The sequence below is a fragment of the Lactobacillus amylolyticus DSM 11664 genome (genome assembly GCF_000178475.1).
Lineage (GTDB): Bacteria > Bacillota > Bacilli > Lactobacillales > Lactobacillaceae > Lactobacillus > Lactobacillus amylolyticus.
The window spans coordinates 115344-173014 of sequence record NZ_ADNY01000013.1; the positions used below are offsets into that span (position 1 = coordinate 115344).

The 57671-nt window shown below is 37.5% G+C and carries 50 protein-coding genes, 5 pseudogenes and 1 other annotated feature (2 of these 56 cut by a window edge); of the genes and pseudogenes, 6 read left to right on the forward strand and 49 right to left on the reverse strand.

The window, feature by feature from the left end; all coding sequences use genetic code 11:
- The 16 genes from HMPREF0493_RS02030 to polA form a co-directional block, all read right to left on the reverse strand.
- Window positions 1–387 carry the beginning of a nucleotidyltransferase gene (locus tag HMPREF0493_RS02030; protein ID WP_006351592.1) on the reverse strand. The gene continues 762 nt to the left of window position 1, outside the view, so the window shows 387 of its 1149 coding nt (coding positions 1–387); it begins with the start codon at window positions 385–387; its stop codon lies off the left edge, out of view.
- Window positions 388–391: 4 nt separating this feature from the next.
- Entirely contained in the window at window positions 392–739 is a 348-nt protein-coding gene (gene rsfS, locus HMPREF0493_RS02035; protein WP_006351593.1) for a ribosome silencing factor, read from the reverse strand.
- 14 nt (window positions 740–753) lie between these two features.
- Entirely contained in the window at window positions 754–1350 is a 597-nt protein-coding gene (yqeK, locus tag HMPREF0493_RS02040) for a bis(5'-nucleosyl)-tetraphosphatase (symmetrical) YqeK (protein WP_006351594.1), read from the reverse strand.
- Window positions 1343–1981, reverse strand: a complete 639-nt coding sequence (locus HMPREF0493_RS02045; protein ID WP_006351595.1) for a nicotinate-nucleotide adenylyltransferase — start codon at window positions 1979–1981, stop codon at window positions 1343–1345. Before HMPREF0493_RS02045 ends, yqeK begins: the two co-directional genes overlap by 8 nt.
- A gap of 11 nt (window positions 1982–1992) precedes the next feature.
- Window positions 1993–3102 carry a ribosome biogenesis GTPase YqeH gene (gene yqeH / locus HMPREF0493_RS02050; protein ID WP_006351596.1) on the reverse strand — a complete coding sequence of 370 codons (1110 nt, stop codon included), beginning with the start codon at window positions 3100–3102 and terminating at the stop codon, window positions 1993–1995.
- Window positions 3095–3637 (reverse strand): YqeG family HAD IIIA-type phosphatase, encoded by a 543-nt coding sequence (locus HMPREF0493_RS02055; protein WP_006351597.1) that lies wholly within the window; start codon window positions 3635–3637, stop codon window positions 3095–3097. Before HMPREF0493_RS02055 ends, yqeH begins: the two co-directional genes overlap by 8 nt.
- A gap of 94 nt (window positions 3638–3731) precedes the next feature.
- A complete protein-coding gene (gene rplT / locus HMPREF0493_RS02060; RefSeq protein ID WP_006351598.1) occupies window positions 3732–4088 on the reverse strand; it encodes a 50S ribosomal protein L20 in 357 nt (118 codons plus the stop codon).
- 43 nt (window positions 4089–4131) lie between these two features.
- A complete protein-coding gene (rpmI, locus tag HMPREF0493_RS02065; protein WP_006351599.1) occupies window positions 4132–4332 on the reverse strand; it encodes a 50S ribosomal protein L35 in 201 nt (66 codons plus the stop codon).
- A 20-nt stretch (window positions 4333–4352) separates the two neighbouring features.
- The gene (infC, locus tag HMPREF0493_RS02070) at window positions 4353–4886 is read right to left on the reverse strand and encodes a translation initiation factor IF-3 (protein WP_080881244.1); all 534 of its coding nucleotides are present in this window, start codon (window positions 4884–4886) and stop codon (window positions 4353–4355) included.
- Window positions 4887–4911: 25 nt separating this feature from the next.
- Window positions 4912–5022 (reverse strand) — a sequence feature (ribosomal protein L20 leader region).
- Between the two features lie 48 nt (window positions 5023–5070).
- On the reverse strand, window positions 5071–7005 hold the full coding sequence (thrS, locus tag HMPREF0493_RS02075) for a threonine--tRNA ligase (RefSeq protein WP_040456914.1): 1935 nt from the start codon (window positions 7003–7005) through the stop codon (window positions 5071–5073).
- 280 nt (window positions 7006–7285) lie between these two features.
- Window positions 7286–8185, reverse strand: coding sequence for a primosomal protein DnaI (dnaI, locus tag HMPREF0493_RS02080; protein WP_006351602.1), 900 nt, complete (start codon window positions 8183–8185; stop codon window positions 7286–7288).
- A gap of 10 nt (window positions 8186–8195) precedes the next feature.
- Window positions 8196–9539 (reverse strand): DnaD domain protein, encoded by a 1344-nt coding sequence (locus HMPREF0493_RS02085; RefSeq protein WP_006351603.1) that lies wholly within the window; start codon window positions 9537–9539, stop codon window positions 8196–8198.
- Window positions 9539–10009, reverse strand: a complete 471-nt coding sequence (gene nrdR / locus HMPREF0493_RS02090) for a transcriptional regulator NrdR (RefSeq protein ID WP_006351604.1) — start codon at window positions 10007–10009, stop codon at window positions 9539–9541. The genes HMPREF0493_RS02085 and nrdR overlap by 1 nt, the downstream gene beginning before the upstream one ends.
- Before the next feature lie 2 nt (window positions 10010–10011).
- Window positions 10012–10614: a dephospho-CoA kinase gene (gene coaE / locus HMPREF0493_RS02095; RefSeq protein WP_006351605.1), complete on the reverse strand. Its 603-nt coding sequence runs from the start codon at window positions 10612–10614 to the stop codon at window positions 10012–10014.
- On the reverse strand, window positions 10611–11441 hold the full coding sequence (gene mutM / locus HMPREF0493_RS02100) for a DNA-formamidopyrimidine glycosylase (protein ID WP_006351606.1): 831 nt from the start codon (window positions 11439–11441) through the stop codon (window positions 10611–10613). Before mutM ends, coaE begins: the two co-directional genes overlap by 4 nt.
- A 9-nt stretch (window positions 11442–11450) precedes the next feature.
- Window positions 11451–14114: a DNA polymerase I gene (gene polA / locus HMPREF0493_RS02105; RefSeq protein ID WP_006351607.1), complete on the reverse strand. Its 2664-nt coding sequence runs from the start codon at window positions 14112–14114 to the stop codon at window positions 11451–11453.
- Window positions 14115–14587: 473 nt separating this feature from the next.
- Between polA and HMPREF0493_RS02110 the strand changes: the two are divergent.
- Window positions 14588–15629, forward strand: a pseudogene (locus tag HMPREF0493_RS02110) (IS30 family transposase).
- A 48-nt stretch (window positions 15630–15677) separates the two neighbouring features.
- Here HMPREF0493_RS02110 and HMPREF0493_RS02115 read toward each other — a convergent pair.
- The 24 genes and pseudogenes from HMPREF0493_RS02115 to HMPREF0493_RS02215 all read right to left on the reverse strand — a co-directional run bounded on the left by HMPREF0493_RS02115 (window position 15678) and on the right by HMPREF0493_RS02215 (window position 42465).
- On the reverse strand, window positions 15678–16145 hold the full coding sequence (locus HMPREF0493_RS02115; protein ID WP_006351611.1) for a hypothetical protein: 468 nt from the start codon (window positions 16143–16145) through the stop codon (window positions 15678–15680).
- Window positions 16146–16311: 166 nt separating this feature from the next.
- Window positions 16312–18117 carry an FAD-dependent oxidoreductase gene (locus tag HMPREF0493_RS02120; RefSeq protein WP_006351612.1) on the reverse strand — a complete coding sequence of 602 codons (1806 nt, stop codon included), beginning with the start codon at window positions 18115–18117 and terminating at the stop codon, window positions 16312–16314.
- 1 nt (window position 18118) lies between these two features.
- Window positions 18119–19594 (reverse strand): annotated as a pseudogene (locus tag HMPREF0493_RS02125) (FAD-dependent oxidoreductase).
- Between the two features lie 17 nt (window positions 19595–19611).
- The gene (locus HMPREF0493_RS02130; RefSeq protein ID WP_006351615.1) at window positions 19612–20553 is read right to left on the reverse strand and encodes an FMN-binding protein; all 942 of its coding nucleotides are present in this window, start codon (window positions 20551–20553) and stop codon (window positions 19612–19614) included.
- On the reverse strand, window positions 20532–21071 hold the full coding sequence (locus tag HMPREF0493_RS09170; RefSeq protein WP_006351616.1) for an FAD-binding protein: 540 nt from the start codon (window positions 21069–21071) through the stop codon (window positions 20532–20534). The genes HMPREF0493_RS02130 and HMPREF0493_RS09170 overlap by 22 nt, the downstream gene beginning before the upstream one ends.
- Window positions 21028–21444 carry an FAD-binding protein gene (locus HMPREF0493_RS09175; RefSeq protein WP_003630977.1) on the reverse strand — a complete coding sequence of 139 codons (417 nt, stop codon included), beginning with the start codon at window positions 21442–21444 and terminating at the stop codon, window positions 21028–21030. Before HMPREF0493_RS09175 ends, HMPREF0493_RS09170 begins: the two co-directional genes overlap by 44 nt.
- Window positions 21445–21456: 12 nt before the next feature.
- Window positions 21457–23277 carry an FAD-dependent oxidoreductase gene (locus HMPREF0493_RS02145; protein ID WP_006351618.1) on the reverse strand — a complete coding sequence of 607 codons (1821 nt, stop codon included), beginning with the start codon at window positions 23275–23277 and terminating at the stop codon, window positions 21457–21459.
- 106 nt (window positions 23278–23383) lie between these two features.
- Complete coding sequence (locus HMPREF0493_RS08030) at window positions 23384–23914, reverse strand: LysR family transcriptional regulator substrate-binding protein (protein ID WP_006351619.1); 531 nt, start codon at window positions 23912–23914, stop codon at window positions 23384–23386.
- Window positions 23838–24245: a LysR family transcriptional regulator gene (locus tag HMPREF0493_RS08255; RefSeq protein ID WP_006351620.1), complete on the reverse strand. Its 408-nt coding sequence runs from the start codon at window positions 24243–24245 to the stop codon at window positions 23838–23840. Before HMPREF0493_RS08255 ends, HMPREF0493_RS08030 begins: the two co-directional genes overlap by 77 nt.
- A gap of 43 nt (window positions 24246–24288) precedes the next feature.
- A complete protein-coding gene (locus HMPREF0493_RS02155) occupies window positions 24289–27741 on the reverse strand; it encodes a DEAD/DEAH box helicase family protein (protein ID WP_006351621.1) in 3453 nt (1150 codons plus the stop codon).
- The gene (locus HMPREF0493_RS02160; RefSeq protein WP_006351622.1) at window positions 27741–31217 is read right to left on the reverse strand and encodes an Eco57I restriction-modification methylase domain-containing protein; all 3477 of its coding nucleotides are present in this window, start codon (window positions 31215–31217) and stop codon (window positions 27741–27743) included. Before HMPREF0493_RS02160 ends, HMPREF0493_RS02155 begins: the two co-directional genes overlap by 1 nt.
- A 136-nt stretch (window positions 31218–31353) precedes the next feature.
- Complete coding sequence (locus HMPREF0493_RS02165) at window positions 31354–32715, reverse strand: HEPN domain-containing protein (RefSeq protein WP_006351623.1); 1362 nt, start codon at window positions 32713–32715, stop codon at window positions 31354–31356.
- Window positions 32716–32788: 73 nt separating this feature from the next.
- Window positions 32789–33118 carry a hypothetical protein gene (locus HMPREF0493_RS02170; protein ID WP_003631453.1) on the reverse strand — a complete coding sequence of 110 codons (330 nt, stop codon included), beginning with the start codon at window positions 33116–33118 and terminating at the stop codon, window positions 32789–32791.
- 132 nt (window positions 33119–33250) lie between these two features.
- A pseudogene (locus tag HMPREF0493_RS08570) lies at window positions 33251–33330 on the reverse strand.
- Between the two features lie 188 nt (window positions 33331–33518).
- Complete coding sequence (gene purD / locus HMPREF0493_RS02175) at window positions 33519–34778, reverse strand: phosphoribosylamine--glycine ligase (RefSeq protein WP_006351624.1); 1260 nt, start codon at window positions 34776–34778, stop codon at window positions 33519–33521.
- Window positions 34779–34790: 12 nt separating this feature from the next.
- Window positions 34791–35873: pseudogene (purH, locus tag HMPREF0493_RS02180) on the reverse strand (bifunctional phosphoribosylaminoimidazolecarboxamide formyltransferase/IMP cyclohydrolase); the annotation flags it as partial.
- Window positions 35874–36193: 320 nt separating this feature from the next.
- On the reverse strand, window positions 36194–37507 hold the full coding sequence (gene murC, locus HMPREF0493_RS02185; protein ID WP_006351626.1) for a UDP-N-acetylmuramate--L-alanine ligase: 1314 nt from the start codon (window positions 37505–37507) through the stop codon (window positions 36194–36196).
- A 173-nt stretch (window positions 37508–37680) separates the two neighbouring features.
- Window positions 37681–38570, reverse strand: a pseudogene (locus HMPREF0493_RS08950) (C69 family dipeptidase).
- Between the two features lie 13 nt (window positions 38571–38583).
- A complete protein-coding gene (locus tag HMPREF0493_RS08960; protein ID WP_006351629.1) occupies window positions 38584–38742 on the reverse strand; it encodes a C69 family dipeptidase in 159 nt (52 codons plus the stop codon).
- Window positions 38743–38810: 68 nt separating this feature from the next.
- A complete protein-coding gene (gene ytpR, locus HMPREF0493_RS02195) occupies window positions 38811–39455 on the reverse strand; it encodes a YtpR family tRNA-binding protein (RefSeq protein WP_006351630.1) in 645 nt (214 codons plus the stop codon).
- A gap of 18 nt (window positions 39456–39473) precedes the next feature.
- A complete protein-coding gene (locus HMPREF0493_RS02200; protein WP_040456926.1) occupies window positions 39474–39794 on the reverse strand; it encodes a thioredoxin family protein in 321 nt (106 codons plus the stop codon).
- A 53-nt stretch (window positions 39795–39847) separates the two neighbouring features.
- A complete protein-coding gene (gene trmB / locus HMPREF0493_RS02205) occupies window positions 39848–40504 on the reverse strand; it encodes a tRNA (guanosine(46)-N7)-methyltransferase TrmB (RefSeq protein ID WP_006351632.1) in 657 nt (218 codons plus the stop codon).
- 7 nt (window positions 40505–40511) lie between these two features.
- Complete coding sequence (locus HMPREF0493_RS02210; protein WP_006351633.1) at window positions 40512–41732, reverse strand: ABC transporter permease; 1221 nt, start codon at window positions 41730–41732, stop codon at window positions 40512–40514.
- A complete protein-coding gene (locus HMPREF0493_RS02215) occupies window positions 41725–42465 on the reverse strand; it encodes an ABC transporter ATP-binding protein (protein ID WP_006351634.1) in 741 nt (246 codons plus the stop codon). Before HMPREF0493_RS02215 ends, HMPREF0493_RS02210 begins: the two co-directional genes overlap by 8 nt.
- A gap of 86 nt (window positions 42466–42551) precedes the next feature.
- Between HMPREF0493_RS02215 and HMPREF0493_RS02220 the strand changes: the two genes are divergently transcribed.
- From HMPREF0493_RS02220 to HMPREF0493_RS02230, 3 genes are all read left to right on the forward strand, one after another.
- Entirely contained in the window at window positions 42552–42983 is a 432-nt protein-coding gene (locus HMPREF0493_RS02220) for an HIT family protein (RefSeq protein WP_006351635.1), read from the forward strand.
- 9 nt (window positions 42984–42992) lie between these two features.
- On the forward strand, window positions 42993–43337 hold the full coding sequence (locus tag HMPREF0493_RS02225; protein ID WP_006351636.1) for a hypothetical protein: 345 nt from the start codon (window positions 42993–42995) through the stop codon (window positions 43335–43337).
- A gap of 112 nt (window positions 43338–43449) precedes the next feature.
- Window positions 43450–44358 carry a peptidylprolyl isomerase PrsA gene (locus HMPREF0493_RS02230; RefSeq protein WP_006351637.1) on the forward strand — a complete coding sequence of 303 codons (909 nt, stop codon included), beginning with the start codon at window positions 43450–43452 and terminating at the stop codon, window positions 44356–44358.
- 62 nt (window positions 44359–44420) lie between these two features.
- Here the strand turns inward: HMPREF0493_RS02230 and HMPREF0493_RS02235 are convergent, their stop codons facing one another.
- Genes HMPREF0493_RS02235 through HMPREF0493_RS02255 form a run of 5 tightly spaced genes read right to left on the reverse strand, consistent with a single transcriptional unit; the run spans window position 44421 to window position 51525 of the window.
- On the reverse strand, window positions 44421–45398 hold the full coding sequence (locus tag HMPREF0493_RS02235; RefSeq protein ID WP_006351638.1) for a 3'-5' exoribonuclease YhaM family protein: 978 nt from the start codon (window positions 45396–45398) through the stop codon (window positions 44421–44423).
- Window positions 45391–47880 carry an ATP-binding protein gene (locus HMPREF0493_RS02240; protein ID WP_006351639.1) on the reverse strand — a complete coding sequence of 830 codons (2490 nt, stop codon included), beginning with the start codon at window positions 47878–47880 and terminating at the stop codon, window positions 45391–45393. The genes HMPREF0493_RS02235 and HMPREF0493_RS02240 overlap by 8 nt, the downstream gene beginning before the upstream one ends.
- Window positions 47861–49066 (reverse strand): metallophosphoesterase family protein, encoded by a 1206-nt coding sequence (locus tag HMPREF0493_RS02245; protein ID WP_006351640.1) that lies wholly within the window; start codon window positions 49064–49066, stop codon window positions 47861–47863. The genes HMPREF0493_RS02240 and HMPREF0493_RS02245 overlap by 20 nt, the downstream gene beginning before the upstream one ends.
- 6 nt (window positions 49067–49072) lie before the next feature.
- Window positions 49073–49423: a YlbF/YmcA family competence regulator gene (locus HMPREF0493_RS02250; RefSeq protein WP_006351641.1), complete on the reverse strand. Its 351-nt coding sequence runs from the start codon at window positions 49421–49423 to the stop codon at window positions 49073–49075.
- Window positions 49424–49443: 20 nt separating this feature from the next.
- Window positions 49444–51525 (reverse strand): PBP1A family penicillin-binding protein, encoded by a 2082-nt coding sequence (locus HMPREF0493_RS02255; RefSeq protein WP_006351642.1) that lies wholly within the window; start codon window positions 51523–51525, stop codon window positions 49444–49446.
- Between the two features lie 90 nt (window positions 51526–51615).
- Here HMPREF0493_RS02255 and HMPREF0493_RS02260 point away from each other — a divergent pair, with 90 nt between their 5' ends.
- Together HMPREF0493_RS02260 and HMPREF0493_RS02265 are read left to right on the forward strand one after the other, a co-directional pair.
- Window positions 51616–52455, forward strand: coding sequence for an RluA family pseudouridine synthase (locus HMPREF0493_RS02260; RefSeq protein ID WP_006351643.1), 840 nt, complete (start codon window positions 51616–51618; stop codon window positions 52453–52455).
- A gap of 115 nt (window positions 52456–52570) precedes the next feature.
- The gene (locus HMPREF0493_RS02265) at window positions 52571–53380 is read left to right on the forward strand and encodes a Cof-type HAD-IIB family hydrolase (protein ID WP_006351644.1); all 810 of its coding nucleotides are present in this window, start codon (window positions 52571–52573) and stop codon (window positions 53378–53380) included.
- Between the two features lie 68 nt (window positions 53381–53448).
- On the opposite strand, the gene HMPREF0493_RS02270 is transcribed toward HMPREF0493_RS02265, so the two are convergent.
- The 4 genes from HMPREF0493_RS02270 to HMPREF0493_RS02285 all read right to left on the reverse strand — a co-directional run.
- On the reverse strand, window positions 53449–54363 hold the full coding sequence (locus HMPREF0493_RS02270; protein ID WP_006351645.1) for a class II fructose-bisphosphate aldolase: 915 nt from the start codon (window positions 54361–54363) through the stop codon (window positions 53449–53451).
- Between the two features lie 109 nt (window positions 54364–54472).
- Complete coding sequence (argS, locus tag HMPREF0493_RS02275) at window positions 54473–56158, reverse strand: arginine--tRNA ligase (RefSeq protein ID WP_006351646.1); 1686 nt, start codon at window positions 56156–56158, stop codon at window positions 54473–54475.
- 249 nt (window positions 56159–56407) lie between these two features.
- Window positions 56408–57043, reverse strand: coding sequence for a L,D-transpeptidase (locus HMPREF0493_RS02280; RefSeq protein ID WP_006351647.1), 636 nt, complete (start codon window positions 57041–57043; stop codon window positions 56408–56410).
- A 16-nt stretch (window positions 57044–57059) separates the two neighbouring features.
- Window positions 57060–57671, reverse strand: the 3' portion of a protein-coding gene (locus tag HMPREF0493_RS02285; RefSeq protein WP_006351648.1) for an NAD(P)H-hydrate dehydratase. The gene runs 246 nt beyond the window's last position; 612 of the gene's 858 nt are visible here — the last part of the coding sequence; the start codon falls outside the window, past its right edge — the gene reads right to left on this strand; the stop codon is at window positions 57060–57062.

Sequence of the window (57671 nt, forward strand, 5' to 3'; positions counted from 1 at the left end):
ATAATCCTTAAAATTCATCGAATTTGGTGGAATTTCAGCAATTTTTGAACCCAGATAGGCAAAATTCAAGTTGGCATCTTCTACACCGAAAACTAATGTCTTGACCCCTAATTTTGCTAAAGCTTCGATGCTGCCCAAAGCAAAAAGATCAGCTGGTTCAACCGAAGTGGAAAAAGGCATTTCAAAAACCAGATCTGCACCTGACTGCAGGGCGGTTCTAGCACGCGACCATTTATTCATAATTGCCATTTCGCCACGCTGAACGTAATTGCCTGACATCAAAACAATAATTGGATCTTTACCAGCCACCAAACGTGCCTGATTGAGCAAAAATTCATGACCGCTATGAAAAGGATTATATTCAGCAATGATCCCAACTACACTCATGAATTTAGTCTTCCTTTATCTCTAACTTTTTACCATCTGCCCATAGTTTTTCAAGGTTATAAAATTCACGAGCTTCTCTAGTAAAGATATTGACTACAACGTCACCTAAATCAAGCAAAAGCCAATTTGAATCTCTAGTACCTTCAATTCGATAGTCAGTGTAATTATTTTCGTGAGCTTCATCGACAATTGAGTTAGCAATCGCATGCAATTGTCTGTTTGAGCCGGCACTGGTAACAACAAAAAAGTCGGATAAAATACTAATGCCGCGCATATCGTAAGCCTCAGTATCTTCCCCATGACGGTCACTAATTGCTTTTAAAACAAAATCTAAAACTTCAGTATTCTTCAAATCTTTCTCCTTATTTATTTGTTAACACTCCACACGTTATAAGCTTCTAAGCTGCGGGGATAAATTTTATTTCTTTGTTCAATCAAAAATTCTAGCGTATGTGCCAATTGATAACCAACGCCTGCATCTAAATTGGCATAAGTTATTTTGCGTGCCTCTTCTACTCCGGGAAAATCACGACCTGGTTCAATAAAATCAGCCATAAAGACAATCTTGTCCAAAGTAGTCATTTCCTTATCAGCAGTAGTATGGCGCCAAACAGCTTTTAAAATTTCAGGATCAGTAATCTTTAAATCACGCTTGATAAAATATGTTCCGACAATCCCATGCCAAATTGCACGATTCCAGTTAAGCAAATCTTGATCAAAGCCTTCATTTTTGATTACTTTGCGATACTCTTCAACTGGCACTTGCTTGGCATAGTCATGAACAAATCCTGCCAGAGCAGCCTTATCCTCATCATAATCATTTAATTTAGCTAATTTGCGTGAAGTCTCGCTTACTCTAACACAGTGCTGGAAGCGTTTATTATCCATATTTGATTTTTCTTTAGCAATTATTTCATCACTAGAAAGCGGTGAATAGGTTTTCTTAAAAAACAAATCAGTCACGGTAAAGCCCCTTTTCTTCAATATATTGCCGAACGCTTTCCGGTACCAAATACCGAATTGAAGTACCAGTAGCAACTGAACGACGAATTGCAGTCGAAGACAAACGAATGTCTGGTGCATCAACCCAAATCATTGGATACTGCGGATCTTGCGGATAGCCTGGACGACGAATACCTACTAGCGTAACCAATTTTACCAATTCTGGCGCTTCTTTCCAGGTGTGGAAACTGTTAACTTGATCACTGCCCATAATTAAGTAGTAATTATTCTGCGGTGCTTTTTCCTTAAGATAGCGCATCGTATCAATCGCATAAGATACGCCGCCGCGGAACAATTCCAACAGTTTTACTCGAAACTTTGGATTGTCTCGCGTTGCCAATTCAAGCATAGTAGCCCGATCCTTTGCAGAAGTCAGCGGCGCATTTTTATGCGGCGGGATATTGTCCGGAATAAACCAAACCTCATCAAGGCGCAACTTCGTCATTGCCTGCTCAGCTGCAACTAAGTGAGCAATATGAACAGGATCGAATGTTCCGCCCATTATTCCAATTTGACGGCCACGCTTATCTTCATCTATTTTAGGTTCTACTTTTGTGACAGGCTTTTTTTCAACACATTTCGTATTTGCCATGATTAAAACCTCTAAATTAAAGCTCTACGAATACCTAATCCTATTTTATCAGGTGTATAGGTCTTCACAACACAGTCTTTTGGAACAGTAACGAAACCGACACCACCAAAGAGCAAATCACTCTTGTAATCAGTGTGATACTCCTGTCCTTTGAGCGCCGGCAAATAATTTTCACCGGTTGGCGGAGTCAATAACTCGCCCACGTGTTTTTGATAAAAATCATCCGCATTTGCAGTCTTAGTACGATGCAGTTTAACGCCTCGTGCAGCATAAACCGTAAAGCTGGTAGATTGACCTTTAAGATAGTCGATTCGGCCTAAACCACCCAAAAAGATGGTATTTCCAGGCAGCAACTGAAAGGTAGCAGGTTTAATCGGTTTTTTAGGTGAGACTACTTCAAGATCGGCAGCGTTAAGACGAGTGGCCAACTGATTCGTACTCATAATTCCCGGCGTATCAATCAGGTGGTGGCCATTTTCAAGTGGAATTTCAATGCGATCAAGCGTAGTTCCTGGAAAACGAGACGTAGTAATTACGTCCTTTATATCGCCCATTTTATCAATAATGGCATTAATTAAAGTTGACTTGCCGACATTGGTCATTCCAACAAAGTAAATATCACGGTCTTGTGAAGCTTGATCTAAATACTCAATCAGCTCATCCAAGTTCTTTTGGCGAGCAGCTGAAATTAAAAAGATTTTTGAGGGATACAATCCCATGCGATTTGCTTCTTGACGCATCCAGTCTTTAATTCGACTTTGACGAGAATTTAAAGGAAAAAGATCAAACTTATTACCGACTAGGATAAATTCGTTATCGCCGACAAAACGTTTAAGCGAGGCTAGCAATGAGTTAGAAAAGTCAAACAAATCAACTACATTCACTACTAAAGCCTTCTTAGTTGCCAGTGAATTCAGCAATGCCAAGAAATCATCATTATTCAGATCAACAGGCATGATTTCATTATAATGACGCAAACGAAAACAGCGTTGACAATAAACGTTGTCCGTTTCTCCTGCTTCCGCCTTCTTTAAAGCGGCAGCTGGCAAATAGCCGGCCTTTTTTGGGTCGTCTGATTGCAAAACAGCACCACAACCAATACAAATAATTTCATCATCCATTTTTCAATGTCTCCTTAAAGGTTACGCGATGTGACAAGGCTAAAAAGAAGAAAATAATTTTTTCGAAAAAGCGATTGATTCGCGTATTCCACTTGTCAGTTTCAACCAGTGGCTTGACTAATACTGTTTGGACACCGGCCAAATTGCCAGCCTGCATATCGGTGATTAATTGGTCACCGACCATCATGACTTGCTTTTTATTTAAACCTAATTCTTCTCTCTCTTTGCTAATTGCAAAAGGCAATGGCTTTTTAGATTTGGCAACAAAGGCAATGTGATATGGATTTAAAACTTTGCCTACTCTTTCGGCATTATTATTTGAAATGACAACCAGCTTGATGCGAGCTTTTTGCAAGCGTTGATTTAACTTATCCATTTCTTTGGCAGTTTCAAATTTGTTCCAAGCTAAAAGCGTATTATCCAAATCTGAGAAAACCGCCTTGATTCCCATAGCTTGAAGTTTTTCTGTTTTTAAATGATAAATTGTATCAATTGTGTATTTCGGGCGAAATAACATTCTATAAATTCCCTTCATTAATGTACTATCTCTAATATTATCAGAAAAGGACCCGATTTGATAAATTTAGGTATAAAAAAAACTGGGAAATTCCCAGCTTTCTTTAACTCTTTTAGTTTAAAGCTTTTTTAGCAGTATCTGCTAACTTAGCAAAAGTTTCTGCATCGTTGTAAGCAATGTCAGCAAGCATCTTACGGTTCATGTCAACACCGGCCAACTTTAAGCCGTGCATTAACTTAGAATATGAAATATCGTTTTGTCTTGCAGCTGCGTTAATACGAGCGATCCATAACTTTCTGTATTCGCTCTTACGCTTTCTACGGTCACGGAATGCGTACTTGTAGGAAACAAACAATTGAGTGCTTGCAGCCTTAAATTGCATATGCTTTGCGCCACGGTAACCCTTGGCAAGCTTCATAATCTTCTTACGACGTTTACGTGTTACAGTTCCACCTTTAACTCTTGGCATCAGAAATTCCTCCTAATATCGTTATATCGTACTTAAATAATAATTAACGCATTTGGGAAAGCATCTGTTTGATGCGCTTCATATCACTGCGTGAAACCATAGCAGCTTTTCTCAAATGACGACGTTGCTTCTTAGTCTTACCGTGGAAACGGTGACCAGTAAATGCGTGATGACGCTTTAAACCACCATTAGCAGTTCTCTTAAAACGCTTAGCAGAAGCGCGGTGTGTTTTCATTTTTGGCATTGTTAAATTCCTCCAATTAATTAGTTATTCTTTTTGTCTTTTTCACTCTTAGGTGCAAGCATCAAGAACATTGAACGACCTTCCATTTTAGGTCTGCTGATAACTGTTGCAATATCTGAAGTAGCTTCAGCCATCTTTTCAAGTACTTGTTGACCTAATTCCTTGTGAGTGATTGCTCGACCTCTGAAACGAATAGAAACACGAACCTTGGCTCCTTCTTTAGTAAGGAACTTTTTAGCATGCTTCAACTTAGTATCAAAGTCGTTTCCTTCAATTGTTGGACTTAAACGAATTTCCTTGACACTAACCGTCTTGGAATTCTTACGAGATTCCTTCAACTTCTTTTGTTGTTGGAAACGGTACTTACCATAGTCCATGATTCGAGCAACTGGTGGCTTAGCATTGGGCGAAATCAAAGCTAAATCAAGTCCAGCGTCACTAGCTTGACGCATGGCTTCACTCTTTGAAACAACGCCTAATTGTTTACCATTTGCATCGATTAAACGAACCTCGCGTGCACGAATTCGATCGTTTAAGATTAAATCCCTTGGTATGATTCTTCACCTCCGTGTTAATTTGAGGACAAGAAAAAGGCGGGATAAGTAACACCCACCTTTAATCAACAGAAATTATCGATCAGCCCAGAGGTTTATTAACTTAGGCGAGAAGCGGGAGCTTCTTCTTGTTCTCAACTAGAAATAGTATACTCGTTTAACTCTTATCAGTCAACAAGAGATTTTAGTTTTTACGTGAGTATGACTTGACGTCAGCATCAATTTCGTTAATGAAGTCATCAAGACTCTTTGAGATTTCTTCATCAGTACCGTAACGACGAACGTTTACGCTATTTGACTTCATTTCTTCATCACCTAATACCAAAGTGTATGGTACCTTTTGGGTTTGTGATTCACGAATCTTGTAGCCAAGCTTTTCATTACGGTTGTCAACTTCTGCTCTGAAGCCGCGCTTAGCAAGTTCTTGACGAACCTTTTCTGCATATTCGCCGTGAGCGTCATTGTTAACTGGAATGATTTCAGCTTGAATTGGTGCAAGCCAAGTTGGGAAGGCACCCTTGTAAATTTCGGTCAAGTAAGCGATGAATCTTTCCATAGTACCTACGATACCACGGTGAATCATAACTGGACGGTGTTCTTCACCATCTTTACCAACATAAGTCAAACCGAAACGATCTGGAAGCATGAAGTCAAGTTGAATAGTTGACATGGTTTCATCATTACCTAAAGCAGTCTTAGTTTGAATATCAAGCTTTGGACCGTAGAAGGCAGCTTCACCTTCAGCTTCAACATAGTCAAGGCCAAGGTCATCCATAGCACCTTTAAGCATCTTTTGACTTCTTTCCCACATTTCATCGTTGGCAAAGTACTTTTGAGTGTTCTTTGGATCACGGTATGAAAGTCTGAAGTAGTAGTCAGTAATGTCAAAGTCTTTGTAAACATCCATGATCAACTTCAAAATCTTAGCAAATTCATCTTGAACTTGATCCAAGGCAACAAAGGTGTGACCATCGTTCAAAGTCATTTCACGTACACGTTGAAGACCTGACAAAGCACCGGATTTTTCATATCTGTGCATCATACCAAGTTCAGCAACACGAAGTGGCAAGTCACGGTATGAACGAATGTGGTGCTTAAAGATTTGAATATGTGAAGGACAGTTCATTGGACGAAGTTCAAGCATTTCGCCATCACCCATGTCCATTGGTGGGAACATATCGTCACGGTAGTGTGCCCAGTGACCTGAAGTCTTATAAGCATCAAGGTTCATCAAAACTGGAGTATATACGTGTTGGTAACCGTCAGCTACTTCACGGTCGATGATGTAACGTTCAACGACACGACGAATGGTAGCCCCCTTTGGCATCCAGTAAGGAAGACCTGCACCAACCTTTGGATCAACGAAGAAGAGGTCAAGGTCACGACCAATAGTTCTGTGGTCACGTTCCTTGATTTCTTGACGACGCTTAAGATCAGCCTTTAAGTCAGCTTCCTTGAAGAAGGCAGTACCAAAGATTCTTTGAAGCATTGGGTTTGAAGATTTGCCCCCCCAGTAAGCACCAGCTACTGACAAAAGCTTGAAGTGCTTGATCTTGCCAGTGTTTGGAAGAAGTGCGTCAAAGCCAAAGTCAACAAAGTCGCCAAGCTTATATGCATCAACAACATCATCGTCAATCTTAGCAAGAAGTGCACTCTTGTATGGATCGTCTTTATATTCATCTTCAAGATCTGACTTGCTTACGCGAACGTGTTCAATCTTTTCACCGTTCTTAATAGCCTTTTCCATAGCTTTTTCAAGTTCTGGCAATTCACCAATCTTAATTTGGTCATCCTTGTCAGTATCAACATAGAAGCCACCTTCATCGGTAACATGTTCACCTAAGTGAAGCTTTGGATATTTAGCTTTAGCAACTGCTTCAAAAAGGAATGCGGCAGTAGCACGCAAAACATCTAAGCCTTCTTTATCCTTATCAGTGATGATTGCAACTTCAGCATCACTATCAAGTTCGTAGTCAAGTGGTTCAATTTGACCATTAACCTTACCTGCTACAGCAGCTTTTCCAAGTGAAGTAGCAATCTTATGTGCTAAATCAGCGATTGACAAGTTTTCATCAAAATCTTTCTTTGAGCCATCTGGCAAAGTAATTGAAAAACTCATTATTTCCCTCCAGAAAAATAAAAAAGCCCCAGTGCCATACAGCACTGGGACGTTAATTAGCGTGGTTCCACCCAAAATTCAGACTAGCGTACGTCTAGCCTCTCGTATGAACTGATAAAGGAGCTCACCCATTTTATTGTATTTTGGGAGCGAAAGAATCGGGACGACTTTCTAATGAAGAACTTCCAGAACTAGGTTCTTCTCTCTGAGACGAAAGTCGTCATATCTCTTTCATTAACTGATATTATACGCGCTCCCATTTTCTAATCAAGTCCTAATTTTAAATTTTTCTGCGATTTGGACCAGAAACAATAACTTCTCTAGCCAAAAAGCGAATCCGCTGCATAATTCTCGCAGCTTTAACCTTATCTAAACTATTTTTTGTTTCGGCAAAATGCTCTTCTAAAGCCTCCATATCAAGATTAGAAGAGAAGAAAGTAGGCAAAACATTGTCCATTCTTGCCTGCAAAATTACGCCTAAAACATCATCTCTAGACCATGGACTTAATGTTTCTGCTCCAATATCATCTAAAATCAAAAGATCGCATTCCGCAACGCGTTTAATCTCAGCTTGCAAACTATTATCTTCAAAGTGACTTGATAAGCCTGCAATAAAAGTCGGTACATGCAAAAAGATTACGTTTTTGCCGCTTTGGGCAACTTGATTTGCTAGTCCAGCCAAAATATAGGTCTTTCCTCGGCCAAAATCGCCAGAGAGATACAGGCCTTGCTGATGAGGATTCTTGCTATATTTTTTCAAGAACTCACCAATCTGAGTTAGCGCTTCTTTTCGTCCCTTGTCAATCTCAATCTCACTCAGACGGACATCATGCAACCGTTCAGGCAAATCGATTAGCTGCAAATGCGCTTTGGTGTTTTTTTCCATATCTGCTTCAATTTTTTCAGCAGTTGGCCGGTAGCGAACGTCGATCACCTTGCCATTTAAGAAGAGTTCGGGCTCATAACCCGCCATCACCTTATTGGGATCCTGCAGCTGTGAATAAAATTCGAATAAATTCGGCATGGAAGTTTTGACCATGTTTTTATCAATTTTATTCTTATTTTTAATTAAAAAATCTCGTACTGCAGGATTATGCAGAATCTCTGTTTGCAACTCACCTTGATCGCCCAAATTGCGTTTTTTCACGATTTTATTGATCACATCACCAATCGGTTGCATTATTACTCACCTACTTTGATCCATTCTGATCTTCTAAGTTCTTGAAGAAATTCTTTAAATCTTCTGAATTGACATTGGAATCTGTCTTGGCTTTTTTCTTGCTCCAATCAGTTCCCTTTTCAACGTGCTTAGGTTGATTATAGCCATAGCGTTGCGGCTTTTTGCTCCGCTTTTCCTGTCTTTTCTCCAGATATTGCAACGCCTGCGGTGCCGATGCAATACCATGCTGCAGCCAATCATTGGCAATCCGATATGCCAAATTGGGCGATACCATTGAATCGTAAGTTAAGCAGGCATAGACCAAAACGTTGATCAAATCGCTTGGCAGGCCATATTGGCTGCGCAAAACATTCAGAGTCCGTTTTTCGCCTGGACTTGCAAAACCGCCCTTATCAGCTTTAATTTGATACAAAAATTCAGCCGGTGACATCTGAGTTGCGTCTTGCAGCAGTTTTTGCTTATCAGTTGATACTTTGACTGGTCTTGCCTGATTGCTATCCTGTGTTAATTCATGATTAACCTGTTTACGGGTATGGGAGCTGCGGTAATTTTCGGCGATCAAATTCTCTATTTTCCGCAAGTCCAATTCCTGTTGACCGTGCAAACTAGGCAGACTTTCATCAATAAATTCTTGTTCGTCTAAGCCATAGGTCTGCATTACGCCCAAGATCTGCGCCTTCTTATGATCAATTTCAGAACTTGGAATGCTGTAACGGGCAAATTGATCTTTCATAAAGCCCCAGTCAACATGATCGTTTTGATTAACTTCTGCGGTTTTTACCTTTGGCGCCGTATTTTCTTGAGCTGCTTGGATTACTTCTGTTGACGGATTAATTGCTTCATCCCCCGGCAGATGAAAGACTTCAATAAATGAAGCTGAAATATCGCGAGCATTTTTGACTTTTTTTTGTCGACTTCTGGTTTTCTTGGCAAAATAATGACTTAAACTGTGAAAAGCCGTGTTGCCAACCTTTTCTTTCAGCAGACTAGCCAATAGCTGCGTAGAAAAAAATTCTTGTGAGCTAGGAACTTTTAACAATTTAAAGGCCAAAACCTGATTAACAACATTATCAACTAAGTAAGTCTGAACTAATCCGACAGCTTCCAACTTGTGCAAAGAGCGGAAAAGCAACTTTAAATTGCAGTCCAGCTGCTCTTGTAAAGAATAGATTCCCTGAGCATCTGACAAAATGGAATATGGATTAAAATTTTGAATCAAGGTTTGATATAAAGCAATTGCTGTCGACCCAACCAAGGGCTGATAAAGTTTAATCAGAATTTGCTCATCATCTGGAAAAAGATCAATTTGATTCAGCACATAAAAGGGCTGCTTGGGATCAGCTGTCTCAAACATTAATTATTATCCTTCTCTCGTTTGGCCATCATGTCTTCCATTGTTTTCATGAAACTAGACATATCTTTAAATTCACGGTAAATCGAGGCAAAACGAATGTATGCAACATCGTCAATATTAGCCAAATCATCCATCACGAACTGGCCAATCTTCTTGGATGAAATTTCGCTTACGCCTTGCTTTCTGATTTTATTTTCAACATCGTCCGTCAAGTGTTCGAATTGTTCACTGGAAATCGGACGTTTTTGTCCTGCCGCCATTACACCATGCAAAATCTTTTCCCGGTTAAATGGCTCACGGGTACCATCATTCTTGATAACTAATAATGGTGCGGTTTCAACTCTCTCAAAGGTAGTAAAACGAAAACCGCAATTTTCACACTCGCGCCGACGTCTAATTGCACGATTTTCATCACTTGAACGCGAGTCAATCACACGTGAAGAATTATGATGACAATTTGGACATTCCATAATTATCCCTCTGCTTCAACTTTCAATAAGATTTCTTTTAATTTCTCTTCTAATTCATCTATTGTACCAGTATTATCCACTACAAAGTCCGCCTTGGCAATCTTTTTTGCTAATGGCATTTGACTATCAATTCTGGCTTGCGCTTGACTTTCAGTTAAATTATTGCGTTCCATCAATCGCTTTAGCTGTAAACTTTCAGGCAAACTAATCACTAATACGAAGTCACACAGCCTTTGGCCCCCTGTTTCATATAGTAAAGGCGCATCAAAAACGACAATCTTTTCTGCCTGTTCGCGATACTTGTTTAGCTTATTTACTACTTCTTGATAAATCAGGGGATGTGTTATTTCATCCAACCGCTGCATTTTTTGCGGATTATGAAAAACAATTTCTCCGAGCCTTTTGCGATTAATCTTTTTGTCTGAATCCAGAATTGCAGAAGAGAACTCTGTCACAACTTCGTTATATCCCTGTTTGCCTGGATCATAAATATGATGCGCAATTTTATCGGAATCAACGATTGGAATATGATGTTTTTTAAAGAAATTATCCGCGGTGCTTTTACCTGTCGCAATTCCACCGGTTAAACCTAAAACTAAAGTCATTGATAGTTCACCTGACAATGTGGACAAAATGTGGTTCCACGGCCATTAACTTTGATTTTTTCAAATTTATTGCCGCAGTTTGGGCAAGCCTCGCCGACATGACCATAAACCTGCAGCATTTTTTGAAATCCGCCTGCATTACCGTTAGCATCCAGATAAGTATGGACTGTAGTCCCGCGCATTTTAATAGCAATGGAAATTTCATGATTGATCTTCGTGTGCAGTTCTTTTACTTTATCTTCTGGAATTTTTGAAGCAATGCTTAGCGGGTGAATTTTGCTCTGCCATAAAACTTCATCAACATAAATATTGCCTAAACCAGCAACGATTGATTGATCAAGCAAAGTATTTTTTATATTTTTATGCTTGCGCTTTAACTTGGCAATAAAATAGGCTTCCGTAAATTCTTTAGAATTAGGCTCATACCCTAATTTGCCAATCCCTGTCGTTTGCCGTTCTGTCCCGGTTAAAATCAGCTGCATGCGGCCAAATTTGCGGACGTCGTTGTAGCGAAGCGCCGTGCCATCCGTAAATTCAAATTGCACGTGGTCATGCTTATCTTTAGGCGCATCAGGCGTAGTTAAATGATATTTTCCTTCCATACGCAGATGCGATACAATCGTCAAATTATCACTCAATCTGATCAAAAGATATTTGGCATAACGATCAATATCTAAAATCTTTTTGCCTGGCAGCTCATCAATAAACTGTTGGTGATCGGTAGCGACTATTTTGGGATACCAAAGGGTCACTTTTTTGATTGTTTTTCCTTTAACTAAAGGAATCAAAGTTCGTCTAACTGTTTCAACTTCCGGCATTTCTGGCAATTAAATCACCTACTTTGCATCGTACCAGTTATGACCCCAACCAGAGTCAGCAATTAGTGGCACATCAAGTCTGACGGCAGATTGCATAACTTCTGGCACGATTTTCTTCACTGTCTCTAATTCATCTTTAGGAACATCAAAAATCAATTCATCGTGAACCTGTAACACCATCTTGGTCTTCAAGTGCATTTCTTCAAGCTTCTTTTGCATATTAATCATCGCAATCTTGATGATATCTGCAGCTGAACCTTGAATTGGTGAATTAATTGCTGTTCTTTCCGCAAAACTTCTGACATTGAAGTTCTTAGCATGGATATCAGGCAAATAGCGACGGCGGTGCATGATGGTTTCAGCATAGCCTTTTTCACGTGCTTCTTGAACTGCTTTATCCATGTAGTCACGAATCTGTGGATACTGTTCAAAGTAATTATCAATAAATTCCTTAGCTCGTTTTCTTGAAATACCTAAATTCTTTGAAAGGCCGTAATCGGAAATTCCATAAACAATTCCGAAATTAACTGCCTTGGCATGACGCCGCATCAAAGGAGTAACGTCTTTTGGCGAATCCAAGTGGAAAATCTTCATGGCCGTATGCGAGTGAATATCGTAGCCCGTCTTGAAGGCCTCTTGCATGTTTTGATCGCCAGAAACGTGGGCCAAGACACGAAGCTCAACTTGTGAATAGTCGCAAGAGAAGATGTAGCCGTCTGGTTCACTTGGCACGAAGGCCTTTCTGATTTGCTTTCCTTCTTCGGTGCGGGTAGGGATGTTTTGCAAGTTAGGATCCACACTAGAAAGTCGACCAGTTGCAGTCAAAGTCTGCAAGTAACGTGTGTGCACGCGGCCATCTGGTTGAATGACGTCAAGCAGACCCTTTACATAGGTAGATTGAATCTTGGCAATTTGACGATAGTCCAAAATTTCGCTAACGATTGGGCTTTGCGTCTTCAATTGATCAAGTACTTCAACTGAAGTTGAATAACCAGTCTTGGTCTTCTTGATGACTGGCAAACCAAGCTTTTCAAACAAAATGTGACCTAATTGCTTAGGTGAATTCAAGTTGAACTTTTCACCAGCTTGGCTATAAATCTTGTCTTCGAGTTCCTTCAATTGAACGGCAAATTCATTTTGCAGTTGAATTAAAGTACTTGCTTTGACCTTCATCCCGTTCATTTCCATTCTGGCTAAAACGCGCGCGGTTGGGATTTCGATCGTATCAAACAAGGCATCTTGTTCGTGGTCTTTAAGCTTTTCAAGCAGTGGTTTCTTAAGTGATTCGATAGCATTGATCTTAGAAGCTAAGTGGTTGAATAATTCATCATCGTCATCAGGGATGTGTTCACTCTTACCTTTGCCGTAGACTTCAAGGTCAGTCTTAACGGAATAATCCCCATAAAGATGGGCAATTTCACCAAGATCATTAGAGTTGTTTTCATTATTAACTAGATATGAGGCTAAAAGCATATCATAATCAAGGCCGTGCGTATGAATGCCTAAACGATGGGCCCCAACCATGGATCTCTTTAAGTCAAAGACGTTCTTCTTGATCTTTTCATCTTCTAAGATGTGCTTGATATTGTCTTCTTCAAGCAATTCCACGTCTCTTGAAACATAAATCTTGTCGTTGATCTTCAAGCTAAAGCCGACAAAATCTGCTAAGTGGTAGTTAGCACCGAGCATTTCTAGATAAAATTCAACAGTGTCTTTTTCAGTGGCTTTAACATCTTTAACGTTGTCATCGTTTAAAACAGTGTATTCTACTTTTTCAACTTCGGCACCATCTTGACCGGCACCTGAAGCATTAAGTTCTGCCAAAAACTTGCGGAAGTTCATCTTTTCGTAGAATTGCCGCAGCTTTTCATAATCAACTGGCTCGCGTTTTACGTCATCAATATCAATGGTAACTGGTGAATCACGATCAATCGTGGCAAGTTTTTTAGCTAAAAAGGCCTTGTCTTTATCACGAATTAAACGTTCCTTACGCTTAGATTTTTTCATTTCATCAATATGATCGTAAAGATTTTCTACTGAACCATATTCCTGAATTAAATTAGAAGCTGTCTTAGGACCGATGCCTTCAACACCTGGGTAGTTATCAGAGTTATCACCCATCAAGGCCTTCATGTCGATGAATTCGGTTGGAGTGACACCGTTAACTTCCTTCATATGTTCTGGTGTATAAGCTTCAAGTTGAGAAACACCAGACTTGGTTACTTCGACAGTCGTCTTGTCGGACGCAAGTTGGGTCAAGTCGCGGTCACCAGTTACGATCGTGGTTGTGAACCCGGCCTTTTCACCCTTCGCAGCAAAAGTACCAATGATGTCATCTGCTTCATAATTCTTCAATTCATAAGTTTTAATACCCAAGTCATGCAGCATTTCTTGAATGTAAGGCATTTGTTCGAGCAACTCTTCTGGAGTTTTCGCACGTCCACCTTTGTATTCACCATACATTTTTGTTCTAAAAGTGACTTTTCCTGCATCAAAAGCTACCAATACGTGGGTTGGATCAACGTCTTTTAAAAGGACATCGAGCATATTCTTAAAAGCATAAATGGCATTAGTGTGCAGGCTGTCTGGACTCTTGAAAGATTCTAGTTGACGATAAAGAGCGTAAAAGGCTCTGAAAGCTACAGAGTTACCATCGATTAGAAGTAATTTTTTATCTGCCATTTTATTCCCCTTTTATAAAAATTGTTCTCTATACTTACTTATCTATTTTACCAGTTTCGGCAGTAGTATTTCAGCATGTTGTTTGAGGGAAAAGAAAAAAGCTCCGATTGGGACTTGGATAACGTTTCTCGTAAGTTAGATAAAAAGGAAGTCGTGAAGACTTTAAACCATTATTTTTTGTGGCATTTACATTCCTCTTGAATTAGATAAATATAAATAGTGAAACATACCAATAACGGTGGACTCATTTACATTTCTCATGAATTAAATAAAGATTTAAGACAAAACGTTTGTTTTCTACTTGTAAAATTACATCAAAAGATATCAATATCAAACAAGAATAGTAGTTAAATTGATTTAAATCTTTTCGCCGATTGTAAAATCAAATTGAACACTTTAGAAAAATAAAAAGTCCATTTGGACCTGTTTGATAAAATGTAATTACCACAAAACATTCAGAAACGAGGTCACAAATGGACTCTTTACATTCTATCATGCCTGAGCATCAAAAGGGAAAGCATTTATCATTTGAACAACGGGTTATTATTCAAACTCGCTTGAAGGATGGCTGCTCTATCAGAGCTATCGCTCGTGAGTTGTGCTGTTCGCCTTCTACAATCAGTTACGAAGTTAGACGAGGCACTGTTCCTCTTTATCGTGGCAAACAGAAGCGTTACAAGGCTGATCATGGTCAAAGTGTTTATCAGACTAACCGACGCCACTGTGGTCGCAAATCAGACTTCTTGAAGAAATCTGACTTTATCAAGTATGTCAATAAGCATTTCTTTGAAGACAATTGGTCACTTGATGTATGTGCCAATCGCTGCTTGGCTGTGGGTGAATTTAGCAGCGATCAGATAGTCTGCACTAGAACTCTATATAACTATGTAGATCAAGGCTTGTTGGCTATCAGAAACTCTGATTTGCCTGAGAAGTTAAAGCGTAATACTAAAATTCATCGTGTTCATAAGAACAAGAAGAAATTAGGTCGAAGCATTGAAGAACGCCCTAAAGAGATTAATGATCGAAAAGAGTTTGGTCACTGAGAATGCGACCTAGTCTTAGGACATAAGACTAGAGATGATCAAGTACTGCTAACTTTGTCTGAGCGAATGAGCCGTGAGTTTCTAATCTTGCGTATTCCAGACAAGACAGCTGCCAGTGTTATGAGCGCTTTTCCAACTCTACATAAGCAGTATAGTGAGCACTGGAATGAAATCTTCAAGACAATTACAACTGACAATGGTTCAGAGTTTGCGGATCTTTCCAATCTAGAGGAAGTATCTAATACCTTAGTCTATTACGCCCATCCATATACTTCTTGCGATAAAGGCACTGTTGAAAGACATAATGGGCTCATTCGCAGATTCAGGTGATTACATCAATAACTATTCTCTTCAGGAAATCATTGACATTGAAACCTGGTGCAATTCGCTACCAAGAAAAATATTGGCATATCATACACCAGATGAAATCTTTGAAAGAGAATTCGATCATATCTATCAAGCAGCTTAAGTGTTCAATTTATTATTGCAATTTACGATTTAAATCTTTTTATTAGAATTAATAATTGCCATAGCGTTTTGCAGCAGCTCTTGAACGATAGAAGTAAATATATCCTCCACCTTGCTGGAAATATAAAGCCTTTCTATGATGACGATTTACCACACGGAAAGTTGTATCACTGCCACCTTTTTCAAAAAGAATAATCATTGACTTTTCCTGATAACGAACGAGATTATGTTTGCTTACTACATCAACATCCTTATAGCCACCATGATAAAACTTGGTATAAGTCTTCCCCACTACATTACCACCAACAGAATTTGCAGTGATTTTCATTTTGTCATGCTTATTGGCATACCATGTACCTCTAAATCTTTTAGGAATATATTCTCTTTTTAGTCTAGAACTTGCTTGTACGGTTTGACTTGCTGTTGAATTTTTAACCTTAGCAAATGATAGTCCAACTGCAAATGTTAATAAAAGAATCAAGCTAATAAAAATACAATTAGATTTATTTTTCTTCATTATTGTTTCTCCAATTACTTGATAAATTTAAAGTGTATATCCATTATAGTTTATCTGAATCTAAAGAACGACCTAGCATTTATTTTCCAAACTTTTTAGAATTAAAATTCTACAAAAAATCAGGCAATCATTTCTGATTGTCTGATTTTTTTAATTTAGTATATCTTTACAAATTCTGCATATATTTCTTAGCGTTCATAACAGCATGACGACCAGAATTTACACTATGTGCACATGCTGACCCACCTAATGTGATTGTATAAACACTACGATATTGCATTGTAGAATCGGCTCCTGCTGCATATAAACCTGGAATTGTATTGAAGTTCTCATCAATCACTTCAAACTTATTATTTTCACCAATACCACCTAAACCAACTAAGTTAGAATTGTCCAATCTACCAATGTAATATGGACCATCCTCTATTGGGACTAAGTCTGCTTTTTCCTTGTTAAATCCACGATCTCGACCTTCATGACAGAAGTCGTTATAATCGGAAACTGTCTTAACCAAAGTATCCTCAGGGATGCCTACATCTTTAGCTAAAGCTTCAATTGAGTTCTCTTCATACAAAGAATTACCACGATTCTTCTTAACGGCATTAGCTAAAATCTCATCAGGATCCGGTTTCTTGAGAAGTGCTATTTTTGCAAATTGATCCCAAATTTTCTTGTTGAAAACAACATATGTATTCCTAGTAGCCTTAATCGGCATGTGTTGATACAGCATATTGTAAGAAGTGATGTTTTCATTTGCAATTCGTCTACCATTTTGGTTAACCCAAATAACTGGACCACCTCCGGCAATCATTGTTTCAGGAGCCATCTTAGTTAATCTGTTAGTTGGTAATGCTTGAATGTAGTTATCCATAAATTCAGGGGATTCTTGTAGCATATCTTTGGCACCAACTGACATTGCCATTTGATATCCATCACCAGTATTAGATGGCATCGACAAGAACTTCAAATTCTTAGTTTGCCAGCCTTGCTTAGCAATTAATTTAGCATTATGACCAACACCACCTGTAGCAAAGATCGTAGCCTTAGCATTTACTTTAATAAATCCTTCTGTGGTTTTAGCATAAACGCCTTTAACTTTATTATCTTCATAAATTACGCTGTAAGCAGGTGTATTGAGTAAGAATTTAACACCATACTCATCAGCTTTTTTCTTCATATATGGTACATAACCTGATGCAGCTACACCATCTTTAAACCAGTGGAACGTTGGAAATTGACAAATACCTGCATAATCATCAACTTTAGTTAACTTAACACCGTTTTTGATTAACCAATCAATATTAGCTGAAGAATTATTTACTAGATCAACCCAGAATGATCCATCAACACGATATTGTACTAATTGCATTTCCTTAGCAATGATCTTTTCTGGTTCAGTATGAATACCAGCAGCTTGTTGCATTTTAGTATTAATGCCAAAGATACCTTCTACACCACCACCATTACCAGCGACAAAACTGTTCTTTTCAAGAACCACAGTATTCAATCCAAGTTCACCTGCTTGAACAGCAGCAGCTAAACCAGCAATACCAGAACCTACAATGACCAAATCAGTATCAATTGTCTTAACTATCTTTTGTGGTTTCTCACGCCAATTAGAATAATCATTGACGTTAGTTCTAGTAGTTGCATCATAACGTTCCACATTAGCAGTACTTATCTCATTATCATCAGTACTACCACCTGCATCAACAACTGCTTTCTTAACAGCTACCAAAATGCCTTTAGATGAATAACTAGCACCAGATACTGCATCAACATTTAAACTCTGTGTCCTACTAATTTCATGAGAAAAAGTATCGATTACAGCTTTATTCAAATTAGTGTCAGCTAGTTTTTCTTCACTTTTAATCCCTGCTACTTTGCCATTCTCGACATTAACGATCAATGGCAACTTTTCACCTTGATAAACTTCAGCAATAACTTTATACTGACCGTCCTTCAAACTCATTTTAGTTTTCTTTCTTCACAAATTGACTAGCCTTTTCACCAGCAATTCGACCTGAATTCCAGGCAAAAGCATTACTCAAGCCTTCAATAGTTGGATAAGATGAATCAAACATCCCCGAAGCATCATTACCAACTGCATAAACACCTGGAATAACCTTTCTATCTGATGTTAAAGCCTCAAAATTTTCATTTACTAATCCACCACCAACTGTCCCCAAAGTGGTTGATACTGCCTTAACAGCATAGAATGGCGCCTTTTCAAGAGGAAATCTCATAAATTTACTATCTTTATAGAAATCAGTATCTTCTTTCTTAGCAACCAATTTGTTATAGCGCTCTAAGCTGTCTTTTAGATTTTCTTCTGGTACGTCAATGTCTTGAGCTAATGCTTCTAAACTGTTTTCTTTCCATACAGGATCTTTACCAGCTAGGCTGTCTATTTCTGTTTGCAGATTTTTCATCGGACCTACTTGATATGTCATGTCTTTATGAGCCAGTAAAGCTCCAGTTCTTTCAAAGGATCCTGTCCAATTCAGTACGTTATTCTTCAAATAATCGACAAAGTTTTGATCAAATACAAAGTAATAATGACCACCTGTAGCATATGTTGTATCACCCCATAAAGCAAAGTCATAAACTATGTCTTCATTGGTGAATCTCTTACCCTCTTGATCTAACCAAAGTAATGGTAAAGTAGCCAATGTCATTAAGTTGCCATTGTTCCAAGGATTTTTAGCACCAGTAACAACAGAAGCCGCATGATTTTCAAATATCCGCTTATAGTCATTTACACCACCGACTTCTTTTAGCATTCTTAAGCCATCGCCGGTTGCTTTACGTTCACCCATTGAATAAAGGTCTTTAGGATCAATAGCTAAATACTGCTTTACTTCTTCTTTATTACCACCAAATCCACCATCAGCTAAGATTACTGCTTTAGTGGCAATTTCTTCTTCTTTGCCATTTCTAATAACTTCAATACCAGTAACTTTTCCGTTTTCTTGAATGATCTTGTTGCCAGCTGTTTCAGTTAATAAAGTACCACCAGCTGCTTTAAAGTTATCCATGAATTTCTTAAAGCCATTAAACTTATCAATAAATTGATGATAAGTTCTAGGATGATTTTGGTGAACTTCCTGTGTATTAGTAACTAACTCTGTATCAATACCATTTTTTCTCATCCATTCAATGGTATCTGCACTTTTAGCTAAAATTACTTTAGTCAAACGAGCATTAGATGAGTGGTGAGTATAATTCATAACTTCTTAAAAAGCATCTTTTAGAGTATACTCTTCGCCATGTTCCTCTTGCTCTTTACTACCAACAGCAAAGAGTCCTTGTGCACCAAACATGCCGGCTCCACCAAATTTATCTCCCTTTTCAAGTAAGGCAACCTTGGCACCAGCTTGAGCAGCAGCTAATCCAGCACTTAAACCTGAAGCACCAGCTCCAACAACTACGATATCAAATTGTTCCATTTTAATTTTCTCCTTTTTTAATCACGATTTTTATCTAGAACATCCCTAATAGCGTATTTAATCGCATTAGAAGTAACGGTTGCACCACTTATTGCGTCAACATTAGTACTTTGTGCTTTTATAATGCGACTAGGCAATTCAGCTACAGCTTTAGACCCAATGCCTTTGCTTTCTGAATTATGATCACTAATTTTAATTTGCTTTATCTGATGATCTTTAATACCAACTTCAATATCAAAATCTGCATTTCTACCATGAGCAATTGTGTCGTAAGTTCCATCTTTCCATTCATTGGTAGATGAATTATCAGTTGAGTATTGATCATTTGCTTTCATTTCTTGATCATACTTCGCTTTATCAAGTACTCTTTGATAGCACTGTGTACCAGCAATATAACCCGATGCCAAAGAGAAGCCATTTGCTGTACCACCAACAAGATATGGCACACCCCAGAAGTCACCATCAGCTCCAGCGATAAATAGGCCGTTTATTACTTGATTGAACTTATTCAAGGCACAACAAACGCCATTAGTTTTAATACCGCCTTGAGTAACCCAGCCTGAGAAGTCATTCTCAATAACATAGAATGGTCCTTTATTAATTGGGTTCAAGAAGTTAGGATCTTTGAATAATTCTGTGTCTTCGCCTTGCTGACACATTTGGTTGTAATGCTGAATTTCTTTACTTAAATTAGTCAAATGTGACTTTTGCTCTAGTTCTTCTAAAGTATCAGCTTGCCAGCACCAACCTTCACTTTCTGCCTTTTTAATGTCTTGATCAACATTCTTTAAAATCTGGTTAGCAAATGCCATAACAAACATTGGTGCAGTAACTTTCGTCTTCAAATACTTCTGCGTATATTGATCCAAGGTCATTGTCTTGAGAATATCTAGTGTACCTTGATCAACAACAGAATAGAATTTGCCACCTTCTCTGATTAACGGCTCGCTGTTATACATGGTCCGCTTGACAATTCTGCTTCATCTACAAATCTTAAGCCGTGGTTATTTACAATTACTCCACCCAAAAGAGCAATTCTGAATAAGGAGTTGTCACCCCATAATGTCTTCATAAAAGTAGCAGATTTATGGTTAACCCCACCGCCTTCATTCATAGCAATCGTGAAATTTTTACCCATTTGTGCGCCAGCTTCTTGAGCTAACTTAATTCCTGAGCCATCTACGAATGCATTAGCATAACCGTAAACCTTAGGGATGCCATAATAACGCTGTATCATTTGATCATTGTGCAAGAAGCCACCACCACAGATAATGACCCCATCTTTTGCGTTAACTTGTACAAGCTTTCCATCTTCTGTTTGTGCAATAACTCCAGTAACCTCATGATCATTGCTAAGAATTTTTATTACCTTAGTTGACCAAAGTTGTTTTACACCAGCTTGATCAACCATTTTCTGAAATTGGGCGGCACGTTTAGGACCAGATTCTTTGTAAACCTGTTCTCTTAGTAATATCATCACCAGGCTTAGCATCTGTATATGTTGGAATAAAAGTAACTCCACCATCTTTTAATAAATCAATTGCTTTACCGGTTGCTTTTAACGCATTAAGTGTGAATCGACCGTTAGCTTGATAATTATTCTTCTCCCAGATATAACGAAATGCCTCGCCAACAGTCATATAATCAGGATATTTTTTCTCATCTTCAGTTTCTACAGCTAAAGCAGCAGTTGAGTAAACGTTGTTCATTTCGGTAAAGTCTTGTGCACGATCAATACCAACAACTTTTGCCCCGTCCTTAGCTGCTTTAACTGCTGCAGTCATTCCTGCAGCACCAATACCTACAGTTACAACATCGCAATTTAAAACTTCATCAACTTTTTGATTCATTTCTTTCACCTGCTAATCCAATGACTTAATATATTCGGTCGCATTCATAACAGCATGACGACCTGAATTTACACAGTGAGCACAGCAAGATCCACCTAAGTTAATGGTGTAAATTTCTTTATATTGCATGGCACTATCAATTCCTGCAGCATATAAACCAGGAATCTTGTTCCAATTGTCATCAATAACTTCAAAGTGACGATTCTCGCCAATTCCGCCAATACTAATAGCGTAAGATTGATCCAAACGTGCAATGTAATATGGGTCCTCATCAAGAGCAACTAAGAATTTACGATCTTTACCATATTCTTCATCTTCACCATTTTGGCAATATTGATTGTAGCGTTTTGTCTGTGCTACAAAATCATCAACTGGCAAACCGACCTTTTCTGCTAATTCTGATAAAGTATCAGCCTTATATAAAGAATTACCCTTATTTTCTTTAACTGAACGATCAAGTATTCTTAAAGCCCGCTCTTCATCTTGATCTGCAAATTGATCAATACCTTGCATACTCTTTTGTTGTTCTTCAGTTAAGTCTTGTAAGTTAGCTTCATACTTAGCAAACATTTTACGTGTGAAGACTAAATATCCATGCTTAATGAATTTAAATGGTTGAGATTGTAAAATGGCATTACGATCCGTAATACTTTCATCAGTGAATCTAACACCATCTTGGTTTACCCAAAGTGCTGGACCACCTGAAAGCAAATCACGTCCATTACCCAAAGGAAGAGCCTGAATATAATTGGTGATCAGTGGAGCTGAACGATCAAATGCATCTTTAGCACCAGCAGCTATAGCCATCTTATATGCATCCCCTGTTGAACCTTTCATTCCAACAAACAACATGTTCTTAGTGTTCCAACCTTGACGATGTACCAGCTTTTTATCTTGACCAAAGCCACCCGAAGCAAAAATAACTGCTTTAGCATTAATCTGTACTACTTGGTCATCAATGTTGGCATATACACCCTTAACAGTCTTGTTTTCGTAAATCAAACCAATTACTGGTGAAGAAGTACGAATATCAACGCCTAGTTCTTTAGCTTTCTTTTCCATGAACGGAACATAACCAGTGGCACCTCTACCACCTTTAAACCAATGGAAAGTTGGTAATGGACAAGTGTGGTGATAATCATCTACACGATCAAATTGAACGCCTTGTTTTTGCAGCCAGTCTATGTTCTCAGCGGTATTGTTAACTAAATCGACCCAGAACGAACCATCAGCTTGATATTGAATGGTCTTTAACTCATTCTCAACAACTTCCTGCTTGCTAAAATTAATACCTGCCTTCTTCTGCATTGCAGTTTGAGCACCCATCATGCCTTCAACGCCAAGACCATTACCACCGACAAAACCATTTTTCTCTAAAACAATGGTCTTAATGTCTTCATAACCAGCTTGAACTGCAGCTGATAAACCAGAAATACCGCTTCCTACAATCACCAAGTCTGTATTTTCTACTTTATCAATGTGGCTAGGCTTTTTAATCCATTTAGCATAATTATCAGATTCATCGTTAGTTTCTTCTGACTTTTGAACTTGATGTTCAAAGTCATGAATATTACCACCCGCATCTTTTATCGCATGTTGTGTGGCATCCAAAATACCATTGCTAGAAACAGTAGCCCCTGAAACTGTATCTACACTAATGGATTGATCCTTAATAATGCGATTACTCATTTTATTTAAGGTATTTTCTTCAAGAGTAGACATGTCATTGGTTTGTGACTTAATTTGAACAATTTTATTATCTTTTATATCAATACTAAGTGTTAAAGGTCTTTCCATTCCCTTAGCTTGTTCTACAAATTTGCCATCTTTCATAATTAAGCCTCCTAATAGTTAAATTACTTCAATCTCATAGTATGTCACCGCTTACATAAATGCCAATATAAAAAAGTGATCTTCCATAAGTTTTACCTATGACAAATCACTTTGCTTTTCTAAAGAAATCTATTGTTTTAATATCATCGTTATTCCTTAGCATAGCAAGAGAAATAACATACTTATGAGGTGTATCTACAACTTCAACCTTACAGATATCCTCATCATTAATGGGATATTGGTCAGGCAAGAATCCCACATAATTATTATGTTTTATCAGGAAAAGTTCTGTTGGAACATCGTTGCACTCTTGAACCACATTTAGCTTTAATCCTAAATTGCGTGTTTCCTTCGCCATTAAGTCATAAGATTTACCAATAATTTTTCGTTTTAACATAATCAAAGGATAATGGTATACTTCGACCATTGTTGCTTTTTTGTGAGCTAAGGGATGTTTTGAATTTACACAAGCAATAAATTTACCACTTGCAATTGGAATACTTTCAATTTGTGGATCATCAGCAAATTCAGATTGAAACGAAATAACTAGATCATACTGTTTATTCTTTAGTCCCTCGGCAGCCTGACCTACATCTACTTTTACGATATCGATATTCTGATAATCCAGTTTGGTCATAATTTTTTTCTAATTCACGTAGATCAGTTAAAGAAGTATAGCCTATAGTTAATTTCAGTGACTGATGATCAATATATTGCTTTATATTATTTTCAAATATATCGTATTGTGATAATACCTTCTTAGCTTCTAAATAGAAAATCTGACCTACCTTATTTGCTTTTACTGGGGTAACCCGCCGATCAATTAAAGTATGCCCTAGTTCTTTTTCAATTTCATGAATCTGTTGAGTAATACTAGTTTGCGAAACATGATTGATTTTCCCAGCTTGGGTAAAGCTACCACTATCAATCACATCACAAAAATATTTCATCTTGGTTAATGTAATCATTAAGATCACCTATTATCTTTAACAGTAATATTAATCTAATTAATTATTTAACTACAATGTTTCCATCTAAGACTTTATACTGCGTTTTTTCCAAGTCAGCTTTTCTAGTACTTGCCTTTTGTATGTTTTTACCAACATTTTCCATTTCTCGTATGCTATCTGGATTAAAGAATTTAATATACTTATTGATTTCTAGCCAAAACACATTAGGGTTATTAGCAATTTCTTGAACTATTGGGAATAAATCGTCATCCTTATCAATAGTTTCTACGTATTTTGTAATATCCTTTAGTAATTTAGGATCAACGTTTACCGATTGAAGCTTAGACATAACCATTTGTGGCTCTTGAGATGCACTAGTTCTCAAAGCAACCGCAGCTTTAACTGCAGTCTTATTCTTAGTTGAATCTATATTTTTAGCAAAAAATTCATGTTGCTTATTGTATTCAGCCACCTGTTGCTTTACGACATTGTAAATTTTGTCCTTCGCCCTTTCTACTGCCGTTAATGCATCCCCCTGTGACAAAGCTTGGCTATTATGAACATCAAATGCAATTTCACCGTTTAAATTCTTTTCAGCATCAATTATCTCAACCTTTTTAGAATCATTTACATCAACCAGAATGTTTTCCTTTTCAAGATATGATCCATTTACGTCATAGTATTTAATCTCTACAACAGCAATTGAATGATCTTTTTTTCCATTTGAGAAACTATAGTCAGGTATAAGTGGAGCTTTAAGCGGTATTAATTGATTAGCTTTAAAGTCATACATGCGCTTATTAGCTTGCTGATATGCTTCTGAGTGCTTTTCTGAAGAGAAATCAGAGTGATTAATCATCTGATCGTCTGTCTTATCAAGCATTGTCTTAACTGCATTCTGCTTCTTTTCCGTAATATCTTTTAGGTAGCCTTCATATTGAGGTAAAACTACATTATCAAATTCAGTGTCGTTTAATACCCCTTCCATTTTATTACCTAGACGCTTCATCATCTTTAATTGTGAGTTGATAGATTGATAAATTGGAAAAGTGTAAATGTAGATTTGATCGTTGTTATCACCTTTAGGTAATGGTCTATCAATACGACCAATACGTTGTTCCAAAGTCATAGGGTTGTAGGGTAGATCAATATTCATCAAGGTTACGGCATCCTGCAAGTTTTGACCAGTTGAAATAGTATCTGTAGCCACCACTAAGTCGATTTGAGAATTATCATCTATTAATTCTATTGCTTTTTTAGAACGTGGTGAGAAGTGATTTAACACATCTTTTTTAGTCGATGGTTTTTGATTAATCAGTGCAGAATAACCATTTTCATCAGTATTAGAAGCACCAGTAATCATACCCATTGGGTATTTAAGCTGTGGTCTATTGTAATGAGTATAAAGCCTATCATAGTAATACTCTACAGTGTCCGCAAACTGTGATACTAAGATGATTTTATGCCCTTTAGCACGTTCTTTATCAATGCATTCGATAATTTCATCAACTTTTTCATCAACCTTACTATAGGCTTTATTCAAGCTATCAATCAGCATCTTTAACGTAGAAACATCGCTGTTATAATCTGCAGTCATCTGTTCTACGGCATTTTTAGCTTTTTTGACAGTCAAGTCATCAATTTGAGCTTTTAGATTTTCGATATATCTTTGTTTTCTAAGTTGGGATCTAACAGATTGCTGAGAAGGATCTACAGGTTCGGACGGCTCAAAATCTTTAAATAAAAGATTTACATTATCTTCATATTCAAGAACACCATAAGCAGTGCCTAAAAATCCTTTATAGTGATTTAGAAGCTCCTTACCTTTTAAGAATGACATAGGTTTTAAATACAAGTCATTTAATTTTTCTAGTTTGTCTACGATATGCTGTAAAGAAGTAACATAAGCTTTCCAACTTGAATCAGCTCTCTTAAGAAGCATCATCTTAAGCTGTTTAGCCCCCAGTTCTTCCTTACTATCGTCAATATATTTGATCGGATCTTGGTATGGAAACTTTAAATCGGCAATTACATCAAAGTTGGTACTGAAAATTTCATTCTTTCTTGGTTCATACGGAATGTCAACGCTTGGGAAGTTTCTATGTGGAAAGCGTGTACCCTTTCCGCCATAAGTCTTTCTAGTACGTTGAAGATAAACGTCAGACCAAAATTCTTTAAAGGCTGCATCGTCATTTGCTAAATGTTTTACCACCTTATTAGTCAGCTTATTTGGCGATAACAAGAAATATTGCTTATATTTTCTATCATTTGGAATAGCATCTACCTTAAGAAATAGCGATCCAATGTTAATTACGTCCTCACGAGCATTATTCCACGGTGTAGCAGTTAATAATAAGCCTTTTACATTAGGATTGCATTGTCTCATGTACAATACTTTCTTATATGCTTCAGTATTATTATTCTTGAAACCTAAGTGTGCTTCATCAATAACTATTAAAGTGTAGTTATTGTCCTTAAGCTGATCGTAGTCCATATTAACAAGTTGTTGGCGTGAAATATATTCATACTCATGCTTCTTAATACCGACCGCTTTTAATTCATCGTGCCACTGATCTTTTAATTTGGTATCAGCGATAATTAGTATTCTGTTAACACTTTCTGTTTCCAAATAGAGTCTTATGACACCTGCTGCAGTTCTAGTCTTACCTAAACCTACCCCATCAGATAAAACAGCGGTATTTAAAGAATCAAGTTTTTCCTTAACACTAATAATTCCGCTTCTTTGGTGTGGGAACAATTCTTTAACCCATTCTTTGTTCATATCAAGTTCAGCGTATGGTTGAGCAAAGATATTGGCAAAGTCATAGTAAGTTTCCTTAACTGGTTTATATTGTTGAAGTGTCTGTTTAGCGCCATTACTTTTAACGATTTTGATCAGTTCAGGTGAAAAGTTGGTAACTTCATCTTTAGAAAGCCATAAGTCGTTATACCAGTGGTGTAAGGCAAAGAAACCATCTTGAGTTAATACATTTAGTTCTGTATTCCCCTCTAAACCGGACTTTGAGAAGTTAGATGATCCTACAATAGCCGTCCCATAACCAGTATTTAAGCTAGAAGCAAACAGATAGCTTTTAGCATGGAAGTAATTGGCAGTACCAGTGTAGATTTTAATTTCAATACGTCCTTCTTTGATCCATTCAGCTACTTTACCTAGAAATTCCTTGTCTGAAATTTTACTGGTATCTTTTTCAGTTGAATCTTGAATTAGTTCAGCATAATCATGGTATTTACCACTATCTAAGACATTAACTGTAGCACCGTTAGTTTCATTACCCATCAAAATGCGGAAATGACCATTACGGTTATCCATAAAGTTGGTAAATTCATCTTTTAAAAGAAGTAACCCACTAATGTAAAAGTAGCCTACAGCTACATCGAGTATTCTAAATTCTTCTTTTTTTAGAAGATACTTTAAGGCATCAGTCATTGATACATTACGGTTATCAATAACCTTTTTACCAAATAGCTGATCTTCAAATGTTGCATCAGTCATTATCTTTCCTCACTTAATCTGTCGTAGAAATCAATAATACGCTGAGTTTCCTCTTGAACTTCTTTTATATATTTAGGGCTTTCAAAAGTATGCATCAAAGTAACGACTTCTTGTCGAGTTAAACCGAAATCAATCATTACCCTTGCATTAAGTTCTGCGATTAAATCATTATGTCCATAGTCTTGATATGCATCCCCATGAACTAATTCATTCAAATTTTGATAGCAGTCTTTATTTTCTTGGAGGAGTGCTTTTGTAATTTGAATAATTTGTGGTGAATCTTTTACATCAGAGTCTTTTGGTATTGGTAATTGTTGTAAATATATTTTATTGATATTAATAGAAATTAATTGTCTTAATACAAAATCTAGTACATAACTGTTCAATACGCCCAAAGTAAATAGCTTATTTGAAGTTACCAACTTGTTAGCATCCCTTTGAGACAACAAACTATTCATACTTGTTGTATGTGGTGGTAGTAATGTAGCAATTAGTGAACGTTTATCCGTTGCTCTGGCTATAGATCGTAATGCAATCCTGTAAACATTGAAATCACCACTTAGTTTCTTTTCAGCCGTTTTCTTAGCTATTACATATTTGATATTATTAGGCTCAATTACAAATTGATTAATATATTTACCTTCATATAAAGGAACATCATCTTGAGTTGCACGGCTAATATCAATAAATTTGTCAGCGTCATTAGTTCTATCAAAGTCTCTTCTAAAATCAATTACTTCAGTGTCTCTTAAAGTCATGAAAGTTGTTCTAATCTTTTTGAATAAGTCAAAGATAGTCTTATTACGTGATTCGACCATTGCATAGCGCTCTGGTTCCATTTCAAACAAGAAGCTAAATGGATATTGCATTTTAATCTCATTATTATTCAAATCACTTAAGTCACGGCGATAGAAGAACGCTTTAAATGACGCTTCCCCTTCTGGCTTTTTTCCACCAAACGACAGAACGGCAAACTTATAACTTCTATGTACTGCTTCAAATATCCCCTTATTATTATCAAATGACAAAAATTCATTTAATTTAAAGTGGTCAATTACTAGGTGCCTTATACCAGTGGAACCATTGTCGGTCGCAAAATTATCTGGTACTAAAATACTAAATGAAGCATCATCTTTAGCTAATTGTACAAAACGTTCAAGAGAAACCTTGTATAAGTTAAGGTCTGAAGAAGTCTTTCTGCCGTTGACTTTCCAGGTTTGGTAATGGAAGTTATCAGTTGAACGATAATACTTAGACCCTGCTTTAATTCTGTCTTGTTCATCTTGCCATTTTTCTGCAACGTTAGGCATTTTAGCAATAATTTCTTTTTCCAGTTCTTTCTTTGCACGCTTATTAGGTAAGCTACGATAGCTAGGATCATATTCAGAGAAAAATTCATCTGAGTTTGGCTTCCAAATTTCCCACGGAGGATTACCAATCACAATATCTAATCCGCCATGAGGTTTAAGAGTACCATCTTCATTAAAGAATATTTCAGGCAAACAAAACTCAATACAGTTAATTTCAAGAAAACTAGCGTATTTAGATACATCGCCTGCTTCGGTAATGACCTTTTCTGTTAGTTCATCACGTAATTTAGTAAATGCTGAAAAGTCTGTTGATTTGAGTTTTCTTAACTTGGCTATATCTTTCGTGTATTTACTAAAAACTTCTTCACGTTTGTAGTAAGGAACGGCATTAATTAATGAGTTTGCGTGAATCAATGTTCTACCAATGAGTTGTGGCAACTTGGTATTCTTAGGCTTATGCTCTAGGGATGATAAAGTCAAAGTCAAACTAGCAATAATGATAGCTTTGTAGTCAATATCAACGCCATAGATCATATGCTTCATTACATAGTCTTCCCATAAGTATTGACTATTTTCAGAGTTGCTTAGGAAATCGTACTTGTCCCTAATTTCTTGAGGGAAGTCTAATGCGTTAAGCATAGGAAACTGTTCTGCAATCTTTAAGAATGCTCCTCTTAAGAATGATCCACCACCACAAGAGAAGTCTGCAATCTTTAAATCTAATAAATGCTTGATTACATTATCTATTTGGGTAATATCACCAGCCTTGAGGGATGTTTTAATAGCGTCATATCGCTTTTGGAATTCTACTGCCACGGTTTGATTTACCATATAGTCAACAAAATGTTGGTCGGTATAGTAAGCACCCTTGTTTTTCTGCTCTACTTCATCATCGCCAAAGAATACGACTGGTTTATTAGTTTCTTTGTCTAAAGTGATTTGAACGTTTTGGCTCATCGAGTCTTCGTATTGTTTTTCAATCGCTTCAGGTGGCATATCCTCAAATCTAAAGCTGAAGTTACCTTCCTTAGTGTCGATATAAGGCTTAGCCCAATCAACATCATTTTGTTTTGCCAATTCATTATCAATTTTGGTAGCTGCATACCCAATGGAACCGGCAAATAGGTCGCCACCATAAGCCAATTCAAATTGTTTACTTGCCTTTTTGCTTAGATTAGCAAGGTAATCTTTTTTACCTTCCTTAATCTGTACTTGAGAAGTAGCCTCAACCTCTTCCGGAGTAAAACTAGCTTTAAATATATCTAATTGTTCAATTGACGTTTTTTGTCTATTTAATTTCTTGATATCTTTTTCTTCGCTAACATTTTTAGCAATATTAACTGCTTTTTCAATAGCTTCATCAAGCGTACCATCACCAACACCTAATGCAATTCCATCAACATTAAAGGAGTCTGGACCATAATATCCTTCTAAGAAGCGCCTCATTAATTGTCTTAATGAAATAGTATCAACCACAGTTGAAAGAACCTTTTTGTAAGAGTCATCTTGAACAAGCTCGTTGATATTATTTTGCTCAATGTATACTTTAGCTTTATCAGACACCAGATTCTCTAGATATTTTTTGAGATCTGAAGCAGTAATCCATTCTGAAAGCTTCTTTCTATAAAGAGATACCATAGTCAAGAACCCACTTGAGAGCTCACGTCTAAAGGCTTTGTCATCAATCTTAATTTCAGCACCGAAACCAAATAGACTTTCTTCTACTACAATACTGTCATTCTTAAGATAATTCAGGTTACGTTTGTATAAGTCAATATCTACTGTTTGGGGATTAATATCCAAACGAGTATCTCTATTGCCACCTACCATTGGAAAGAAAACTAAGCGTTTTTTACCGACGAATCCAACTACAGAGACAGAGAAGTCTGATCCTAGTTGATTATTTTTAATATCAATTACTTGCTCATAAAGTTTACGAATTTGAATAATATTTGAATCTTCATTTAAATCTGGCATTGCTAATACAGCCATGACACCAGTACTTTTATTCTCTGTTTTATCAGTAAAGTAAATTCTCAAATTGCTATCTGGATTAACAGGGTTCTTACCAACGGTATAGCCTAAATAATCAGCAAGTACATTGATAGATTCTTGGTCACCCATCATGCTATCTAGTACGTCTTTGATTTGTATTTGATCCGCCATTTTTCTTTCCACTTTCTTCTTAATTACTTAATATTATTTTAAAACAATGGGTTAAATTTTGCTCATAATATCAGTAGTTTTAAGCTCTGTTTTGCGTATAAAAAAACTGCTAATCCGAAATATTAGCAGTCTATTTTTAATTTTCATCGCTATCTTTATTACCTAAATTTGCAGCTTTCCATAAATCATATGTGCTACTCCAATTGCCCAAGAACATAATATTAGCAATAATTTTATATGCTATATCATACCAATCTTTAATTAAAGCAGTATCATCTTCTGTTAACTGCTCACCATTATGTGTAATTTCTGATCTGAGGTCATATGCTCTCTTAATATTTCTAGTTTCAAGATTTATTTGGCTATCATTACAAATTAGACTAATAGTAGAAACTAGTTGATCTTCAATAGAAGTGGATAATGTATCTTTCCAAAGATCCTCTTTTTTTAATTTACTTTCCAATTTATCAGGATCTTGTTCTAACATAGTTTCAAGCGAAATCATAATTTGTAAAAACTGCTTTGTCAGATTAGAGTTAACTATTCCATCACCGATCCAATCAATCGCTCTTGCACCTTGCTTTTGAAGTGATGTAAGTTTATCAGATTCTGTAGCAATTAAAGGAATTATTGGCATCCACTGTTTATCAAAATTCATAGTTGCATGGGGTCTCTTGTCGGGATCAATACCCGTTGATGCGCTCCAGTCACCTTCCAAAATTCCAGGAGTCTGTTTGTTATAAAAATGTCCATTTTTCTTTGTAATCTGATAAAGTCCATCTTCTTGAATAATGTGTTGACTTAGTTCTAATATCTGACTAGGTCTATGATTAAAGCCATTCAGAAAATTAATAATATTATTTACATTATTAGCAATATTCAAAGCATGATAATAACCTTTATCACTCTTTCCAGTATCAATTACAGATACTCCTAATAAAATATCTTCAGGTTGAACTAAAGTCTTAATTTTAGGATTTTCTTCTGCTTTTAAGTTTAAATTTTCTGGGATTTTCTTTAGAAATTCACGACCACTAATAATAATGATATTAGGGCCCAAATTTATTTTTTCTTGATATTCAAAATTAAATAATCTAAAGAAATAAACCCTATAATCCGGAATTTTAATTTTCTCAATAAAATCGTTTATTGTATTCAAATCATACGATTCATCACTTGCAACAATACCTACAATAAAATCACTAACCTTAGATGATATTTGATCAATATCATATTCAACCTTTTCAGCATTAAATACTAACTGAATATTGTCTAAAAGACTAACAAACTTTTTATGTACAGCTTTTGTAATAAACACATAATTGCCAACAAATTTAAGTGCATGTAAGTTATTTTTTAAATCCTTCCTTATATCTCTTGCTACCTCGTATTCTCCCGAATCTATTCTCTGACAATATTGAATATTTTCCCTCCTCATTTGACCAATAATTCGTTTAATTTGTTTTGCCAAATTAGGAAGATTTCTTGTATTAGTCATTACTAGATATCCTTTCTTAACGAAAGAGCCCTTAGTTTTTACGACTAAGAGCTTTTACTTAAAAAGATAATTTTTACCTTACATTCTTAAACCATCTAGCATCGTTTCTTAAAATTGCCCAATAATGTCCACCACGTTTAATCTGCCATGCATAGTGAGTGCCAGGTGAACGAAGTTTCAAATACGTACCTTTCTTAATAGGTGTCTTATGAATAAATTTCATTTGATACATTGCAGCACCGCGAGGCACATATGGCTTATATCTATAAACTTTCTCAGTTGTTTTTACAGTATGCCACTTTTCAGAATACTTGCTCACAGCTTGGATATTCTGAGCAGTTGAAACACTAAAACCAGCAAAGGTTAAACTAATCAATGCCAGTAACATTGTTATTTTATTCATATACTCTCTTCTCCTTTACTCCCAATACAAGCTTATTATATAAGAGAAAATTCAGTATGACCTAAAATGTTATTAACTCATCAAAAAAGCCCTTAGTTTTTCCAGCTAAGAGCTTCTACTTTATTCAAATATTGAGGATGATGGGAATTGAACCCATATCTTGCTTATTAATATTAAATAAGCCTGTCTTCCCTGTTAGACGACTGATCCTCAAAACAACCTCCACTTACGTGGAGAAAATTTAACGTATTACAAAGTGTACCTTCTTCAAATAGGATCACCTCCACACATGTGGAGAAAAATTTTATCATCAATCCTATCAGTGCAACCAAATGTTCGTATTAATTATACCAATTTAAGCCAAACTAAAAAAGCCCCAAACGGGACTTTCTTCACACATCTAATCTCTCAAAGCACGATTGCCAATATCATGGCGGTAGAAGCAATCTGGCAGATCAATCTTACTCAAATAAGAATACACATTATCCTGCGCCTGAACCAAATTGTCGGCTTCCGAAATTACCATGAACAGGCGGCCGCCATCACCTATCAGATTATCCAAATTACCTTTCACGTTGGCATAATCGATATAAGTATTAGTGCCGTGAGGCAACTTGCCGATCTTCACATTAGGAGCCGGATGCGTTGGATAGCCTTTACTGCAGACAACTACGCCTAACACTGACTGATCGTTTTCTTCAATTTCAGGCAATTTTTCATGATTTACTGCTGCGTCAATCAGTTCCGCAAAGTCATTTTTAACTCGAGGCAAGACAACTTGAGTTTCAGGATCACCTAAGCGAACGTTATATTCAATGACCTTTGGACCATCTTCCGTCATCATCAAGCCAATATACAAAACGCCGCAGTAGTGGTAATCGCCTTGAACTAGTCCATTCATTGTTGGCTTCACGATCTCATCGATCATTCTTTGCCGATCTTCTTTCTTCAGTTGTGGCAAAGTAGAATATGATCCCATACCTCCAGTGTTAGGGCCTTTATCGCCATCGCCAACTCGCTTATGGTCTTGTGCCATTGGCAAAATAGTGAACTGATCTTCCGAAACAACCACAAACATTGAGTATTCCGGACCAACTAGGCATTCTTCAAGCACAACTGCAGTTTGACCACCGGCAAACATTTCCTTAATCGTTTCTTGAGCAACAGCCTCATTTTGAGCAATGGTTACGCCTTTACCACCAGCCAAACCATCTTCCTTGATCACCACCGGATATGCAAAATCCTTTAACCCGGCAATACAGGTTTCAGCGCTGGTGAAAGTTTCATGGCGTGCCGTTGGAATGTTGTATTTGCTCATAAAGCGCAAAGCATAATCTTTTGAGCCCTCTAGTTGGGCTGCTCTTTGGTTAGGGCCAAAAATCTTTTGCCCAGCCTCGTTAAACTTATCGGTAATCCCAACACAAAGGACATTTTCTGGACCAACAAAGGTCCAATCGACATGCTTACTTTGGGCAAAATCAAGCAAACCATCAAGATCAGTTTCTTCAATTGGCACGGTTTCGACGCCGATCGTCTGCATCCCCACATTACCCGGCGCGCAATACACAGTCTTAATATGTGGGCTCTCCTTCAGCTTTTTCGCCACGGCAAACTCGCGTCCACCTGAACCAACAACTAGTAAAACTAAATCATCTTTCATCGTTTTCACCAATTAGTGTCTAAAGTGACGGTAACCTGTAAATACCATTGCAACGCCGTACTTGTCTGCCATCTCTATTGAGTCTTTGTCGCGAATGGAGCCACCAGGTTGAATGATCGCCTTAATGCCATGCTTTGCCGCATATTCCACACAATCATTGAATGGGAAGAAGGCATCTGATGCAAGGACTGCGCGGTCATCAATGGCATCCCCAGCATGTTTAATCGCAATCTTAGCGGAATCGATTCTGTTAGGTTGACCAGCACCTACGCCAAGAGTTCTTTCATCGTTAGCAACCACAATCGCATTAGATTTAGTATGTTTTACTGCTTTCAAGGCAAACATCATGGTCTTAAGTTGTGCTTCAGTAGGTTGAGCCTCAGTTACAACCTTCCAGTCGTCAGTATTTTCAACTAAAGTATCTTGTTCTTGCTGCAAAATACCACCCATAACGGATACTACTTCTGGGCGAGTCGGCTCATTTTCCTTATCGAAGTCTAATTCAAGCAATCTGACATTCTTTTTCTTTTCCAAAACTGCAAGTGCATCGTCGTCAAAGCCTGGTGCAATAATGATTTCTAAGAAAATCTTGTGCATCTTTTCGGCAGTAGCCAAATCAACTTTTCTTTTTAAAGCGATCACCCCACCAAAAATTGAAACTGAATCGGCTTCATACGCACGGTCCCAAGCTTCTTCAAGACAGTCACCGCGGCCGATGCCACATGGGTTCATGTGCTTCATTGCAACAACAGTTGGTTCATCTTGGAATTCACGAATGCAGCGGAGTGCTTCATCATCATCCTTGATGTTGTTGTAAGAAAGCTTCTTGCCATGCAATTGATGTGCTTGCAAAATTGAGAAGCTCTTTGGAATTGCATCTTCGTAAAGCCATGCTTTTTGGTGGGAGTTTTCACCGTAGCGCATCTTTTCTTTCAGATCATAAGTCAAAGTCAACTTTTCAGGATCTTCAAGGCCAACTTGCTTGGTTAGGTAATTTGCAATAATGGCGTCATAAGCGGCAGTTGCTCTAAACACCTTAGCTGCTAGTTTTGCTCTTGTTTCAAGCGTGGTGTTACCATTTTCCGCAATTTCTTTCTCTGAATTAGTCAAATTAGTTTCATTTTGTAATTGATTAAACAACATTTATATTTTCCTCAAATCTAATTTGCTATTGATTACTAAAATATACAAAAAACCCTACTTTTATAAACAATATCATAATATACTGCTCATCTAAGTAGGACCATATCTTAAAAAATAATTTTTTTATTTTATAATTACACTTTTAAAAAGACTAACAATGTAAGGACAATTCTTGCCAAATTCACCTATATTTTTCATATCTTGCTTATGATTCCATTATCAAAAAACTGCTCTTTATTTAAAAGAGCAGTCCGTTTGATATTATCTTTCAATTAAAGCAACTTTTCAAAAGCATCTTCGTACTTAGGAATATCGCCGGCACCCATAAATACGATGACAGAATTATTATTCTTAGTTAAATCAGCGATATTGTCTAAGTCAATAACTTCTGAACCTGGGATATTCTTAACCAAGTCTTCGCTTGAAATATCACCATTAGCTTCACGAGCTGAAGCATAAATTGGGGTTACATAAGCCTTATCTACATCACGTAAAATTTCTTCAAAGTCTTTTTGATATTTCTTAGTTCTTGAGAAAGTATGTGGCTGGAAGACGACAACCAACTTCTTTTCTGGGAATTTTTGCCGTGCAGCTTGAATAGTTGCCCGCATTTCTGTTGGGTGGTGAGCATAGTCATCAATGACGGCAATATCATTAAAGTCCTTTTCACTGAATCTTCTCTTGGCACCCTTGAAGGTCAACAAGCCCTTCTTAATATCTTCCATTGGGACCTTTTCAGTATACGCAACGGCAATTACAGCAGTTGAGTTCAAAATGCTGTGGTCGCCAAACAAGTGAATTTCAAATTGTCCAAGATCTTCACCATGTGCAAGCACGTTAAATTTAGAACCAGTAGTTGATTTTTCAACATTAACTGCTTGGAAATCATCACTATCACTGAAGCCATATGTATATTTTGGAATCGAGGTCTTTAAGCTTTGCAGACGCTTATCATCGCCCCATACAAAGAGAGCCTTTTTAGTTTGATCAGCGGCTGATTGGAAAGCGCTGGTGTAATCGGCTTGATCCTTGAAGTAATCAGGGTGATCAAAGTCGATATTGGTCATAATTTGATAATCTGGATGATATGCCAAGAAGTGACGACGGTATTCGTCAGCTTCATAAACGAAGAAACGTGAATCAGCAACGCCTTTGCCGCGACCATCCCCAATTAAGTATGAGGTTGGAGCAACTTCGCCTAAAACATGTGACAACAAACTAGTAGTCGAAGTCTTGCCGTGAGTACCTGATACACCGATACTCGTATGCATTTGGACAATTTCTTCAACTGTATCTGGGTAAGATTGCCACTTAACATTTTTATCAAGACAAGCTTTAACTTCTGGGTTGTTTTCTTTAAACGCATTGCCTTTAACAATTACTTGCTCATCATTGCTCTTGATATTGCTTGGGTCAAAGTTCTTTACTTCAATGCCAGCCTTTTCAAGTGGCACTTGGGTAAAAGTATATTTTTCAATGTCGCTGCCGGCAACTTGATAGCCCAAATCATGTAAAACCAAGGCAAGGGATGCCATCCCTGTACCCTTAATACCAATGAACCAAATTTGTTTTGCTTTATCTAACATATTTTGTCTTCTCCAAAATTAATTGTTCAAATATTCGCTATTAATTTTACCATTTTTAGAAAAAATAGTCGTCATCTGACGACTATCTTATTAATTAATAATTCAATTTAATTTGAAGTGCCCCATTTTCAATGCAAGAGCCAAAACATTTCATTGCTGTATCATAGCTTTGCTTAGCAATTTGTTTGGTATACGGCTGGAGTATCGAGAATATTTACGTAGTATGGTGCGATGCCATTAAAAGCGTTTGGTCCTAAAGCCAACCATTGAACTCCGGCAATATCTTTAGGAACATCATTTCTGATTTGCAAAATTGATAATTCTTGATTGCGTTGGAAACCAATTGGCCGAAATGCTTGGTGATCCTGCTCAGTTTCTTCTTTTCCATAAGGATCATAAACCGTGTTTTGATAACGTGACGACAAAGCATATTTAAAGTCTTCAATCGTCAGCAAGTGTTCTGGCTTTTTTGCAAATGGCAATTCAGGATCATTTGGCTTCTTTTCCTCACTTGGATTGAAAAGTTTTTGAATATACCACTGACGAGGGATGTTATATTCGTAGTCTGAATCGGCATGACTGCCAAAAATATGCCGCAAGTTATAAGGATTGCCAGTTTGATCAAGGTCAAGATGATAGTTTTGGATCATTTCTTCCAAGTCAGCTGAGGCCATTGTATCGTCGCTGTTAAAATCAAAACTAGTAATATTAAACCAGTTCGGAGCAGCTACATAACAATCATCATACCAAACCTCATCACTATCAGAAAAGGCGACACCGTTTGATTCATAAGTACCATACTTTTCTAAATATTTACCCAATAATTGCACGCCTTCACGAGCAGAATGAATATAAGGCAAGACGATGGTGACAAAGTCTTCCTCGCCAATGCCCTTTTATTCATGGGGTCAATTCCCAAAATGCGAGAATTGGTGGTACTGGTCTCAGTTGCCGACATCGCTACATTAGCTGCGTTGATTCCTGCTTCACCCCACCAGCCAGTCTTCTTAATTGTTTCTTCAAGTTCTGGCATGGCAGTATAACGCAATGGATTTTCTGGCAAGTCAACCTTGCATTTAGTTGTTACTGATTGATAGTTTTTTTGGCTGCTTATCTGGCGTTACAACGATAAAACGCTTCGGGTTAAAAGCGTGACCAAAGTCTTCAATTCTTGCGACTAAGGTTGAACCATCTGCCGTAGCCTTTTTACCGGCTAAAATTGTTGTACATGGCATTTGTTTTTCTCCTAATATTGATACAAAAAATGCACCAGATAAAAATCTGATGCTTATTTGCTATAAAACTATAAAGTGATCTTACCGCTAGCGATCAATTCATCGCATTTAGTTGGTTCAAATGCTGCACCAACTTGGAAATCGTCTGGAACAACCATGATGCCACGCTTTTGTGGAGCATGTGGCAAGCCAAGCTCTCTAGCTGAGCAAATCATACCGTATGAATCAACGCCGCGAAGTTCACCTGGCCAAATTTGTGCACCATTTGGCATTAAAGTACCTGGAAGGGCAACAACAACTTTTTGACCTTGTGCAATGTTAGGCGCACCACAAACGATTTGATATTCTTCACCACCGACATCAACTGTTGTTACGTGAAGGTGGTCTGAATCTGGGTGCTTTTCACAAGTCTTAACATAACCATAAACCAAAGTTGGTTTGCCATATGCTAATTTTTCATCAAAGCCAGCTTCAGCAAGCTTCTTGTTCAAGGCTGCAAGTTCATCGTCATTTAATTCAACCTTGCCGTTTGGCAACTTATCATAATCAATTAACTTATCAACATTGAAGAAGTTAAAGCCGATAACATTGCCGTCTTTATCCTTAACACGGGTTACGTCATCTTTTTCTTCAAATTCACTTCTGCCGTTGTCTTGACCCAAGATAACGATCAAAGTATTTGGATAAGCTTCTTTGTTAATACTGGTGATCATTTATTAAATCTCCTCTATTTAGTCAAGTGACCGCAAGAAATCTTCAACTTGCTGTTTTGTTTTACGGTCCTTATTTACTAGTCTACCAATTTCTTGTCCATCTTGGTAGACAACAAATGAAGGAATTCCCATAATATTTAATTTTTTTGCGACATCAATTGAGCCATCGCGGTCAATCTTGTAAAATTTGCTATCTGAAAAATCTTCTTCAATTTCTGGTAAAAATGGATCCAAGAAGCGGCAATCTGGGCACCAAGTTGCTGAAAATTCTAAAACTACTCTACCAGATTTAGTAATCTCATCTAATTTTGTTTGATTCAATTCTTTAATTTCTTCCATTTTCATACCTCATCAGTCAACTTACTATTTATAAGTATTTTACTTAAAGAGATCTATTCTGACAAGAAATTTGCCCATAATGCATAAATTGGATTGCCTTTGGCAGCAAACTTATGCTCATATTCAGTTTCAATGTTCTTTTCTAAAATTTCGGGCTTCTCGTGGTGCAAATCAACGGAAACAAAATCAAAATGCATTCCAAAATTATTCATGCTTTGAACAGAATATGCAAATAAGCCAGCATTATCTGTCTTGAATTGAATTTGCCCATCGGTTTTCAGCACTTGTTTATATTTTGCTAAAAAGCTCTTATAAGTCAATCTCCGCTTTTTATGACGCGTCTTTGGCCATGGATCACTGAAATTCAAGTAAATCACGTCTGTTGTGTTCTCTGCAAAAAACAGATCAATATTTGCTGCATCCCCGCGCAAAATCTGCAGATTATCCAAACCCTTTTCAAGCTTGGTCCGCAAAATAATGCCCGCAGCTGTTGTTTGCAATTCTAACGCAACATAGTTTTTCTCAGGATGTTTTTCAGCAAGGGTCGTAATAAAGTGACCCTTGCCAGACCCCACTTCAATCTCAATTGGATGGTCATTGCCAAAGCGAGCTGCCCAGTCAATTTTCTTTTCTGGATCTGGATTTTGCAAGACGCTTTCTGGATGTTCGTTAACGAGCTTAATTGCCCAAGGTTTATTTCTTAATCTCATATTTTCCCTATCTTCTTTGATCTAGATGCTTTACTTTTTGTGGCAAATAAACAATTGTCACTAATAAAACAAAGACTAATAATACAACAATTGCTTCAGCTAAATGTAGATTAATTGGCAAAACAATCAACCAAAAGATTGAAATTAGAAGCCATTGCAATAATAATGCCGTATTGATCGCTTTGATCAAGTCCTTGCCTCTTCCCCCACGTTGAATCGGATAAACGCGATACATGATGTTGGAATCAAATTCTGTTGCCAGTGGCATTAATTGGTAAACTGTCAAAAAGACTACTAAGGCTGACAAGCCCAGAGCCCAACGCCAATCTTGCACAAGCCAAGATACTAAAATCGCAAAAAATGTCATTCTTACTAATAAATTCAAATAATCTGGATTTCTGAGCAATGATCTGCGGTATAAAAAACTGTTGGGATTTTCTTTAGCAAGTGATTTTGGCAGAAGAAAATCTAAATACTTTCGTCTTCGAATTGTTACCTGTTTTTCTTCAACATCGGTAAACATGCTAAAAATTGCATAGACTCTGTCTTTTCTAGCCTTTTCGCTTTCAACAGCATAACGCCAATCAAAAACCGTTTTAACATTCATCTTTTTATCGAAAACAGGTTGAAAATTAGGAGTTAAACAGATATTTAATACCACAACTACGGCCAATATTAATATTGGTAAATACGTGGCAATAACTGCCAAGATCAAAGCAGAAATATTTTGAACTGTAACATTAATTCTGCGACCAAAATATAAATTTCTTTTGGCAATTTCTAATTCAGTTGCCTTAATTGATAACATTGATAAAACTAACACGAGATAGCTGTAGCCGTTTATCCCTGCTTTAATCGTTGCAAACGGAAATAAAATTCCGGCAAGCAAAATAATCAAAATATATGGCAGAACCAAGCTATACCGAAACATTGGTTTTAAGTAGTCATCCATCTGCTCATCTTGCGTGAACAAAAACTGCATGTCTGCTTTTTTAATTAAAGTAACCAATTTTCCAGTCAGTAATGGCAGCCACATAATAAATCCAACTAGCGGCTTATAAAACCAAAGATTGGCCGGCATCGTTTTCATACTTTGGGCATACCAAAACATCAATGCCCCAAAGAGAAAAATCAATGCCAAAATGAAGAAATCGTTGAAAACCAAAGTCAGATATTTCACTGATTGTTTAAGGTTCTCGCTTAGTCTTTGTTTTGCAATTTTATCCATGACGATCCACCTGATTCAATGTTTGGTAAAGCTTGTCAAATGGATCATCCGGCTTCAAACCATAATGCTGACGAATATCGGTTAAAGAACCAATTACTTCAATCGTACCATTGTTTAGCACAGCATAATTTGAGATCGCTTGCTGCGCATCAGCCAAAACGTGCGTCGTCATTAATACCATTTTGCCATCAGCGATCGCTTGTTTAATTAAATCAATCAGGTTGGCAACAGCTAATGGATCAAGGCCAGTGAAGGGTTCATCGATAACTAATAAGCTTGTATTTGCCAAAAAAGCAGAAACGATCATTACTTTTTGCCGCATCCCTTTTGAAAAATGAATTGGCAGCCAGTCAAGCTTGTCATCAAGTCTGAATATCTTTAAAAGCTCATGTGCTCTCTTCCAAGCCTTTTCTTCATCTAAGTGATAACTGAGCATAGTTAATTCTAAATGTTCCTTAAGCGTTAATTCCGGGTACAAAACCGGCGTTTCAGGAATATAAGCAACTTGTCGCTTAAACTTGGTTGGCTGCTGGGTTAAATTAATATCATTCAGGACAATGCTGCCTTTTTGTGGTCGCAGCAAACCCAAAATATGTTTAATAGTCGTTGATTTACCGGCACCGTTTAACCCAATTAAGCCTAAAGCCTCACCTGGTTTAATTTCTAAATTAATATCTTTAATAACAGGAACTCCAGTATAGCCCCCTGTTAAATGTTCTATTTTTAATGTCATTTTTTCGTTCTTTCTTTACTGTTAGTATCATTAATATGATAGCATGAACAATATAAGAAACTAAAATTAGAACGCGAGGTTTTAATATGGAAAAATTAGTTGAAGATTGCTTATTCTGTAAAATTATTCGTGGTGAAGTGCCAAGCTACACCGTTTTTGAAAACGATGATGTTAAGGCATTTCTTGATCTTTCTCAAGTAAATCCTGGTCATACTTTGATGGTGCCAAAAAAGCACATTGTCAACCTCTTTGACTACACTAAAGAAGATGCACAACAATATTTGCAATATATTCCTGAAATTGCAAACGCAATCAAGAAGGCCTTTCCAAATGTTACAGCCATGAATATTACTACTAATAATGGTAAGGCTGCCAACCAAGTCGTTATGCACTCACACATTCACTTTATTCCCCGCTTTGAAGGCGACGGTCTGAAATTGATGACACGCAACAACGCTGACAAGTATGATGAAGCTAAATACAACGAAATTGCTGAAAAAATTAAGGAACAATTTTAAGGAGAAAAAATGAAACATTTTGGTTTAGGACTGATTTTTGGTGTCTCAGCCGGTTTGGTTTTGTCTCTTTTTAAAGATAAAAACGGGGATCGCTTAGGCAAGCCACTTAAAGAAAACGTGGCAGCTCTCAAGACCGACGCGACTGCATTAAGTCATAGCATTGCCAAAGCAAAAAAAGCTAGTCAAGAATTAAATGCTAGTTTACCAGCTGCCAAAAAGGCAATCGACGGGATCGCTACTGATGTTGAAGATTATCAAAACCATACCGCCAATACCATCAGCCGGATGGAAAACACGACCCAAAGAATCCAAAATAAATTTGAAGATTCGGAAAAGGATTCAAAGAAAGATTAAAGAAAGTTTGATTTTTCTATGAATTTTGCCATTTTAAAATAAATGATCGGAAATTTATGTTATATTAATGGTTAGTTACTTATATTACTAAGAATGTGGAGATTTTATTTTTATGAAGAATTACGTTAAGAAAACAGCTGCAGTTCTAGCTGCATTAGGTGTTGCATTGTCAATGGCTGCTTGTTCAAACGGTTCAAGCAGTACCGTTGCTTCCTATAAGGGTGGTAAAATTACCCAACAACAATACTACGATGAAATGAAGAAATCACAATCTGGTCAATCAACTTTGGCTAACATGATTATCTACCGTGCATTGAACGAACAATACGGCAGCAAGGTATCTTCATCAGAAGTTAACAAGCAATACAACAACTACAAGAAGCAATACGGCTCACAATTCAGTGCTGTTTTGCAACAAAACGGTATGACCCCTTCAAGCTTTAAGCAAAACTTGAAGACCAACTTGCTTTCTGAAGCTGCCTTAAAGGACATCAAGAAAGTAACTAAGGCTCAAGAAAAGAAGGCTTGGAAGACTTACCAACCTAAAGTAACTGTTCAACACATTTTGGTATCTAAGAAGTCAACTGCTCAAAAGATCATCAAGGAATTAAAGGCCGGCAAGAGCTTTGCAAGCTTAGCTAAGAAGTACTCACTTGATACTGCTACTAAGAATAACGCTGGTAAACTTCCTGCATTTGACTCAACTGACACTACTTTAGATCCATCATTCAAGACTGCTGCTTTCAAGCTTAAGACTGGTGAAGTAACTTCAACTCCAGTTAAGTCACAATCTGGTTACCACGTAATCAAGATGATCAAGCACCCATCAAAAGGTACTTTTGCTGAACACAAGAAGACAATTGATAACTTAATTTACGCTTCAATGGCTCAAGACCAAACTACTATGAGAGAAGTTATTGCCACTGTTTTGAAGAGAGCTAATGTTTCTATAAAGGACAGCGACCTTAAGAACGTATTATCATCATACGTATCAACTACTTCAAGCTCAAGCAGCAACTAATAAAGTTGTTGACTAACAGAAAAAGCGCTGGATTTTTCCAGTGCTTTTTTTATTTCGTCTTTTTATTCTAAACGTGGCGCTTTATCTAAAGCTGCATCATCTTTAGGCCGGTAATATCTCTTACCATCTTGACTAAATAACGGCTCAGTAAATGTGCCTGGCTTGGTATGCTGCAAAGAATTAGTAATCGCATAAACAGCTGCATCAAGATCATCGATCCGATGAAGAAGTTCTGCTTCAAGAATCTTAGGCAGTTTTGGCGAACCATACTCAAACTTGCCATGGTGTGAAAGTACCATATGCCGAAGCAAGAGCAAATCCTCTGACTCCAAATCCAACTTAAGTGCTTGCGCAGCCAACATAATTTGTTCATCAATTAAAACCAAGTGTCCAACCAAATTTCCTTCCGCAGTATATTGCGTAGCAGCTGGACCACTTAGTTCAAGCACTTTCCCCATATCATGAAGAATACAGCCAGCATAAAGTAGCGAACGATTAACCTGCGGGTAATTGTCTGCAATGCTTTTGGCATCCCGCAGCATCGACAAAGTATGAAAAGCTAACCCGCCGCTAACAGCATGATGGTTGCTCTTGCCTGCAGGAAATTCAAAAAAGCGCTTGTCCCACTTTTTAAGCAAATAGCGGACGATCCTATTCCAAGTAGGATTTAGAATTGCAAAAACATACTGATTGATTTCTTCTCTCATGTCAGCCACTTTCTCTGGGGCTGATTTGACGAATTGCTCTAGATCATATCCCTCTTCTGGGCCTACGGTTCTCAAAGAGTAAATCTTAATTTGTGGTCGTCCTTGATACTCTTCTCTTTTACCGTTTAATTCAACAACGGTACCGCTAGCGAACATTTCTGCGTCTCGTTGATCTGCATCCCAATAGTTTCCACGAACTTCACCAGAGCCATCACCAAATTCTAGTACTAAATACAACTTATCTTTTTTTGTATGACGAAGTTGGGAATTTTTGATCATTACGATTAAGTCTAGTTCCTCACCATCGTTATAATCTAGCAATCTTTTAAGCATCTGCTCTATCCTTTCTAAAAGTTAACGTCTTGGCAGATAATTTTTGAGCAAGCTTATCTTGTGCCGTAAAAATCAGCACTTGATTATTTTCACTAATCTTTTTGAGCAATTTTTCAATATAGCCAATTCTGCGATCATCAAAGTTAACAAAAGAATCATCGATTAAAATCGGCAAATTAATCTGATCTTTAATTTGCTCAACAAAAGCTAGCTTCAATGCAAAGTATAGTTGTTCTGCAGTAGCTCTTGACAAGTATTTTACCTCACGCTTCTTGCCATCAAAACGTGTAACGGTTATCTTCTTGTCTAGCGTTAAATCGGTATAGCGGCCACCTGTTAGCAAGTTCAAATATTCTTTTGCACTAACGAGCATCTTAGGAAAACGTTCATTTGAAGCAATATCTAAACTGCGATCAATCCATTTAGCAGCCAGCAGGTTAGCTAAATATTCTTTGCTGCTGTTTAAAAAGTCAGTTTCAGAATTTGCTAAGTTTTGCTTTGCAGAAAAGACAGCAGTTGAATCGGCCAAATTGGACAATTGCACTTTTGTTTCTGCAGCCTTTTGCTGCTTTTCTGCAACTATTTTTTCCTGATCAGAAATTTCTTTTTGAATAGCCAGAAGCCTGCTTTCCAACTTATTCCGATCAACCTGCTTTAATTCATTCAAATGAGCAGTCAGCTTTTCCTGCAAAGTCGAAATCTGCGTCTGCAATTTAACTTGATTAAGTGAAGCTTGATAACGTTCGTCATACTCAGACATTTTGTTGACATTATCTTTGGCTAAAATTGCTTTTAGCTTTAAATTCAAATCATTCAGTTTCTGTGTTTGCTGCGTTAGCTGCATCTGCAAGCTATGATGGCGTTCATTTTTACTTTGATAGCGATCAAGCTTTTTCTGCAATTGATCCAGTGCAGTCAAAATATCAGCAAAATTTGCTGAAATAGGCTTCTTAAGCAGCTGTTTAAGCTGATCAAGCAATACTGCAACTTGATCCTTAATTTCAGCTAAATTTTGGTTGTTGTTTTTTTCAGCTTCAACCTTTAACAGATAATTGTTACGATTCGTAAGCAAAGACTTAAGATCTAAATTCTCAGGATTTAAGCCATATTCTTCTTTAAAGGCAGATTCTTTTTGTTGAAAAACCTGTTCAGTTAAAGCAATTTTCTTGCTAGCTTGTTTTTGTGACCAAAAGCCATAGACAAAGGTCATGATTCCTAAGATAAAGCCAATCGCGCCAATTAAGCCATTGCTCATAACCTGCGTTAAGCCCAGAATAATTAGCACGGCGCCGGCAATTAGCCATAATTTGTTGCTGCTATTATTAGAAATATTTGGCACTGTCGGTTTTTGAGGCAAACTTGTGAAGTCTTTTTGTAATTGGCTAATTTGTGGGTCCGATAATTTTAAAACCGTTGCTAATTCAGGATTAAGCTGCAGCAGCTGTTTTTCAGTAGTCTTAATTTCTTCTGCCTTTTGAACGCAAGTCTTGTATTCACTTTGCCATTGTAAAACTTCCGTCTTCTTTTGGACTAATTTTTTAGCAGTTTCCAAATCAAAAGAATCATTTGCAGAAATCTGCATTAATTCCTGTTTCAGACTGGCAATAGACGCCTGCAAATTCTTAATCTGAGCTGTTAATTCCTGAGCCTGACGATAATTTTCAGCGGTAAATTGAACCTTTGAGGCCTTCCCTTGCAACTGTTGCAATTGCATATAACTGCCCAGCTCTGTTTGAATTTCTTGCATATGCTGCAAGTAAGTCTGCAATTTTTTCAGCTTTTTCTCTTCAGCATTCAGCTCTTCAGTTTGCTCTTTTAATTCCTGGCGCAATTTCTCATACTCAGTAAATTCGGACTGCGTATCTTTCAAGGAAGCACGCTCATCGTCTATTTGGCTCAGGAGCCGATTAACCTCTGGCTTTTTCCCGGTTTTCTTAAATAGTTGACCAGCCTCTTTATTAAAACTATCTCGCAAATTCAAAAGTTGGCTGCTATTAGCTGCTCCTAAATAATAGATGCGTTCCAGCAAATCCGCCTGACTCAAACTGGTAACTTGACCTAACATTTCTTGATTAAAAATAAAACTGTCAGCATAAAAGTTGCCATCGATATTCTTTATTTTGTCGAAAAAAAGCGTTTCAGGTACCTGTTCACCGTTATGAGTAACGGTCAAAATACCTTTTTTGGTCTTATCGCCTTTTGCCCATAGCCGCTCCAATTTATATTCTTGCTGCTGTTCATCTTCGAAAATTAAACTGCCTCCCATTGGCGAAACGTGTGCCAGAGGCTTGTAATCTTCAAAAAATGGCGATGAATTGGAACGAAGGTAAAAGCCGAAGATAACCTGTTTAATAAAAGCTACAGTTGTACTTTTGCCAGCTTCGTTTTCACCAAAAAAGACGTTTATTTCATCGCTTGGCAAATTAAAAGTCAGATTAGAGAGCTGGCCAAAATTAATAATGTTAATCTGTTTCAGTCTCATCGGCAAATCCTTTCAATTTCTGTGACAATTTTATCTTTGCTAGTGCTTCAACTTCTTGTCTAAATTGATCATCGCTAGCCGCCTTTTCTGCCACTGGATCCTTTTTAGCCCAGTCCAAAGCTGCATGCAAGAATTCCTTTTTTGAGAAAATTTCTTTTTGTGCTTGTTCAAAAGATTCTTGATCGCTATCGCCCAATTGCATTTTTTCTTCAGTGACGAAACGCAGATCTACAATTTGTGAATCAAGCGGTAAACTTGGCCAAAAACTGTTATCCTGAACCAAATCGATCTCCTCATCATTGAGAAGCTCTGCTCCATGAAGCCGAATACTGTAATAAGTCGTCTGCTGCGGCTGACAAGCTGACTGCAATCGATCACGCAGATCATTTTTAGAAATTGCTTCAGTTAAGTGAACATCAACTGATTGCCAAACAATTGGACTGGTGGGATGAAATTCAAGCTTAGTTTGCTTGGTCTCTTCATCAATTTTTCCCAAATAGCAGCCTTTAGCCCCTAATTCATTAATATGTCTGCCCTGGATATTTCCTGGGAAAACCGCTAACGGCTCGTGACTAATTATTTGTCGCAAGTGAATGTGTCCCAAAGCAAAATAATCATAATTTAAATCTTTTATCTCTGCTAAGGTGAATGGGGCATAAACATTCTGACTGTTTGTCGACGTTTTTTCTTGAGCGTGCATGATGCCAAAGGTATAGCGATCATCCTTAGCCGGAAACTCTGGTAATTTGTCTTCGACAATATGATTGTTTAAATAAGAAAAGCCTACAACGCGGTAATTGAAGCCGCTCTTTGTAACAAAATTTTTGGCTTCAACTTGCTGGTTTGGCCCAAGAAGTTTGAAATAAGGACTGCTGTTCACAAGCAAGTCAGCTTCCGGCATGTGATCATGATTGCCAAAAATCATGACTACTTGAATTTCGGCATCCGTCAATCTTTTTATCTGTTCTGCAAAAAACAGCTGGCTGCGCGGACTAGGATGAGTACTATCAAAAGTATCTCCCGCGATTAAAACTAGATCGACCTGTTCTTGTAAAGCTAAATCTATAATTTTAGTTAGCGATTCATCGCTTGCACGATATATTTGATTAAAAGCTTTAGATGGCAAAAAAGATAGCCCACGAAAAGGACTATCTAAATGCACATCAGCAAAATGAATAAATTTCATCTTCAATTATTTTCTAAGATCTGAGTAAAGATCATTAATTGGACTGGTAAAAGTCTTTTGCAAATCATCAATTAACTTGTAAAGTCCTTGTTCTGCTGTCAAAAGCTTAACGATGTTGGCATCCTTTTGAACTTTGTCATTGAGTTCCTTGTAATAATTTTTAACATCATCAGTCAAAGGTTGGCCACTTTGTTGAGCTGCCATGATCTTAGTTTGAACTTCATCCATTTTTTGGAATAAGTTTGAACTGTTTTCATCATTCTTAACGCTTTGAACTGCTTCTTTTAACGCAGTATATTCTGGGGTTTTCTTTAAGTCTTCTGCTAATTGATTAGCTGAGTCATATACATTTACCATAAAGGTTTTTTCCTCCTAATTTAATTGCCGAAAAGGCCTTTTATACTATTATACCATTCATTAATCTTTTCTCCGGCCGAACCGATTCCTTTTTGAATCTTATCGCCTAATCCGGAAGTCCAATCTGAAGTTGAACCATTCTGCTTGACGATTTGGCTCGGAGCTTGAACCTTAAATTGGGTTTTGGCCGTGTACGGAAGCATTGCCTCCATCTCCGCTTTATACAATTTGGTAATTCCAGTTTCTGAAACACCATGCATATAGTGCTGTTTATTTGTTTTATCAAAACCTACCCAAGTTGCTAAAACGACATCCGGCGTATATCCAACAATCCACTGGTCTTTTGTACCAAAACCATATGAATTAGGAACTTCAGTTGAACCGGTTTTACCAGCGACCGTATATCCACTTGGTTGAGCTGTCTGGGCTGTTCCGTTCTTGAAGACGCCCAAGAGCATTGTCGTCATTTCTTTAGCAGTGTTCTCAGAAACGACGCGGTGGTTGCCGGTATCATTATTTTCTGCCAAAACTTTGCCGCTGGCATCAGTAATCTTAGTAATAAAGTAAGAATTATTTGGCAAGTTGCCACTGTTAGCAAAGGCAGAATATGCTCGTGCCATCTGCAAAGGCGATACACCGGAAGAAAGTCCACCCAAAGCCAAGGCCAGATTCTGGTCACTCTTTGAAACGTTGATACCAAAGTTTTCAACCGATTGAACTCCTTTATTGACGCCAATTTTATCCAAAAGCCAAACAGCGGGCACGTTCTTACTTTCCGCAACGGCTTCATACATTGGAATTTTAGCTGAATACTCATTATCAACATTATGTGGTTCATAATTGTTTTTACCAAATTTCTGCAGCTTGTTCGACAGCATGGAATCGTAGTGATAACCCTCTTGAAGAGCTGGCGCATAAACCGCCAGTGGCTTAATTGTTGAACCGGGCTGCCGTTTCATTTGCGTTGCACGGTTATAACCGCGAAAGACGTGTTTTCCGCGGCCACCTACAATTCCGCGAACCGCACCGGTTTTTGGATCCATGGCAACACTGGCACCTTGGACTTGCGTACCATCAGCCGCACTTGCAGGGAATAGCCAACTCTCATTAAAGGTATTCTGCAAGCTCTTTTGATAGTTCTGGTTAAGCGTGGTGTATATTTTTAGCCCCTTATTCATTACGTCTTCTTCCGTCAAACCATACTTGCTGATAGCTTCATCAACAACTGCATCGAAGAAGTAAGGGTAACGATATCCATCTTTGTATTTGAAAGTATTTTTCAAAGTTAAACCAGTTTTAGAAATTGCTTTGGCCTGAGACGCAGTTAGTTTATTGTTTTCAACCATCAGCTGCAAGACCACATTTCGTCTGGACAAAGCATTTGACATATGATCTACTGGATTGTAATAACTTGGACTACAAAGCATCCCTGCTAAAGTGGCCGCTTCACTTACCGACAGCTTGCTGGCGTTTTTGCCAAAGTAGCGCCGGCTGGCATCCTGTACACCCCAGACACCGTTGCCAAAGTAGGCATTGTTCAGATACATGGTAATGATGTCTTTTTTGGAATAAACATGATTAATTTCAATTGCAAAAAAGAGCTCTTCCAATTTTCTTGAAAAAGTCTGCTGCTGGGTCAATAAAGAGTTTTTCGCAAGCTGCTGCGTTAAAGTAGATCCACCACCTGTAATTTCACCATGGTGAATAACCAAATTTAATGCTGCTCGTGCCATACCTTTGACACTGAAACCGGGATTTTTCCAAAAAGTTCTGTCCTCTGTGGAAACAACCGCATTCACAATGTTGGGCGAAATTTTATTGTATTCAACAAAGGAACCCTTTTGTGAATAAAGTGATCCAGCTTTTTTTCCTTTATAATCGTAAATAGTTGTCGTTATTGACAAAGAAGCCTTCAAGTTTGAGATATTTGAAGTTTTAACTTTGATTGTATAATAGGTACATGTGAAAAGCGTTAAGATCAGAAGAATTAAAATGATCCATCTTCCAACAAAGAAACGCTGATCAAAACGGTGCCATAAAGAATCTTTCTTGGCACCTGTTTTTTCTGACTTATTAAATTGTGTTCGTCGCAAATTTGGCATACATCTGCTCCTTTTAAAACAACTTGCATTTTAACATACGCCGATACAATAACTTATATTTTGAATAGAATTTTAGAAAATATCAATATTATGACTTACAATTTTAAACTAATTTATCCAGAAGACATGCCGGCCATGTCAGTACGAGACTTGCTCAGGAAATTATTGTTTCCCCGTAAATGGCAGCATTTGTTGCGGACAAAAAAGCAAGTGACCGTTAATGGCCACTACCGCTATTTTAACCAACTAGTAAAAGCAAATGATGAAGTCTGCTTTAAACTAGATTTTGTAGACAGTCAGCAGCAAAGCTATCCGGCTAGCGGTCATCTTCCGCAAATTATCTTTGAAGATTCTAACGTCTTAGTTATCAACAAGAGAAAGGGACAAAAGACTCACCCTAATTTATTTGAAACCAACACCGCGCTCAACGATTGTGCCACTTATTTAGGACAAAGTCCATACATAGTCCATCGCCTTGACATGCTAACCGGTGGACTGTTGCTGGTAGCTAAAAATCCAGCGGTTGTGCCAATTCTCAATCGGCAGCTAACGCAGAAAATTTTTCATCGTGAATATCTGGCACAAGTTAACTTAAACGCTGCATTGCCCGATCATGGTACTATTTCTTTTCCCATTGGCAAGGATCCAGACGACCAAAGAAAGAGAATGGTTAGGTCTGATGGGTTAAAGGCCACAACTCATTATCAAATTTTAAAAAAAGAAAACGAAATTGCTCTCATAAAATTGCAGCTTGAAACTGGCCGTACTCATCAAATTCGTGTTCATTTGGCTGCTATTGGCTGTCCCATAGTTGGCGATCCGCTTTACAATCCTGATTACAAAGAAGGACAAGATTTACAATTGACGGCTTATCAGATGTCCTTCATTGAACCCTTTTCATTTAAAAAGCAAACCATTCGCTTATTTTAAATCGGTATTCACTGATAAATACTGATGCATTTGCCAATTTAATCCTTATACATTAATTTTGCTTTATGAAAACGGTATAATTAAGTAAGCAATAATAAATGAAAGGGTCTTCAATATGAAAAAAATTCCATTCAAAGCTGTTGCTGTCGACATGGATGGTACTTTTGTTAACTCGCAAAATACTTATGATCGTCAGCGTTTTCGCCGCGTCTTGGATAAATTGCATGAACACGATATTCATTTTATCGTCGCCAGTGGTCGTCCGTTAATCAGACTAGAAAAGGATTTTGCTGGTTTTATGGATAAAATCGATGTTATCAGTGACAATGGTGCCATTTTAGTTCGTGATAAAAAGATTATCAACACGCATTATTTTACACACCAAACAACGCTTAAGCTTTTACGCTACATTTTAAGCAAGCATCCCAATTCATCAGTTATTGCTTGTGGTTTGAGCAATAGTTATGTTTTAGCCAATTCATCGGTTAATTTCAAAAAATTTATGAACTATTACTACTACAATTATTTAACAATCAACAGCATTGATGAAATTCCAGTTAATGATCCTATCGATAAAATAACCTTGTGGACCGATGCAACTCCTGAAGAAATTGAAAGTGAGTTTAATACAGATTACACCGAACAAGTTCATGCCACTTCTAGTGGCTTTAATTGTATAGATATTATCAATCATGGCGTAAACAAAGCGAGCGGCATTAAATATTTTTTGCGTTACTTTAAAATCAACCCATCAGAACTGATCGCCTTTGGCGATGGGATGAATGATTCAGAAATGTTGCAACTAGCTGGATACAGTTACGCGATGGAAAATGCTGATCCTGAATTAAAAAAGATCGCCAAGTATGAAGCTCCAAGCAATAATGAAAATGGGGTTCTTAAAGTGCTGGAAAGCTACTTGAATTAATTAAACATTTTTTGAAAAACAAAAAGCTCTCGGAAAATCCGAGAGCTTTTAATTTCAGAATAATTAAATTATTCTTCGTTTAATGAAGCACGGTCAAATGATGCATCCTTAAGTTCATCATCAATTGACTTAGTACCTAACCAGCTAATCATTTCCTTCATAGCTGCAGTGATAGCTTCAGTACCTGGCAACAACAACTTACGTGGGTCGTAACCCTTGTTAGCAGTGTCCAAGTCCTTCTTGTCTTCGATGTACTTACGAGTTGCTTTTTGGAATGCTAATTGGAATTCAGTGTTGATGTTAACCTTAGCAATACCAAGTGAAATAGCCTTCTTAACTTGGTCTTCAGGAATACCTGAACCACCGTGCAATACCAATGGAACTGGTACAGCGTCAGCAATTTCTTTCAAACGGTCAAAGTTAAGGCCTTTCCAACCTTCTGGGTATACACCGTGGATGTTACCAATACCACAAGCAAGCTTGTCAACACCAGCCTTGTAGAAGGTAATAGCGTCTTCAACAGATGCTAATTCACCACCATCGGCACCTTGGTTTTCACCAATCTTACCAATTTCAGCTTCAACAGAAATACCACGTTCGTGAGCCAACTTGATGATTTCCTTAGTCTTAGCTAAGTTTTCTTCTACTGGAAGTGCGTGACCATCAAACATAACTGATGAGTAGCCAAGTGCGATACATTCCTTAGCTGATTCATAGTCACCGTGGTCCAAGTTTAAGATAACTGGAACTGAAATGTTCATTGAGTCTATCTGGTCAGCTACCATGTCCTTAACGAACTTGTAGCCACCCATGTACTTAGCAGCACCAGTTGAAACTTGAATCAACAATGGAGTTCTAGTTTCTTCAGCAGCACGTAATTCTGCACGAGTCCATTCCAAGTTGTTAGTGTTGTAAGCACCTACAGCATAATGTTCTCTACGAGCATCTTTAAAGATTTGATTACCGTTATCAAAATAAGCCATTAAAAAATACCTCCTAAATCATTTACAAGTTTATTGTACCCTTTTATGAACTTTTGAACAATCTTTCCGTTTAGATGTAAGCGCTATTTTAAAATTTTCATTAGCAAAATTACATTTCCTTAGGAGCATTTACTCCCAAGAGTCTAAGTGCTTCTGTTAAAACAATTGATGTTGCTTGAACCAGAGCCAAACGAGCGCCAATTTGATTATCATCCGTTAAAATTTTCACATTAGCATAGTACTTGTTAAACTTCTTAGCCAAGTCTAGTGCGTATTTAGCAATAACTGATGGTTCAAACTTATCAGCACTTCTAGCGATAATTCTTGGGAAATCAGCTAGATCCTTAGCAACAGCAAATGACCATTCATCATCAAGAGCCAAGTCATTATCGGCAGGCTTCTTGCCCACCTTAGATGCTTTTCTTAAAACACTTTGTGCACGCGCATTGGTGTATTGAACGTAAGGACCGGTATCTCCTTCAAAACGAACAACTTCTTCCAAATTAAAGTCAAAGTTGTCAAGACGGTCATTCTTTAAGTCGTGGAAGACAACAGCACCTACACCAACATCATGAGCAACTTGATCTTGATTTGCCAAATCTGGGTTCTTTTCTTGAATTTGTTTTTTAGCAAGCGATACGGCATCCTTTAAAACTTGATCTAGGAAAACCACATTTCCTTTACGAGTTGATAGTTTCTTGCCGCCTTGGGTAATTAAGCCGAATGAAACATGGTGAATATCATCTGCCCAGTCATAGCCCATCTTCTTAAGCACAGTTTTTAGTTCAACGAAGTGTTGGGCTTGTTCATTACCTACAACGTAAAGCATCTTAACAAAGTTGTAGTGCTTCATCCGCCATTCAGCTGCAGCCAAATCACGAGTCAAATAAATTGAAGTACCATCTGATTTAACAATAATTGCTGGGTTTTCATCAGGACCCATATCAACAACTTGTGCACCACGAGATTCGTGAAGCAAGCCTTTGTCCCTCAATTCATCAATCACTGGTTGCATCTTATCGTTAAAGAATGCTTCACCATTATAGGAATCAAAAGTTACGCCTAATTCATTGTAAATACGCTTGAAGTCTTTAAGAGAAACTTCACGGAACCATTTCCATAATTTAACTGCTTCTGGATCGCCATCTTCAAGCTTCTTAAACCATTCACGGCCTTCATCATCAAGTTCAGGATTCTTTTCTGCTTCTTTATGGAAACGAACGTAGTAGTGGAAAAGATTCATAATTGGATCTTTCTTAACGTCTTCTTCATTGCCCCAGTGCTTGTAAGCTGCGATCAGTTTACCAAATTGGGTACCGTAGTCACCAAGATAGTTGATCTTAATTGGCGTATAACCAACCTTTTCCATAGTATTAGCAATTGAATTGCCGATTACTGTTGAACGAAGGTGACCCATCGACATTGGCTTAGCAATGTTAGGACTGGACATATCAATTGGGACATTGCCCTTGCCCAATTCTTGATCGCCATAATGCTCGCCTTTATCTAAAACATCCTTCAAAGTTGAAGAAATAAGCTTGCCGTGATCAATACTAAAGTTAACGTAAGGACCAACTGCTTGGATACTGGCAAAATTTTCGCTACTTAAATTTTCAGCAATTGATTTAGCAATTTCGGCTGGATTTTTATGCATTGTCTTTGCCAAAATAAAGCAAGGGAAAGCATAATCACCCATTTTGGCATTCTTTGGACGTTCAATTAAGTCATTGATTTTTTCTTTTGGCAGATCAATTTGACTTGCAATCAATTCAACTACTTCATTTTTAAAGTCCATTCTTTTCTCCTTTACAAAAAAGGTCTCTTCCTACCGATTGTAGAAGGAGACGAGCTATTACCCGCGGTACCACTCTATTTGATGAAGTTCATCCGCTCATTTATTTATCATATTTTAAAAGCTAGCCACGCCTTCACCATTATTTCTATCTGACTTGCACCGTCTCAGATTCGCTGAAAAGAAAATAAATAGCTACTACTGCTACTTTGTTAACAGTATGGTTATAACAGAATTTATTTCAAAGCGCTACTATTCATCTTTAATTATTACTTTTGTACCGGCTGGAATATTTTTCATAATCCATTTTGAATCGGGCAAACTTAAACGAATGCAGCCATGAGAACCCTGAGTTTTCCCTAATTTTGCCGCTTCAGTTAGATTATATTTGCCGTTTGCCTTTGTAGGAACTGAGTGAAAAAGGTAAACATTTTTCTTGTCCCAACTAGTCCAGTAGTTTGCTCCTTCTTTTAATTTGTGATTGAAAAAGGTGTCGCCCCGTTCATAGCGTACATAATATGTCCCAGTTGGAGTATCGAACTTACCATTATGATAAATTCCGGCCGAAGAGAGCATAGTATAAACCCTTTTGCCATTTTTAATTATATAAACTCGATTGCCTTTTAAAGAGACTTTGATTACCAAACCTTTTTTGCTTGTAATTTTCGGATAAGCTTTTGTTTCGCTCTTTAATTTCCAAGTACCTTCAGATCGCAAATCTTTTGGATCCTTATAAGGTCTTGCAGCTTCAGCAGCCGAAACTTTTTTCACTTTTTGCGTTTCTTTTGGCTTACTGCTTTGACTCGGAGCTTCTTTTGGAATACAAAGCTTAGCTAGGCCAATTGCACAGAGAACCAATACAATCGCTAATAATATTCTCTTTTTCATCTACTCTAACGTCTCACTAATCTTGCTCTGCATATTTTTTCATCAACTTAGGCAGCAACTGAGAGATCTGTGTTGGCTTAACTAAATAGTGATCGCGATACAAGACATCCCCAGCTAAGGAATGCAAATACACTGCTGCTAAAATATTATCAGCTTGAAAGCCAAATTGAGCAATAAAGCCGCCGATAATTCCAGCTAATGTATCACCCATGCCGCCAGTCGCCATTCCAGGATTGCCAGTTGGATTAACAAAAATTTTACCATCTTCGGTATAAATATGGGTATGATTTGATTTTAAAACCAAAGTAGTATTGCCTACTGAATTTAACTGCTTAAGGGCGGTTAAATTGGCACTATCAGTTTGAAAAGGAATGTTTATCTGACTGAGTCTTTGCCATTCCATTTGATGAGGCGTTAAAATCAGATGCCCTGCTTTGCCAGGCAGTAGTGTTTTATCGTTGCTGATCAGATCGAGCGCACTAGCATCTAACACGACTGTTTGCTGTGCTGCAACGTTAGCCTTTAGCATCTGCATAATTTGCAGGGCCACTCTGCTGCTGCCAAGACCGGGCCCACAAACAATGACATCCATCTTTTTAATTAATTCTGGCAAGTTGCGATCCTGCCA

Excerpts from the sequence above, each read along its gene's own strand:
- HMPREF0493_RS02045 (WP_006351595.1), bottom strand. The coding sequence starts at position 1,981 with ATGGCAAATACGAAATGTGTTGAAAAAAAGCCTGTCACAAAAGTAGAA.
- yqeH (WP_006351596.1), bottom strand. The coding sequence starts at position 3,102 with ATGGATGATGAAATTATTTGTATTGGTTGTGGTGCTGTTTTGCAATCA.
- HMPREF0493_RS02055 (WP_006351597.1), bottom strand. The coding sequence starts at position 3,637 with ATGAAGGGAATTTATAGAATGTTATTTCGCCCGAAATACACAATTGAT.
- rplT (WP_006351598.1), bottom strand. The coding sequence starts at position 4,088 with ATGCCAAGAGTTAAAGGTGGAACTGTAACACGTAAACGTCGTAAGAAG.
- rpmI (WP_006351599.1), bottom strand. The coding sequence starts at position 4,332 with ATGCCAAAAATGAAAACACACCGCGCTTCTGCTAAGCGTTTTAAGAGA.
- thrS (WP_040456914.1), bottom strand. The coding sequence starts at position 7,005 with ATGAGTTTTTCAATTACTTTGCCAGATGGCTCAAAGAAAGATTTTGAT.
- dnaI (WP_006351602.1), bottom strand. The coding sequence starts at position 8,185 with ATGCAACCGATTGGTGATGTGATCAATAAAATCGTGAAAAAACGCAAT.
- HMPREF0493_RS02085 (WP_006351603.1), bottom strand. The coding sequence starts at position 9,539 with ATGTTTGAGACAGCTGATCCCAAGCAGCCCTTTTATGTGCTGAATCAA.
- nrdR (WP_006351604.1), bottom strand. The coding sequence starts at position 10,009 with ATGGAATGTCCAAATTGTCATCATAATTCTTCACGTGTGATTGACTCG.
- coaE (WP_006351605.1), bottom strand. The coding sequence starts at position 10,614 with ATGACTTTAGTTTTAGGTTTAACCGGTGGAATTGCGACAGGTAAAAGC.
- polA (WP_006351607.1), bottom strand. The coding sequence starts at position 14,114 with ATGGCAGATAAAAAATTACTTCTAATCGATGGTAACTCTGTAGCTTTC.
- HMPREF0493_RS02115 (WP_006351611.1), bottom strand. The coding sequence starts at position 16,145 with ATGAAGAAAAATAAATCTAATTGTATTTTTATTAGCTTGATTCTTTTA.
- HMPREF0493_RS02120 (WP_006351612.1), bottom strand. The coding sequence starts at position 18,117 with ATGAGTTTGAAGGACGGTCAGTATAAAGTTATTGCTGAAGTTTATCAA.
- HMPREF0493_RS02130 (WP_006351615.1), bottom strand. The coding sequence starts at position 20,553 with ATGTATAACAGCGAGCCGTTAATCAGAGAAGGTGGCAAATTCTATTCT.
- HMPREF0493_RS09170 (WP_006351616.1), bottom strand. The coding sequence starts at position 21,071 with ATGATATTACTAAGAGAACAGGTTTACAAAGAATCTGGTCCTAAACGT.
- HMPREF0493_RS09175 (WP_003630977.1), bottom strand. The coding sequence starts at position 21,444 with ATGAATCAAAAAGTTGATGAAGTTTTAAATTGCGATGTTGTAACTGTA.
- HMPREF0493_RS02145 (WP_006351618.1), bottom strand. The coding sequence starts at position 23,277 with ATGAAAGATGGCAAATTTGTAGAACAAGCTAAGGGAATGGAAAGACCT.
- HMPREF0493_RS08030 (WP_006351619.1), bottom strand. The coding sequence starts at position 23,914 with ATGACCAAACTGGATTATCAGAATATCGATATCGTAAAAGTAGATGTA.
- HMPREF0493_RS08255 (WP_006351620.1), bottom strand. The coding sequence starts at position 24,245 with ATGATTACATTAACCAAGATGAAATATTTTTGTGATGTGATTGATAGT.
- HMPREF0493_RS02155 (WP_006351621.1), bottom strand. The coding sequence starts at position 27,741 with ATGACTGATGCAACATTTGAAGATCAGCTATTTGGTAAAAAGGTTATT.
- HMPREF0493_RS02160 (WP_006351622.1), bottom strand. The coding sequence starts at position 31,217 with ATGGCGGATCAAATACAAATCAAAGACGTACTAGATAGCATGATGGGT.
- HMPREF0493_RS02165 (WP_006351623.1), bottom strand. The coding sequence starts at position 32,715 with ATGACTAATACAAGAAATCTTCCTAATTTGGCAAAACAAATTAAACGA.
- HMPREF0493_RS02170 (WP_003631453.1), bottom strand. The coding sequence starts at position 33,118 with ATGAATAAAATAACAATGTTACTGGCATTGATTAGTTTAACCTTTGCT.
- purD (WP_006351624.1), bottom strand. The coding sequence starts at position 34,778 with ATGAAAGATGATTTAGTTTTACTAGTTGTTGGTTCAGGTGGACGCGAG.
- murC (WP_006351626.1), bottom strand. The coding sequence starts at position 37,507 with ATGTTAGATAAAGCAAAACAAATTTGGTTCATTGGTATTAAGGGTACA.
- HMPREF0493_RS08960 (WP_006351629.1), bottom strand. The coding sequence starts at position 38,742 with ATGCCATGTACAACAATTTTAGCCGGTAAAAAGGCTACGGCAGATGGT.
- ytpR (WP_006351630.1), bottom strand. The coding sequence starts at position 39,455 with ATGATCACCAGTATTAACAAAGAAGCTTATCCAAATACTTTGATCGTT.
- HMPREF0493_RS02200 (WP_040456926.1), bottom strand. The coding sequence starts at position 39,794 with ATGGAAGAAATTAAAGAATTGAATCAAACAAAATTAGATGAGATTACT.
- trmB (WP_006351632.1), bottom strand. The coding sequence starts at position 40,504 with ATGAGATTAAGAAATAAACCTTGGGCAATTAAGCTCGTTAACGAACAT.
- HMPREF0493_RS02210 (WP_006351633.1), bottom strand. The coding sequence starts at position 41,732 with ATGGATAAAATTGCAAAACAAAGACTAAGCGAGAACCTTAAACAATCA.
- HMPREF0493_RS02215 (WP_006351634.1), bottom strand. The coding sequence starts at position 42,465 with ATGACATTAAAAATAGAACATTTAACAGGGGGCTATACTGGAGTTCCT.
- HMPREF0493_RS02220 (WP_006351635.1), top strand. The coding sequence starts at position 42,552 with ATGGAAAAATTAGTTGAAGATTGCTTATTCTGTAAAATTATTCGTGGT.
- HMPREF0493_RS02225 (WP_006351636.1), top strand. The coding sequence starts at position 42,993 with ATGAAACATTTTGGTTTAGGACTGATTTTTGGTGTCTCAGCCGGTTTG.
- HMPREF0493_RS02230 (WP_006351637.1), top strand. The coding sequence starts at position 43,450 with ATGAAGAATTACGTTAAGAAAACAGCTGCAGTTCTAGCTGCATTAGGT.
- HMPREF0493_RS02235 (WP_006351638.1), bottom strand. The coding sequence starts at position 45,398 with ATGCTTAAAAGATTGCTAGATTATAACGATGGTGAGGAACTAGACTTA.
- HMPREF0493_RS02240 (WP_006351639.1), bottom strand. The coding sequence starts at position 47,880 with ATGAGACTGAAACAGATTAACATTATTAATTTTGGCCAGCTCTCTAAT.
- HMPREF0493_RS02245 (WP_006351640.1), bottom strand. The coding sequence starts at position 49,066 with ATGAAATTTATTCATTTTGCTGATGTGCATTTAGATAGTCCTTTTCGT.
- HMPREF0493_RS02250 (WP_006351641.1), bottom strand. The coding sequence starts at position 49,423 with ATGGTAAATGTATATGACTCAGCTAATCAATTAGCAGAAGACTTAAAG.
- HMPREF0493_RS02255 (WP_006351642.1), bottom strand. The coding sequence starts at position 51,525 with ATGCCAAATTTGCGACGAACACAATTTAATAAGTCAGAAAAAACAGGT.
- HMPREF0493_RS02260 (WP_006351643.1), top strand. The coding sequence starts at position 51,616 with ATGACTTACAATTTTAAACTAATTTATCCAGAAGACATGCCGGCCATG.
- HMPREF0493_RS02265 (WP_006351644.1), top strand. The coding sequence starts at position 52,571 with ATGAAAAAAATTCCATTCAAAGCTGTTGCTGTCGACATGGATGGTACT.
- HMPREF0493_RS02270 (WP_006351645.1), bottom strand. The coding sequence starts at position 54,363 with ATGGCTTATTTTGATAACGGTAATCAAATCTTTAAAGATGCTCGTAGA.
- argS (WP_006351646.1), bottom strand. The coding sequence starts at position 56,158 with ATGGACTTTAAAAATGAAGTAGTTGAATTGATTGCAAGTCAAATTGAT.
- HMPREF0493_RS02280 (WP_006351647.1), bottom strand. The coding sequence starts at position 57,043 with ATGAAAAAGAGAATATTATTAGCGATTGTATTGGTTCTCTGTGCAATT.